The organism is Providencia sp. PROV122 (assembly GCF_028482365.1).
GTDB lineage: Bacteria > Pseudomonadota > Gammaproteobacteria > Enterobacterales > Enterobacteriaceae > Providencia > Providencia stuartii.
Genome location: NZ_JAMPQI010000010.1, coordinates 1 through 57,671, shown reverse-complemented (window position 1 = coordinate 57,671; position 57,671 = coordinate 1). Strand labels below are relative to the sequence as shown.

General features: G+C 41.2%; 54 protein-coding genes, 1 tRNA gene and 3 pseudogenes (1 of these 58 running past the window's edge). 30 read left to right on the top strand and 28 right to left on the bottom strand.

From position 1 onward, the window contains the following. The 5 genes from PSE69_RS08700 to PSE69_RS08680 form a co-directional block, all read left to right on the top strand. Nucleotides 1–311, top strand: partial view of an ABC transporter permease gene (locus tag PSE69_RS08700; RefSeq protein WP_004915838.1) — the final stretch only. The gene continues 835 nt to the left of window position 1, outside the view; 311 of the gene's 1,146 nt are visible here — the last part of the coding sequence; its start codon lies beyond the left edge, outside the window; its stop codon occupies nt 309–311. Then, nucleotides 311–1,468: an ABC transporter permease gene (locus tag PSE69_RS08695; protein WP_004915840.1), complete on the top strand. Its 1,158-nt coding sequence runs from the start codon at nt 311–313 to the stop codon at nt 1,466–1,468. Before PSE69_RS08700 ends, PSE69_RS08695 begins: the two co-directional genes overlap by 1 nt. A gap of 404 nt (nt 1,469–1,872) precedes the next feature. Next, a complete protein-coding gene (locus PSE69_RS08690) occupies nt 1,873–2,280 on the top strand; it encodes a DUF350 domain-containing protein (protein WP_004915844.1) in 408 nt (135 codons plus the stop codon). Between the two features lie 16 nt (nt 2,281–2,296). After that, entirely contained in the window at nt 2,297–3,025 is a 729-nt protein-coding gene (locus PSE69_RS08685; RefSeq protein WP_004915846.1) for a DUF1190 domain-containing protein, read from the top strand. Between the two features lie 2 nt (nt 3,026–3,027). Further along, a complete protein-coding gene (locus PSE69_RS08680; RefSeq protein ID WP_121874803.1) occupies nt 3,028–4,224 on the top strand; it encodes a glutathionylspermidine synthase family protein in 1,197 nt (398 codons plus the stop codon). Nucleotides 4,225–4,362: 138 nt separating this feature from the next. On the opposite strand, the gene PSE69_RS08675 is transcribed toward PSE69_RS08680, so the two are convergent. Both PSE69_RS08675 and ubiU read right to left on the bottom strand, forming a co-directional pair. Continuing rightward, complete coding sequence (locus PSE69_RS08675; RefSeq protein ID WP_014657333.1) at nt 4,363–5,238, bottom strand: U32 family peptidase; 876 nt, start codon at nt 5,236–5,238, stop codon at nt 4,363–4,365. A 13-nt stretch (nt 5,239–5,251) separates the two neighbouring features. After that, a complete protein-coding gene (gene ubiU / locus PSE69_RS08670) occupies nt 5,252–6,247 on the bottom strand; it encodes a ubiquinone anaerobic biosynthesis protein UbiU (protein ID WP_004915849.1) in 996 nt (331 codons plus the stop codon). Between the two features lie 347 nt (nt 6,248–6,594). Here ubiU and ubiT point away from each other — a divergent pair, with 347 nt between their 5' ends. Then, entirely contained in the window at nt 6,595–7,119 is a 525-nt protein-coding gene (gene ubiT / locus PSE69_RS08665) for a ubiquinone anaerobic biosynthesis accessory factor UbiT (RefSeq protein WP_014657334.1), read from the top strand. Beyond that, nucleotides 7,113–7,616: a GNAT family N-acetyltransferase gene (locus PSE69_RS08660; protein ID WP_004915851.1), complete on the top strand. Its 504-nt coding sequence runs from the start codon at nt 7,113–7,115 to the stop codon at nt 7,614–7,616. Before ubiT ends, PSE69_RS08660 begins: the two co-directional genes overlap by 7 nt. Here PSE69_RS08660 and PSE69_RS08655 read toward each other — a convergent pair. Further along, entirely contained in the window at nt 7,589–7,900 is a 312-nt protein-coding gene (locus tag PSE69_RS08655) for a GIY-YIG nuclease family protein (protein ID WP_036942694.1), read from the bottom strand. The genes PSE69_RS08660 and PSE69_RS08655 overlap by 28 nt on opposite strands. A gap of 296 nt (nt 7,901–8,196) precedes the next feature. Here PSE69_RS08655 and PSE69_RS08650 point away from each other — a divergent pair, with 296 nt between their 5' ends. Then, the gene (locus tag PSE69_RS08650; protein WP_121874802.1) at nt 8,197–8,448 is read left to right on the top strand and encodes a DUF1471 domain-containing protein; all 252 of its coding nucleotides are present in this window, start codon (nt 8,197–8,199) and stop codon (nt 8,446–8,448) included. 114 nt (nt 8,449–8,562) lie between these two features. After that, nucleotides 8,563–9,000, top strand: coding sequence for a YhbP family protein (locus PSE69_RS08645; RefSeq protein WP_014657337.1), 438 nt, complete (start codon nt 8,563–8,565; stop codon nt 8,998–9,000). On the opposite strand, the gene nrdG is transcribed toward PSE69_RS08645, so the two are convergent. Both nrdG and nrdD read right to left on the bottom strand, forming a co-directional pair. After that, the gene (nrdG, locus tag PSE69_RS08640; RefSeq protein WP_014657338.1) at nt 8,997–9,461 is read right to left on the bottom strand and encodes an anaerobic ribonucleoside-triphosphate reductase-activating protein; all 465 of its coding nucleotides are present in this window, start codon (nt 9,459–9,461) and stop codon (nt 8,997–8,999) included. The two genes, PSE69_RS08645 and nrdG, sit on opposite strands and share 4 nt — an antisense overlap. A gap of 4 nt (nt 9,462–9,465) precedes the next feature. Beyond that, on the bottom strand, nt 9,466–11,604 hold the full coding sequence (nrdD, locus tag PSE69_RS08635; protein ID WP_121874801.1) for an anaerobic ribonucleoside-triphosphate reductase: 2,139 nt from the start codon (nt 11,602–11,604) through the stop codon (nt 9,466–9,468). A gap of 1,778 nt (nt 11,605–13,382) precedes the next feature. Here nrdD and PSE69_RS08630 point away from each other — a divergent pair. The 8 genes from PSE69_RS08630 to PSE69_RS08595 all read left to right on the top strand — a co-directional run bounded on the left by PSE69_RS08630 (nt 13,383) and on the right by PSE69_RS08595 (nt 20,721). Next, complete coding sequence (locus PSE69_RS08630) at nt 13,383–13,934, top strand: fimbrial protein (RefSeq protein ID WP_004915868.1); 552 nt, start codon at nt 13,383–13,385, stop codon at nt 13,932–13,934. A gap of 214 nt (nt 13,935–14,148) precedes the next feature. Next, entirely contained in the window at nt 14,149–14,727 is a 579-nt protein-coding gene (locus PSE69_RS08625; protein WP_088498744.1) for a fimbrial protein, read from the top strand. 57 nt (nt 14,728–14,784) lie between these two features. Further along, nucleotides 14,785–17,304, top strand: coding sequence for a fimbria/pilus outer membrane usher protein (locus PSE69_RS08620; RefSeq protein ID WP_060561475.1), 2,520 nt, complete (start codon nt 14,785–14,787; stop codon nt 17,302–17,304). A gap of 28 nt (nt 17,305–17,332) precedes the next feature. Further along, complete coding sequence (locus PSE69_RS08615; RefSeq protein ID WP_060561474.1) at nt 17,333–18,064, top strand: fimbrial biogenesis chaperone; 732 nt, start codon at nt 17,333–17,335, stop codon at nt 18,062–18,064. 31 nt (nt 18,065–18,095) lie between these two features. Continuing rightward, complete coding sequence (locus tag PSE69_RS08610) at nt 18,096–18,524, top strand: hypothetical protein (protein WP_060561473.1); 429 nt, start codon at nt 18,096–18,098, stop codon at nt 18,522–18,524. Next, a complete protein-coding gene (locus tag PSE69_RS08605) occupies nt 18,517–19,050 on the top strand; it encodes a fimbrial protein (protein WP_004915879.1) in 534 nt (177 codons plus the stop codon). Before PSE69_RS08610 ends, PSE69_RS08605 begins: the two co-directional genes overlap by 8 nt. Beyond that, on the top strand, nt 19,050–19,583 hold the full coding sequence (locus PSE69_RS08600) for a fimbrial protein (protein ID WP_004915882.1): 534 nt from the start codon (nt 19,050–19,052) through the stop codon (nt 19,581–19,583). The genes PSE69_RS08605 and PSE69_RS08600 overlap by 1 nt, the downstream gene beginning before the upstream one ends. 13 nt (nt 19,584–19,596) lie before the next feature. Beyond that, nucleotides 19,597–20,721 carry an adhesin gene (locus PSE69_RS08595; RefSeq protein ID WP_306169839.1) on the top strand — a complete coding sequence of 375 codons (1,125 nt, stop codon included), beginning with the start codon at nt 19,597–19,599 and terminating at the stop codon, nt 20,719–20,721. A gap of 604 nt (nt 20,722–21,325) precedes the next feature. Here PSE69_RS08595 and PSE69_RS08590 read toward each other — a convergent pair. The 10 genes and pseudogenes from PSE69_RS08590 to PSE69_RS08550 form a co-directional block, all read right to left on the bottom strand. Next, on the bottom strand, nt 21,326–22,279 hold the full coding sequence (locus PSE69_RS08590) for a hypothetical protein (protein ID WP_121875222.1): 954 nt from the start codon (nt 22,277–22,279) through the stop codon (nt 21,326–21,328). Nucleotides 22,280–22,444: 165 nt separating this feature from the next. Then, complete coding sequence (locus PSE69_RS08585; RefSeq protein WP_004915890.1) at nt 22,445–22,612, bottom strand: hypothetical protein; 168 nt, start codon at nt 22,610–22,612, stop codon at nt 22,445–22,447. A 419-nt stretch (nt 22,613–23,031) separates the two neighbouring features. Further along, nucleotides 23,032–23,481, bottom strand: coding sequence for a GNAT family N-acetyltransferase (locus tag PSE69_RS08580; protein ID WP_004915894.1), 450 nt, complete (start codon nt 23,479–23,481; stop codon nt 23,032–23,034). 278 nt (nt 23,482–23,759) lie between these two features. Next, entirely contained in the window at nt 23,760–24,146 is a 387-nt protein-coding gene (ridA, locus tag PSE69_RS08575; protein ID WP_004915899.1) for a 2-iminobutanoate/2-iminopropanoate deaminase, read from the bottom strand. A gap of 104 nt (nt 24,147–24,250) precedes the next feature. After that, nucleotides 24,251–24,715, bottom strand: a complete 465-nt coding sequence (gene pyrI, locus PSE69_RS08570) for an aspartate carbamoyltransferase regulatory subunit (RefSeq protein WP_121875221.1) — start codon at nt 24,713–24,715, stop codon at nt 24,251–24,253. 13 nt (nt 24,716–24,728) lie between these two features. After that, entirely contained in the window at nt 24,729–25,664 is a 936-nt protein-coding gene (pyrB, locus tag PSE69_RS08565) for an aspartate carbamoyltransferase (RefSeq protein WP_004915903.1), read from the bottom strand. A gap of 15 nt (nt 25,665–25,679) precedes the next feature. Then, nucleotides 25,680–25,829: a hypothetical protein gene (locus PSE69_RS08560; protein ID WP_004915905.1), complete on the bottom strand. Its 150-nt coding sequence runs from the start codon at nt 25,827–25,829 to the stop codon at nt 25,680–25,682. Between the two features lie 182 nt (nt 25,830–26,011). Further along, a complete protein-coding gene (locus PSE69_RS08555) occupies nt 26,012–26,284 on the bottom strand; it encodes a hypothetical protein (RefSeq protein WP_230088958.1) in 273 nt (90 codons plus the stop codon). A 14-nt stretch (nt 26,285–26,298) separates the two neighbouring features. Next, nucleotides 26,299–26,435, bottom strand: a pseudogene (locus PSE69_RS19865) (IS6 family transposase); the annotation flags it as partial. Between the two features lie 170 nt (nt 26,436–26,605). Further along, nucleotides 26,606–27,595 (bottom strand): LacI family DNA-binding transcriptional regulator, encoded by a 990-nt coding sequence (locus tag PSE69_RS08550; RefSeq protein ID WP_223854645.1) that lies wholly within the window; start codon nt 27,593–27,595, stop codon nt 26,606–26,608. Between the two features lie 346 nt (nt 27,596–27,941). Here PSE69_RS08550 and PSE69_RS08545 point away from each other — a divergent pair, with 346 nt between their 5' ends. From PSE69_RS08545 to PSE69_RS08530, 4 genes and pseudogenes are all read left to right on the top strand, one after another. Continuing rightward, nucleotides 27,942–29,186, top strand: coding sequence for an MFS transporter (locus tag PSE69_RS08545; protein WP_014657348.1), 1,245 nt, complete (start codon nt 27,942–27,944; stop codon nt 29,184–29,186). 30 nt (nt 29,187–29,216) lie between these two features. Continuing rightward, on the top strand, nt 29,217–30,425 hold the full coding sequence (locus tag PSE69_RS08540) for an adenosylhomocysteinase (protein WP_004915914.1): 1,209 nt from the start codon (nt 29,217–29,219) through the stop codon (nt 30,423–30,425). A gap of 84 nt (nt 30,426–30,509) precedes the next feature. Beyond that, nucleotides 30,510–32,387 carry a metallophosphoesterase gene (locus PSE69_RS08535; RefSeq protein ID WP_154610276.1) on the top strand — a complete coding sequence of 626 codons (1,878 nt, stop codon included), beginning with the start codon at nt 30,510–30,512 and terminating at the stop codon, nt 32,385–32,387. 111 nt (nt 32,388–32,498) lie between these two features. Further along, nucleotides 32,499–32,867, top strand: a pseudogene (locus PSE69_RS08530) (HAD-IA family hydrolase); the annotation flags it as partial. Between the two features lie 107 nt (nt 32,868–32,974). Here PSE69_RS08530 and argF read toward each other — a convergent pair. Next, entirely contained in the window at nt 32,975–34,000 is a 1,026-nt protein-coding gene (gene argF, locus PSE69_RS08525; protein WP_102780863.1) for an ornithine carbamoyltransferase, read from the bottom strand. A 163-nt stretch (nt 34,001–34,163) separates the two neighbouring features. Between argF and rraB the strand changes: the two genes are divergently transcribed. Further along, nucleotides 34,164–34,577 carry a ribonuclease E inhibitor RraB gene (rraB, locus tag PSE69_RS08520; protein WP_036944087.1) on the top strand — a complete coding sequence of 138 codons (414 nt, stop codon included), beginning with the start codon at nt 34,164–34,166 and terminating at the stop codon, nt 34,575–34,577. A 172-nt stretch (nt 34,578–34,749) separates the two neighbouring features. On the opposite strand, the gene PSE69_RS08515 is transcribed toward rraB, so the two are convergent. The 6 genes from PSE69_RS08515 to PSE69_RS08490 all read right to left on the bottom strand — a co-directional run bounded on the left by PSE69_RS08515 (nt 34,750) and on the right by PSE69_RS08490 (nt 42,905). Continuing rightward, nucleotides 34,750–34,947, bottom strand: coding sequence for a heavy-metal-associated domain-containing protein (locus PSE69_RS08515; RefSeq protein WP_004915936.1), 198 nt, complete (start codon nt 34,945–34,947; stop codon nt 34,750–34,752). Between the two features lie 61 nt (nt 34,948–35,008). Continuing rightward, nucleotides 35,009–35,470 (bottom strand): Cu(I)-responsive transcriptional regulator, encoded by a 462-nt coding sequence (cueR, locus tag PSE69_RS08510; protein WP_004915938.1) that lies wholly within the window; start codon nt 35,468–35,470, stop codon nt 35,009–35,011. 44 nt (nt 35,471–35,514) lie between these two features. Beyond that, nucleotides 35,515–35,784: a glutaredoxin family protein gene (locus PSE69_RS08505; RefSeq protein WP_014657353.1), complete on the bottom strand. Its 270-nt coding sequence runs from the start codon at nt 35,782–35,784 to the stop codon at nt 35,515–35,517. A gap of 58 nt (nt 35,785–35,842) precedes the next feature. Continuing rightward, nucleotides 35,843–38,341, bottom strand: coding sequence for a heavy metal translocating P-type ATPase (locus PSE69_RS08500; RefSeq protein ID WP_121875097.1), 2,499 nt, complete (start codon nt 38,339–38,341; stop codon nt 35,843–35,845). A 203-nt stretch (nt 38,342–38,544) separates the two neighbouring features. Continuing rightward, nucleotides 38,545–41,685: an efflux RND transporter permease subunit gene (locus PSE69_RS08495; protein ID WP_121875098.1), complete on the bottom strand. Its 3,141-nt coding sequence runs from the start codon at nt 41,683–41,685 to the stop codon at nt 38,545–38,547. Next, nucleotides 41,685–42,905: an efflux RND transporter periplasmic adaptor subunit gene (locus PSE69_RS08490; RefSeq protein ID WP_004915947.1), complete on the bottom strand. Its 1,221-nt coding sequence runs from the start codon at nt 42,903–42,905 to the stop codon at nt 41,685–41,687. Before PSE69_RS08490 ends, PSE69_RS08495 begins: the two co-directional genes overlap by 1 nt. A gap of 308 nt (nt 42,906–43,213) precedes the next feature. On the opposite strand from PSE69_RS08490, the gene PSE69_RS08485 reads away from it, so the two are divergent. The 3 genes from PSE69_RS08485 to PSE69_RS08475 all read left to right on the top strand — a co-directional run bounded on the left by PSE69_RS08485 (nt 43,214) and on the right by PSE69_RS08475 (nt 44,547). Next, a complete protein-coding gene (locus PSE69_RS08485; protein ID WP_259466007.1) occupies nt 43,214–43,504 on the top strand; it encodes a YdgH/BhsA/McbA-like domain containing protein in 291 nt (96 codons plus the stop codon). Nucleotides 43,505–43,533: 29 nt separating this feature from the next. Then, entirely contained in the window at nt 43,534–43,887 is a 354-nt protein-coding gene (locus tag PSE69_RS08480) for a helix-turn-helix domain-containing protein (protein ID WP_004915952.1), read from the top strand. A gap of 261 nt (nt 43,888–44,148) precedes the next feature. Continuing rightward, nucleotides 44,149–44,547: a MerR family transcriptional regulator gene (locus PSE69_RS08475; protein WP_004915954.1), complete on the top strand. Its 399-nt coding sequence runs from the start codon at nt 44,149–44,151 to the stop codon at nt 44,545–44,547. Nucleotides 44,548–44,622: 75 nt separating this feature from the next. Here the strand turns inward: PSE69_RS08475 and PSE69_RS08470 are convergent, their stop codons facing one another. From PSE69_RS08470 to pepA, 4 genes are all read right to left on the bottom strand, one after another. After that, the gene (locus PSE69_RS08470; RefSeq protein ID WP_004915956.1) at nt 44,623–45,123 is read right to left on the bottom strand and encodes a GNAT family N-acetyltransferase; all 501 of its coding nucleotides are present in this window, start codon (nt 45,121–45,123) and stop codon (nt 44,623–44,625) included. A gap of 217 nt (nt 45,124–45,340) precedes the next feature. Then, nucleotides 45,341–48,235 carry a valine--tRNA ligase gene (locus tag PSE69_RS08465; protein ID WP_272675206.1) on the bottom strand — a complete coding sequence of 965 codons (2,895 nt, stop codon included), beginning with the start codon at nt 48,233–48,235 and terminating at the stop codon, nt 45,341–45,343. A 13-nt stretch (nt 48,236–48,248) separates the two neighbouring features. Continuing rightward, a complete protein-coding gene (locus PSE69_RS08460; RefSeq protein ID WP_004915959.1) occupies nt 48,249–48,698 on the bottom strand; it encodes a DNA polymerase III subunit chi in 450 nt (149 codons plus the stop codon). Nucleotides 48,699–48,937: 239 nt separating this feature from the next. Then, nucleotides 48,938–50,449, bottom strand: a complete 1,512-nt coding sequence (gene pepA, locus PSE69_RS08455) for a leucyl aminopeptidase (RefSeq protein ID WP_004915960.1) — start codon at nt 50,447–50,449, stop codon at nt 48,938–48,940. Between the two features lie 278 nt (nt 50,450–50,727). On the opposite strand from pepA, the gene lptF reads away from it, so the two are divergent. Together lptF and lptG are read left to right on the top strand one after the other, a co-directional pair. After that, on the top strand, nt 50,728–51,825 hold the full coding sequence (lptF, locus tag PSE69_RS08450; RefSeq protein ID WP_004915961.1) for an LPS export ABC transporter permease LptF: 1,098 nt from the start codon (nt 50,728–50,730) through the stop codon (nt 51,823–51,825). After that, the gene (gene lptG / locus PSE69_RS08445; RefSeq protein ID WP_004915962.1) at nt 51,825–52,901 is read left to right on the top strand and encodes an LPS export ABC transporter permease LptG; all 1,077 of its coding nucleotides are present in this window, start codon (nt 51,825–51,827) and stop codon (nt 52,899–52,901) included. The genes lptF and lptG overlap by 1 nt, the downstream gene beginning before the upstream one ends. Nucleotides 52,902–52,980: 79 nt before the next feature. On the opposite strand, the gene PSE69_RS08440 is transcribed toward lptG, so the two are convergent. Further along, complete coding sequence (locus PSE69_RS08440) at nt 52,981–53,403, bottom strand: hypothetical protein (protein WP_004915963.1); 423 nt, start codon at nt 53,401–53,403, stop codon at nt 52,981–52,983. 592 nt (nt 53,404–53,995) lie between these two features. Next, complete coding sequence (gene ampH, locus PSE69_RS08435) at nt 53,996–55,222, bottom strand: D-alanyl-D-alanine-carboxypeptidase/endopeptidase AmpH (protein ID WP_004915965.1); 1,227 nt, start codon at nt 55,220–55,222, stop codon at nt 53,996–53,998. A 464-nt stretch (nt 55,223–55,686) separates the two neighbouring features. Between ampH and PSE69_RS08430 the strand changes: the two genes are divergently transcribed. The 3 genes and pseudogenes from PSE69_RS08430 to PSE69_RS08420 form a co-directional block, all read left to right on the top strand. After that, a tRNA-Leu gene (locus tag PSE69_RS08430) sits at nt 55,687–55,771 on the top strand. 316 nt (nt 55,772–56,087) lie between these two features. Next, nucleotides 56,088–57,353 carry a tyrosine-type recombinase/integrase gene (locus PSE69_RS08425; protein ID WP_004915968.1) on the top strand — a complete coding sequence of 422 codons (1,266 nt, stop codon included), beginning with the start codon at nt 56,088–56,090 and terminating at the stop codon, nt 57,351–57,353. A gap of 81 nt (nt 57,354–57,434) precedes the next feature. Beyond that, a pseudogene (locus PSE69_RS08420) lies at nt 57,435–57,671 on the top strand (tyrosine-type recombinase/integrase); the annotation flags it as partial.

Below are 57,671 nucleotides of genomic sequence, written 5' to 3'. Positions count from 1 at the left end.
TACTGCTATTTAGCTTTACTTCAAGTGCGATTATGGCTTACAGCTTGATAGGGATGCTAGTGAGTATTGCACTCGCTTTCTCCGGTATGGCTGTACCGGAATTATCCATGATTTTACCTGCGCAGATTATTTCCAATATCGAGCCATTAACTCATACACTCAATGCGATGTTTGATATTTTCCTACGTGAGATCTCATTTAAACGTATTGTGGAAGTGTGTCTATTTTTGCTGATTTATCCAATAGTGACGGCATTTTTGATCCGTAAGCGCTTGCCGAAACGTATTGCGGCACAAGGAGGGGAGCTGTAATGCAAATGTATTTTGCGACTTTCCGTAAGGTGCTGATTGGCATGTTAGATAAGCCAATGTGGTTATTATTGATCGTTTCACTGTGTGTGATGAGTTTGGTGTATGCGAAACCCGTCTTGTGGGATCTGCCTGTTGCAGTCATCGATCAGGATCATAGTGTGGCAAGTCGGGCACTTATCCGCGATTTGGATGCGGCGCCTAAAGTTAAATTACACAGCTATGACAATTTGGAACAAGCTCGTAAGGATATGATTAATAGGCAGCTTTTTGCCATTATTATTATCCCGACAGACTTTGAAAAATTCCTGCTAAATGGGAAAAATATCACTATCCCCGTTTATGGTGATGCGACAAACCGTTTAGCAAGTGGTCAGATCCAGCAAGAGCTAATGAGTGCGTATCAAACGTTATTAAATAGCTATAACACCCAATTACTCATCAACTCAGGATTTAGTCAAGAGCAAGCGAACGTCATTATTACGCCAATACGTAGTTTAACAGAGCCGTTATATAACCCGGGTGTAAGCTTTGCCGCGATTGTGTTTCCTGGGTTGTTAGTGATGTTGTTACAACACTCCTTGCTGATTGCTTGTGTTCGCGTGAGTATTGCTATCCGCGGTACACCGAAAGGTAAACCACCATTAGCGGTGTATTTGGGGGCGCTATCGGCCTTGATACCGATCTGGCTATTTTTATCGACCGTCTTTTTTGCATTATGGCCGTGGATCTTAGGCTATCGTCAAGAGGCGCCATTGTATCAATTGTGGATGCTCACTTTTCCCTTCTTGCTTGCCGTAATTGGGTTAGGGAAGTTGGTCACTGAGTGTTTGCGTAGTGTCGAGATGATTTATCTGACATTAGCGTTTATTACAACACCTGTCTTTTACATGTCCGGTACGATATGGCCCTTACAAGCCATGCCTGAATGGGTACGAATGATTGCTTCGGCTTTACCATCAACATGGGCAACGAGTGCCATGGCGGGTATCAATCAAATGGGGCTACCTTTTAGTGGCGTCTTGATGGATATTGTGATGATGTTAGTGCTCGGTGTGATTTATACTGTAATTGGTGTCTTAATTGGCATGTTGCGTGATGGTGAATTACGTCAGATTTCTCATATTATTCATCGTTGGCGTAAACAACATCATAATTAATATTATTCTTCTGGCGTGTTTGATTGTCAGAAAATAAAAAACGATGGCAGTTGGTGGTAGCCAGCTGCAACACCACTAATCATTTTGCTCTCAATATTATTATCTTTATCTGTTTGGTATTCTTACTTAAATATAAATGTTTTTAACATTAGATAAGAAAAATCCATTATTGGTTTATTCGTGACAGGATTGTCATCATCAATTAATCGTTTAGACCTCATGCAGTTATTCTATTATTAATAAAGCGACTTATTTGATACTACTACTCTATCATGCTCAGCAAAAAATGAATCATTAGATCATAGTCTCTAGATAAAAGTAAAATGCACTGAATTATTTATAATCTCTTTATTTTTGAAAAAGGTTAAGCTACATTTATTCCTTTTTCACGGAAATATAATTTCATGGATTTTACAGCTATACTTTCTGCTCTACTCTCCTTTATTAGTTATTTTGCAATTGGTGCTGTTATGGTACTTGCATTCCTCTTTATTTATACACGTATATCGCGTCATAATGAATGGGTATTAATTAAACAGAATAATACCGCCGCTGGCCTTGCATTTATTGGTGCGATGCTAGGTTATATCACTCCGTTATCGAGTGCGATTTCTCATTCTATTAGTATTCTTGACTGTATAATATGGGGTGTTATTGCATTATTAGTTCAATTGCTTGTTCTTGGCGCAACAAAAATCTATATGCCAAAAATCAGTGAAAAAATAGAGCAAAATAATATATCCGCAGGCCTCTTTTTAGGTGGAACATCACTTGGATTTGGTATTTTGAATGCAGTAAGCATGAGCTATTAATGAATAATGATGTTCTATGAAAAATAAAAATAAAATCAAAAGAAAACAGCGTAAGTATAATAAGGCTCAAGAGGGGCCTGAATTAAAGCGTATTGGCCTTGATGTAAAAGATGAACCACGCAAAGGCGCTAATATACTTACGTTGGCAATTATGGGAGGAGCCGTTTTTTTGGGGTTACGCAGTTGCAGTGACGAATCACCAACACCCAAAATAACGATTTTCAAGGGGCTTAATGATTGTGAGCTTGCAGGTTATACCAACTCTTTTTGTAAACAAAAACAAGAAGAAGCACAACAAGAATTGAATAGAAGCATGGCGATTTACAATCGATTAGTTGATTGTGAATATCATTATGGGAAAGATAACTGTGTTTTAGTTCATCGTGCCCTTAATATAAGAGAATATCAGCAATGCTTATTACAATCAAAGCCAGAATATTGCGATAGCATACAGCGTGATGTTTATGGCCCCAAATTGGCTGGTTTTGCGCTTAATGAATTTCCGCAGCCAGCAAGTAGTAGTCATACAACCAGCTCTTACTCAGGCTCTCATTACTATTTTTCACGAGTTCGTCCATTTTATCGCGCTAAAAATGAACCGAATATTTATCATGAGCTAGGTTCATCCGATAAATGGGTTGCTGATGGTTCGAATAGGCTAAAGCCTGCGAAATATAGTAATAATTCGACTAAAACAACATCAAGAGGGGGCTTTGGGCATAAATCGGGGAGTAGAGGTGGTTAATTATGTTACGAATACCTGTAAAGCCACGCGAAGATTTAGTGCGAATTACGCAAGATTATGGTTTTGACTTCCATATTATCGACAATGAAATTTATTGGGATGAATCGCATGCTTATTGTTTTACATTAGCGCAAATTGAATCTGGCATCGAAGACCCAACCGAAGAGTTGCACCAAATGTGCTTAGAAGTAGTCAATTCTGCTATCAATGATGAACGTATTTTAGAAGCATTAGCCATACCTGAATTATATTGGGATGCGATTGCAAATAGTTGGCGAAATAATAAATCATCACTGTATGGGCGAATGGATTTTTCATGGAATGGATATCAGCCTGCAAAGTTGCTGGAATATAATGCAGATACCCCGACATCACTTTATGAATCGGCATTTTTTCAATGGCAATGGTTATCTGACATGACAGATAGAGGTATGCTTCCTGCAAATGCCGATCAATTTAATTCGATACAGGAAAAGCTTATCCAGCGTTTTTTATTGTGGCGCAATGAGCACCCTTTTTATTTTTGTTGCTGTGAAGGCTCCATTGAAGATAGAGGAACTGTTTTATATTTGGAAGATTGTGCGCGTCAAGCAGGGCTACAGACACAATTTATTTATGTGGAAGACATCGGATTAGGCTTAGGTGGTGTTTTTACGGATTTACAAGATCAAATTATTCACCAAGGCTTTAAATTATATCCATATGAATGGATGTTCCAAGATGATTATGGTCCGGTACTACGTAGTGAACGAACAGAATGGGTAGAACCTTTATGGAAATCCATTTTAAGTAATAAAGGACTATTACCGTTATTATGGCGTTTTTTTCCTAATCACCCTAACTTACTTCCTGCCTATTTTGCGGATGAGCAGAGCGATATTGTGGGAAAATTAAAACAGGATATGGGGAAAGCGTGGCAAGGGTTTACGACAAAGCCATTATTTTCACGGGAAGGCGCTAATGTTTCATTATTTTTTAATAATGAGCAAGAAGTGATCACGCAAGAATTAGGGATGTATGCTCAGGAGCCTAGAATTTATCAGGCGAGTGCTTTTTTGCCTAAATTCGGTAATGACTACACTTTAATTGGGAGCTGGGTGGTGGGGGATGCCCCAGCAGGGATAGGTATACGTGAAGATAACTCTTTAATCACAAAAGATACTTCTAGGTTTGTTCCTCACTATATTATGAATGAGTGAGTGTGAGGTAATGCTGTGAACCGTGCAATTTATTCATTTTTCAAAAATAAAATCAATGAGATGCTTTAGGATGAATACACAGCGGGAAGCTGGTGTTTGCTCCCGCTTTTTATCCAATGGCGCTGATTGATATTGCGGCTAAGGCAGCATTTCTAATCCTGCCACTTGCCTCCAATAACCATTACAACTCTTGTCATTGATGACCAGTGGCGCTTCTCCGGTTTGATTCGCTTTAAATTGCGCCAATATGTCTAGAGACTCAATGTTCTCCGGCGAAATACGTACAATATCAACCAAATCAATCATAGATGTTTGCTCATTACCTAGGTTGTAGCAATAGCCACTTTGTGTCTGTAACCCGTTGAGAGTAAACACTTGCTGTTGTTCTTGAGAGAACACCTTTCGCCCCTGAGGATAGTGAATGCAGCAAGTTTCACAATCATCTTTGGCACGATTTTCTGAACGGGCAGTAAAACAGCGAGCAGAGTAGGCCAGCGGTAAATGACCATAACTCATCACTTCTACTTCAAATTTGCCACGTATCCCCAATTCATCGCATTGATTGAGTAAATTGATCAACCAGTCACGAGAAAGCTCTACAGGCATACACCAACGCTGCATGCCTTGGCGTAATAATATATTGAGGGTCTGTGCGTTATAACAATTCAAACCATGACCAGCAATAAAAGGAAGATGGCGCTCAGTGAGCATATTGACGACACCAAAGTCATGGGCTTCAACCAAAAAATCGCCATTATCAACGAGTTTACTTATTTCTTTAAGTTCGGAAGGTGCCTGCAATAGCGCTAATGTACTTAAGATAATCTGCTTGCCACTTAGCGCTAGCGTTTTTGCTAATTCAATCCAATCAGCCGGTTTCATTTCACGGCGCTTGCTACAAACCGTCTCACCAAGATAAATAATATCGGCTTCACTTTGTGCTGCTTGCTGATAAAAATCATATAGCTCTTGTTTAGGCCAGTAATAAAGAACTGACCCTAATGCATACTTCATCATCTATTCCTTATTATTGCCATTTACGATGATAAGCGCCTAATGTGGTTTGGCTGCCTTCAGAAAGCCCACCCAGTACTTTTATCCATTGTGGATCTGCAATAAATTGCTCTGGGTTTGCATGATATGTATCGATAGCTTTTCGCCAGATGCGTGTCACTTCGGTGACGTAAGCAGGGCTGCGCTGGCGGCCTTCAATTTTGACCGAGGCGATATTCGCCGCCATTAGGTCTGGTAGTAATTCGATGGTATTGAGGCTAGTTGGCTCTTCGAGTACATGATATCGATGGTCATCCACCAAATAACGCCCTTTACAGAGAGTGGGGTAGCCTGCATTTTCATGACTTTGGTAGCGATCAATAAGCACTTCATTTAAGCGTGACTCCATGCCATGAGGCGTTTGTTGCCAACGAACGAAACGCGCGGGCGAGCATGCCCCAACAGTATTGGGGGATTCACCCGTTAAATAGGAAGAGAGATAGCAGCGTCCTTCCGCCATAATACATAGGCTACCAAAAGCAAAGACTTCTAAGGGGACAGGGCTACTTTTAGCGAGTTGTTTGACTTGATGAATAGATAGAACCCGAGGCAGTACAATCCGATGAACATTAAAATTGCGGGCATAAAAGCGAATCGCTTCGGTGTTGGTTGCTGAAGCTTGAACGGAGACATGACGTTCAATATGAGGGTATCGGTGTGCAGCATACTCAAGCATCGCGAGATCGGCAAGGATCAGGGCATCAGCCCCTAGCGAAGCCGCAAGATCGACCGAATCTTTCCAACGTTGAAAGCCATCTGGGTGAGCAAATGTATTGATAGCAATATGAAGTTTACGCTGATGTTGATGTATGTAGCGCTCTGCTTCTTGCAATTTTTTTTCAGTAAAGTTGAGTCCAGCAAAATGGCGTGCGTTAGTATCATTTTTCAAGCCAATATAAACCGCATCGGCACCGTTATCGACAGCGGCTTTAAGGGCCGGTAAGTTGCCTGCTGGGCAGAGTAATTCCATGGTATCTGTTCCAGTTTAAATTTTCGACAACTTAGCATTCTAGTCAACTCATGCGATGTAAATTTTGATTTAAGGCATTGAATTGGCTGTTGGCTATCTGTTTTTGTGGCTTATGAGGTCATGACTCCATGAGCTTTTTGGCATAATAAAAAATAAATGCTGGCGAGAAGTGTAAACCTTGATATAGGATCAAGTGAGTACTTATTTTCTCTGGCATGATATGACTATTCTATTATTGAGTATGTCGATATAAATGCCTGTTCTAATACTGATTTGCTACCGAGAGGCCGTAGCTGATGCTGGGGTGTGTATTTAACGGGCAGGCAATTGATACGGGAGTCAGTGCTGTGTTAGCTAAAATTCGTTCTCAACTTATTTCAAAAGGGCCTTCATTATTGAAGTTACCTTTAAAAGTGACCCCATTTGCAGTGCAGCGTCAAGTACTTGAGCAGTTACTGAGCTGGCAGTTTCGTGAATCGGTCAAAGAAGGGGAATTGGATTTTCTCGAAGGGAAATGGCTGAAAGTTGAAGTCAGTGACCTTGATTTAGTCTGGTTCATTAGTTTGCAAAATGGCATGTTAATTGTGCGTAATCAAGAGCAAGCCGATGTCAGTGTCTGTGCTACAGCCAATGACCTGATCCTTATCGCGGCGCGTAAAGAAGATCCTGATACGCTGTTTTTTCAGCGCCGTTTGGTCATTGAAGGTGACACCGAATTAGGGCTGTATGTAAAAAACCTTATGGATGCTTTTGAGCTAGACAATATGCCGACACCCCTGCGTTTTGCATTACTACAATTGGCCGACTTGATTAAAACGACTCAACAAAATGAGGACACAGAGCATAAAGGCTCCGTGGTTGCCTCATGCTAATTCGTGTTGAAATTCCTGTCGATGCTATGGGGATCGATAAGTTACTGCGTGACACTTTCCCGACGGAAGCAGAAGCCGATCTGGTACAAAAGCTACGAGAAGACGGCTTATTGACTCTGGGTGTTGTTGCCACGAATGACAACGGCGAAGTGATCGGTTATGTCGGCTTTACACCTGTCGATGTCAACAATGAAGACGTTCAATGGGTTGGCCTTGCACCGCTTGCAGTGAGTAAAGCGCACCAAAAACAAGGCATTGGTGGGCAACTTATTTATGAAGGGCTAGATAGTCTTAATGAGTTTGGCTATGGTGCGGTTGTGGTATTAGGAGATAGCAACTATTACCGCCGTTTTGGCTTTGAACCTGCCTCAAAATATGAAGTTTTCAGCCAGTGGCCTGAATTGCAAGAGCATTTTATGATTTGTGGGCTAGAAAATGGCAGCTTGAGTGATCACAAAGGGCGGGTGACTTACTCTTCACACTTTGATGTATTCTGATGCATTAAGTAATCAAGGATATTAATGGGCTGGTCAATAACCAGCCTTTCTTTGGCGGCTTTACTCAGTTGTTTTATCTGATATTCCAACCTTGACGCGGTAGCGCGATCCCCGGCTAAACAATCAAATACTAGCGTGAGCGGCATTTTCCCCTTCAACGCTTTTGCGCCTTTTCCCTCTTTATGTTGGGTAAAGCGGCGCGAGACATCTGTGGTGATCCCACAATATAACCTGTTATTTTTCTCTCTAATTAGGTAAATGTACCAGTTTTTCTGCGTAGACATTTTATTTTGTTGCCCTATTTTTGACTTTCTGTGCTGAAATTTAAGGGGAAATAATTCATAAATAGACTAAAAATCTCGCGAACAAGGATAGCCATAACTTATTAAATTATAAATAAAAAATGACACATTAAAGTCATAAATTTGTAACCTAAAGCGTGGTTTTGATTCAAAATATTTGAACTATAACAGCAAAATTAGCTAATTTTCATCGTAACTAAAAGAGCATAATATGATCCATATCACAGGGGGAGAACAAAAATCCCTGATAAAAATGAATATACAATGAGGAAAACATTATGAAAAAATCAACATTAGTCGCTGCAACTTTGGCTTTAAGTGCTATTTCATTTGGTTCAATGGCTGCTGAAGAAGTTCAACATTCTAGCCAACCAGCTGCGGGTTATGTTTCTGTATCAGGTGCTGTTAGTGTTAATGACCTGACTGAAAAGTTAGCCAAAAAAGCTGATGAAGCTGGTGCAACTTCATTCCGTGTTATCTCAGCTGGCGGTGAAAACTCAATGAATGGTGTTGCTGCAATCTATAGATAATTTATAGTACCTAGCAAATGTAATACCAAACGTTCAGAACAGCTTAAGCACGCTCAGCGATAGGATGTACATATTCAAAGAGCGTGTTCTGAACGGTCAATATGGGCTTTTGCTATGAATGATGAACACGCCTTACAACATATCCAACGTTACTTTTCTCGCCAACACGTCTTTTCTCTATTTACTTGCCACGGCAATGATATCTGGCCTGCCAGTTGTTATTATGCATTTGATGCTAAGTCGATGAGTTTATTCTTTATGACCGATCCTGCTTCACGCCATGGTCAACTGATGACTGAAAATCCTCACGTCGCAGGGACTGTCTCTGCCCAAACGAAAGTGGTTAGCCAAATCCAAGGGCTACAATTTATTGGGCAAGTGATAGCGCTGGATGGGAGCTTACGACAGCAAGCCCATCAATTTTATTGTCGTCGCTTCCCTGTGGCATTGACGGCAAAACTGCCTGTATGGCGTTTGCAGTTACAAGAAGTCAAAATGGTCAATAATAAATTGGGTTTTGGCAGCAAGCTCTATTGGTCTAGAAATCGCTAGCGTAATTTATGGATCACTTGATTACTGCTTCCTCGCCAAAGTAACGCGGGGTCATGCAGCGCTTTTACAAATTTCCCATCAACCAGTACATTGATCAAACTCACCACCTTATGTTGCTCGGCGGTCAGTTCGGCAAATTGATAGCCTGTCCATAGCCAAATGTCTTTATCTGGACAAACGGTTTTTACACGTTTAACCAACTGAAAGATCGCTGATAAGTTAGCGGGATGTAGTGGATCCCCGCCGGAAAGGGATAAACCTTGCCGACGGATACGGGTATCTTGTAAATCTTGAATGATCCTATCTTCCATTTCCTGAGTGAATGGAATACCCGAATCGAGGCGCCATGTGCTTTGGTTATAACATCCTCGGCACTGATGAACACATCCTGAGACGAACAGTGTGCAACGCGTGCCTGGACCATTCACGACATCAACAGGGTAATATTGATGATAATTCATACTATTAACCTAACTGCCCATTACCTAGGTGTTTGATACGTCGCTTCACTTCTTCTTGCTTGCCTGCATTAAATGGGCGTGCATCAGGGCTGCCAAGGTAACCACATACTCGGCGGATCACTGAGACACGGTTAGTATCATGGTTACCACAACGAGGGCAAACAAAGCCTTTACTGGTACAGTTAAACTCACCCGTAAATCCACACTCATAACATTCGTCTATGGGCGTATTTGTTCCATAATATGGAACATGCTCATAACTGTAATCCCAAACATCTTCGAGCGCTTTGAGGTTATGCTGCAAATTAGGATACTCGCCATAGCAGATAAAGCCCCCATTTGCGATGGCAGGGTAAGGCTGTTCAAAGTCTATTTTGTCGTATGGGTTCACGCGTTTTTCAACATCAAGATGGAAGCTATTTGTGTAGTAGCCTTTGTCTGTCACACCAGCTATTACGCCAAATTCAGCAGTATCAAGGTGGCAAAAACGATCACATAAGTTTTCACTAGGTGTACTGTACAGGCTAAAACCATAGCCAGTTTCTGCTTTCCACTCATCTGCTGCTTGGCGTAGGCGGTTAACAATCGCGATGGCTTTTTCCCTTAAGTGCTCACTGTCGTAAACATGGTTTTGCGTACCAAATAGTGCATTGATGGTCTCATGTAGCCCGATATAGCCGAGCGAAATTGAGGCTCGACCCTTTTTAAAGATTTCTGCAACGCTATCATCAGCGGCTAATCTTACACCGCAAGCCCCCTCCATATAGAGAATTGGCGCGACACGTGCTTTGACGTTTTCAAGGCGTGCGATCCGTGTCATAAGGGCTTTTTTAGCAATAGATAAACGTGCTTCTAACAGTTGCCAAAATGCGTCTTCATTGCCTTGTGCTTCAATGGCAATACGAGGCAAATTAAGGCTGATCACCCCTAAATTATTGCGACCATCATGAATTTGTTGCCCCGCTTCTTCGTAGACCCCTAAGAAGCTACGGCAGCCCATGGGGGTTTTAAACGATCCGGTCACTTTAACAACTTGGTCATAATTAAGGATATCGGGGTACATGCGCTTGCTAGCACATTCAAGGGCTAACTGTTTGATATCATAGTTAGGATCACCAAATTGGTGGTTTAATCCTTTTTTAATGGCAAAGACCAATTTAGGGAATACGGCTGTTTTACGATTTTTGCCTAAACCTGCAATACGATTTTTCAAGATGGATTGTTGGATTAAGCGCGCTTCTTTCGAGGTGCCAAGACCAAAACCAAAGGTGACAAAGGGGGTTTGCCCATTCGCGGTATGCAATGTATTGACTTCATATTCTAGGGATTGGAAAGCATCATAGCACTCTTTTTCTGTTTGGCAGTCAGCATAACCTTGAGCATCATTGATCCCCCACGTTTCAGCCGTTTTAAGATGTTTTTCATAGCTGATGCGTACATAAGGAGCCAGAATTTCATCGATGCGATTAATCGTCGTACCACCATAAATATGGCTAGCAACTTGCGCAATGATTTGTGCAGTCACAGCGGTTGCTGTTGAAATTGATTTTGGCGGTTCGATCTCTGCATTGCCCATTTTAAACCCTTGCGTAAGCATGCCTTCAAGATCGATCAACATACAGTTAAACATGGGGAAAAAGGGGGCATAATCAAGGTCGTGATAGTGTATTTCTCCTCGTTCATGAGCGATAACGACATCACGAGGCAAAATATGCTGTTTGGCATAGTGCTTAGCCACAATACCAGCAAGTAAATCACGTTGAGTCGGGATCACTTTACTGTCTTTATTGGCATTTTCATTAAGCAGTGAAACGTTGCTTTGTTCGATAAGGCCGCGAATATCATGGGTAAGTTGGCTGCGTTTTTCGCGAGCACTATCCCTATCATGGCGATATTCAATATAGGCTCGAGCGAGGTCTTTATAAGGGCCTGACATTAGTTGATTTTCAACAGCATCTTGGATCTCTCGAATATCGACTTTTTCACGGTTGCCAAGTTGCTCTGTGACCGTTGTAGCAACTTGAAGGCAATAGTCATCATCCTGAATATTCACAGCCGCTGATGCACGTTTTATTGCCTCTTGAATTCTTTGGAAGTCAAAGTTCACTTGGCAACCATCTCGTTTAATCACAACCGTTTTCACTGAAATGCTCCTTGTTGAGTTATCCACAACCTTAAACCTAGCGATAAGTTTCCGCTGCATGTGCGAAGGGAATGTGGATAAAACTGTGAATAAATACTATATGTAGTGTTTGATTATGTAATTAAAGCACAATATATAGTTTATTGCTCTTTTTTAGCTATCGATAATTTGATCCACAACAAGGAAAAAAATAAATTGTATGAATATCAAAAGCGGAGGAGATGAAAAATAAAAACGCCCCTAATTATTTAGGATGATGGCAACCTTGAGCACGTGATAGGTTTTCGAACAAATGGTTCTTTCCAACAGCGAGATATATCGAACGGTGACCTAAGTTGTGTCATTACTGCAATTGGCAACTTAAATGAGACTCTCCTATGCCATCATCATTGGATGAATGGAATATCACGCTCCCCCTGAACTGGCTTATGCTCTTTCCCGCGGAAGAAGCCATATTTCCCACTTTTTACCGTTCAAGAGCTAGCGCATTTCTGACAAGATTTGGCGGGTTATATAGGCAAAGTGGCCACCAAAACTGCGGGCCAAATTATTTTGTTGACCATTATCAGAGCATAGGCGTGGCTCTGGATATTAATATCCAGTTGATAATCGATTAGTCGTATTGTCGATGGAGGATTTGAGTCGGTGAAGATTTTGAGGATAGGGCTTTGATAAGGGTATTGTTGGCATTTAAAGAGCGCTGATATGCGATGATGAGTAATATTTTTATTTCACTGTTAAAAAACAATAAATTATCATTAAATAAATTTAATAGCGAAAATCGATAACGCATTTAATGAGTAATTAAGGTGAGTTATATTGTATTTAATGGGTTACACCTATGTTTATTATGGGTGTTCTTAGAGTGTGTCTAAGTTTATGAGTATTTTTTCTATTTTTTAATGGTGCCAAAAAATAAGCAATATTGAGGTTTTTTGTTTTATTATTGAAAAAAATAAAGCTATATCTCTTATAAAAATATCAAAATAATTAAATATGTAACAAAATGAAAATAGCGTTAAATAAAATCAACATACTCTCATTAAGAATAAGACATTGTTTGGAGATTTATATGATTTTGATTATCATGATTTATTGTAATCCATTGATATATAGGAACCAAATTAATATTTGGTTATGTCGATGCCATTAATAACAAATATTTAATAGTTATCACCTATCGAAATATGGAGACTTATCGTTAAAAACGTATTTACTCTAAATGGGGTTGGTTCTATATTCGCCATCAATTTATTATTTCAAAAATATCAAAATAATAGTTTTATTTTATGAATTTTTATTTGAGAAACTAAATTTAATATGGCAATAAAAATTCATTAAATATAAATATTGAGATTGTTTAAATAAAATAAGTTAGTGTAATTATTTCACGGAATGTTAATAATTAAATGTTAGATGTTTCTCCTATTTTAAGTCGATGAAATCAGTAATTAATATTTTAATTCCGGATACTATGCTCAACATTTTCGGGGAAATCTGACAGAATTTATTCTGTTCAGTCATGGTTAACTATGACGGCAAAATGTCAAATTAATTAATTCTATTTTAAGATTATATATAAATAAATTATATGGGTTAGCCTTAGCCTATAAGGAACTATTTGTCTCTTAGATATGGATAAGGGATAGGTAGCAGCAGGGACGATGTTTTTATTAATGATGTAACCTTTGCTTTATCAACAAAAAATGAAATTAACACTCTTCAATTTATGTGTGGTGACTGGTTTCTATTGTCTTTTTACTAGAAAGGAAAAATAAATGAAATTAACAAAATTAGCAGTTGCAACTGTATTTGCGGCGTCTGTTGTGTCATTTAGCGCAATGGCGGATAACACCGGAACGATTAACTTTGTGGGTACAGTTGTGAACACGCCTTGTAATATCGAGCAGTCTTCTCTGAAACAAACCGTTGATTTCGGTCAGCTGTCTCGTAAAGCGTTGGAAAGTGGTAAGCCTGCGGAAGCAGAGTTCGAGATCAAATTCACTGGCTGTGACTTTGCTAACTTTGGTAAAGATACTGAAGGTAACCCTGTTGCGGTGAAATCAATGGAACTCGTGTTTACTGGCCAAAGCTATGCAGATAAAGGCAACACGCTGCTGGCAACTTCCGCGGGGAATTCGAACAACCTCGGTATTTTGATTGATGGTTTTGAGTTCGGTAAAGCCACAGACGTTCTCCCTCGTATTGCCAACACAAATGGTGAAAATACTTTAATTTTTAAAGCATTGGCGAAAGCGGTTGATACCACTAAAGATGTTGCGGAAGGGCGATTCAGCGCCATCTCTAACTTCCGTATCACGTACCAGTAAGTCGATACATTGACCGTCAGTGAACGCTGGCGGCCAAGGGGCTCACGAAGAGGGGTAAAGTGTAATCTCGCCCTCTTCGTCTTCTCAATCGAAAGTCAATAAATTGATTTTCTTCATGGAGTTAACAACCTCTAACGACTGCCGTCAAACAGTATTTGTTTGTTAACAGTCATAACACAGGTGGATTTTTTTACTGTCTGCAAGGGAGAAACGGGTGGCTGTTTATCAACGCGTGAGTTTGCAAACAACAGGGATCCTCTTTTCGCTGATTTTGGGGGGCACATCGGCTTTTGGCGCCAACGAGGTGGGCATGCGCCATGAAGGTGTCACTCAACTGGTTGGCAGTGTGATCTCAACACCATGCTCGATTGTGATGTCAAATCGCGACCAAACGGTCGATTTTTCGTCGTTAACGTTGACGATGCTCTCAACCGCCGTGGTGCGTGAACAACAAACACGCCCTTTTGACATTGAGCTTCGTGACTGTGGCAGTGTGTACAGCACCCTTGACAGTAAAACATGGACAATACGTTTTGACGGGCAAGGGGCCGATAATATCGACGCATTTGCCTTGCAAGGGCCTTCTCAGGGGTTGGGCGTATCCGTGCTGGATAACACGAAAAATATCGTGATCCCTGGGGAAACCTATCCTTTGTTTGACAGTGTGTTACGGCAAGGTCAATCGGGGCAAACCCTCTTTTTGCGCTATTTTTTACGGCTCGAGCTGACAGGAAAGCCGCTACAAGCAGGACGTTATCACGGGCTGGTTCGTTTTTTTATCGATTATCAATAAAGCACAGAAGCACGTCTTCAATGATGACATTGAGGAGGCATTCTTGCTGTCTTTGGGATGGTACAGAGCATGATGTTCAAACTTAGCAAAGTCAGGCAGGCCGTTTTATTGGCGGTGAGCGTCAGTGCATGCACGGTGTCTGCAACAGAGTTCAATACTGACGTATTGGATGCGGAAGATATGCAAAACGTCGATATGAGCCAATTTTCCGTTGCGGGTTATGTGCCTCCCGGAGACTATGTGTTAACCGTGTTTGTTAACGGCCAGCGCTTAGGGGCGCCTCGTGATATCACGGTCTTAGCACAACATGCCATTTGCATACCGGCGAACTTACTGGATCTGATTGGCCTGAAAGATTCGGCAAAACAAAAAGTCACCCTTTCCGAGGCGGGGCAGTGCCTTGATTTTTCCGCGTTAACTGGGGTGAAATCGACGGTTGAATTGTCCACACTCTCACTGAAAATCACCATTCCCCAGTTATGGATGGAATACCGTGATCCAAACTGGACACCCCCGGCGTTATGGGAAGAGGGGGTGAATGGTGCCTTTGTGGATTATAGCGCCAATGCGTCTGTCATCGAAGAAAGTCGCGGGAGCAAACGGGTCTATTTATCCACCAATGGTACAACAGGTCTTAACCTCGGTGCTTGGCGTTTTCGTGGTGACTATAACGCGAACTACCAAAAACAGCACGGTGGCAGCAACCCCCAAGAAACCCACCGTTTTGATTTTAGCCGGCTGTATGCGTTTACCTCCTTGAAGAAATTAGCCTCTATTTTGACCATTGGGGAAAACTACTTCTATTCTGATGTGTTTGAGTCATGGCAATACAGTGGTATCGCCCTCGAAAGTGACGACCGCATGTTACCGCCTAAATTGGTGGGGTACGCGCCGGAAATTATTGGCGTGGCGAACACGAATGCCACGGTGATTGTGCGTAGCCAAGACCGCGTGATCTTAGAAACCACGGTGCCCCCGGGGCCGTTTCGCATTCAGACCTTGGACAGCGGCGTACGAGGGGTGCTCGATGTCACTGTGCGTGAAGAAAATGGCGAAGAGAAAACATTTAGTCTCAACACCGCCTCACTGCCTTATTTAACCCGCCCGGGGCGCATTATTTATAAGTTAGTGGCGGGTAAAACGCGCTATGACGGTCATCGCCTAACTGGTAAGCCGGTGATCAGCGGCGAGTTGTCTTATGGGTTATCTAATGCGTGGTCACTGTATGGGGGGACGCAACTGAATGGGGATTACCAAACCGCAGCGATAGGGATTGGACGAGACTTGTTTGCATTTGGGGCATTGTCACTCGATATGACGCAGTCTTTTGCCCGCTTTACCCATCACACGCTGCAAGGCCGCTCCTATCGCCTCAACTATGCAAAGTCATTTGATGAGTTACGCACGGATATTACCTTTGCAGGGTATCGATTTGCCGATAGAGATTACCGCACATTAAGCCAATTTATAGATCAAAGCCGTAGCGGTCATGTGGCGCGTGTGGCAAAAGAAAACTACCAAATCTATCTGAACAAGTATTTTGATAATTTCAGTTTATCGTTGAATTATCAATACAGTACTTATTGGCAAGATAAACCGCAAACGCAATATGGTTTATACGCCAGTACCAATATCAGCATACCTAGGCTATCGCAGCAAGATGCCAATATTTCATTATCGGCGACGCGTACCGAGCGTGATAACGGCTATAAAGATGATGCTATCAACCTGTATTTAACGGTTCCTCTGTATCGCGGGCACAATATCACCTTCTCCGAACGCTATTCACGTGCCGGTGAGTATAACCAATATAGCCACAGTGTCGGGTATAGCGGCTATAGCGATCGTGATAATTACAGCCTGAATGTGGGGTATAACCACGGACAGCATATGCAGAGTCAGTCGAGTTTCAGTGGCTATTATTCACGCGATCTGTCGCAGGCTAACTTATCCACGAACGTCAGTTATGTGCCACAACAATATCGCAGTTTTGGCGCCTCGATTAACAGTGGGATCACGGCGACGGCTCACGGGGTAGCACTGCACCGTTCAGCAAATGGCGATACCCGCTTAATGATTGAAACACCGGGGGTGGGGGATGTGCCACTGGACAGTGGCGTCATCAAAACCAACCGTTTTGGGATTGCGGTTATTCCTAACGTGAACAGTTACCGTAAATCGACGGCGTCGATTAACACCAGTCAGCTGCCAGAGAATTTAGAAACGTTACAGTCAACGACCGACATTACCTTAACCAAAGGCGCGATAGGTTACCGCCGTTTATCGGTGATGAAAGGGGAAAAACTGTTCGCCATCGTATCGTTGAGTGATGGCAAAAATCCCCCGTTTGGGGCCAGTGTGCGCAATGCTGACAACCGTGAATTGGGCATTGTGGGTGAAGAGGGGGTGACGTGGTTGGTCGGTATTTCCCCTCAAGAAATCCTGTCTGTTTATTGGGCCGGAAAGAAGCAGTGTGAATTACGCATGCCTGACAATGTCACGTCATTATCCAGCATGTTATTGCTGCCTTGCGCTGCGCCCGCGCTGTCAACGGCAAATGTAACGCCAGCAAAATAAGTCTTTTATTCGTTTTATGAGGTCAATGATGTTGAATTTAGGTCAAAGATTATGCCATATGTGGGTGGGTATCGCGGTATTTGTCTCAATAAGTGCCTACAGCGCAGTCACATTAGATAGAACACGCATCATTTTTCCGGGAACGGAAAAATCGATTAACGTCACCATTTCTAACGATAACCCTGAAGAAGCTTACTTAGCCCAAAGTTGGATTGAAGATTTACAGGGGAATAAGCTCACCAAAGGGGCTATTTTGGCGACGCCGCCGTTGCAACGCATTGAGCCCATGAGCAACAGTTTAGTGCGTTTAAGCACGACGCCGGCACTGAGCCAATTGCCACAAGATCGTGAGTCGGTGTTTTACTTCAATTTGCGTGAAGTGCCCCCTAAATCCACCGATGGCAATACCTTACAAATTGCCTTGCAATCACGGGTCAAACTGTTTTATCGACCGGCCAGTATTTTGCCTGAATCGGACACTAAGTGGGCGCATCAAGTCACATTAACAAAGATAGCGAAAGGTTATCGCATCAATAATACCACGCCATTTCACTTAACGGTGATTGGGCTAGGGAACAGTCAAGCCGCGGCTGAGCACAATTCATTTGATGTGGTTATGGTGCCGCCTAAGTCAACACAGGATGTGGTATCCCCCGCACTGTCCACACCGTATCTGACGTACATCAATGATTATGGTGGTAAGCCCACGCTGGCATTTCGTTGCCAAGGTGAGACTTGCACGGTAACGGGTGAGCCGTAATTTTCAGCGTATGAGCGAACGGGAAAGGACGATGCGTAAACACAACATGTTCATCAAAACAGCCGGGTACAACGCGGTACTGTTTGTTCTTGGCAGTGTCTTGAGCCAATGGGCGATGGCTAATAGCCCTGTGGCGAATACACCGATTAATCAATCGGACTACGAACCGCAGCATCAAGGCCAAATACAGGTGAGTGCCACGCTATTTAATGCCCCCTGCAATTTGTCGTTAGATAACACGCTGCGTTTGATTGGGTGTGGCGCGGGAAACAAGTACCAAGAAATGGCGGTGTTTAATGCAGCAGCCAATACCCCAGCGAGTGTGCGGCTTTACGATGTACAACGCGGGGTGTTTTCAGTGCGTTACCCGCTGTCTTTGCTAAATGGGGATAATCCAATCGACCTACCGACATGGATGAAAGATGGGCACACGGTGCGTTTAGAGGTGAGCTATGAATAGGGCAGCAAAGTATATTTGGCTGTTTTCGGTGGCGCTTTTCGGGGGAGCTTCTCAGGTACGCGCGGCCAATAGCTTAGATATTGAGTTGAGTGGTGAGCTGGTCAACACGGCATGCCAAGTGGCAGCCGGCTCTCTCCATCAGAAAATCACACTGTATAACTTGCGTTGGCAATTGATTAATGAAAATGGCACCAGCGCGGTGACGCCCTTTACCATTGCCATCGATAAGTGTAGTGCAACGGATTTACAAAAAAGTATTCAATTAACGTGGAAAAGCAGCGAATTAGTCACGATTGGCGGTGAGAGTTTTTTAACCACCAAAGGCGACAGTGGGGTCGTCTTGGGGCTGGTCGATCATGATGAAAAACCCCTTGTGTGGAATAAGCCGATGACGATGGGTGATGTCAGTGTGGTTGACGGCTTACAACAATTTGATTTTGGTGTTTTTGTCCGTAAACCCGCCACTGGCGAAGCTAATGTGGGCGATTTTTCCGGGATCGTGACCTTTCAGGTGGAGTACGAATAGTGATAAGACTGAATAAGCTCAAACAGCCTCTCGGGTTACTCCTGTTATTGACCGTATTAGAGAGCCACGCTGACGTTTTGGTGGATGTGACCGCCACCATGGTAGATCCCGCTTGTAATATTCGCAGTGAAAACAGCAGCTCACCGCTGAAAATTGGTTTCGGCACACTTAACCCAAACTCACTGAATACATCGGCGGCAGTGAACGATTTTTCACTCTATATCACGGGGTGTAATTTCAACAATACATTAGCTATCGTGTTGAGCCCCAAAGGGGGCAGCAGCGTGTTATATAACGGGAAAAATATTTTAGCGACCAGTATCAATGGGCTGGGTATTGATTTTAAAGAGGTGACGGGCGGTACGGTGCGTGCATTGGAAGTGAGTAAAAAGCAACGAATTTACCCCGAACGGGTGGACGCGACATTGTACCGCATGGATTTACAAGCGCAATTAGTGAGTACGGTGCCGATCAATCAATTGGCTCTGGGGAAATTTACGTCAACCGTCACCCTTTCTGTGACTTATCATTAGTAGGATCATGATTATGTTGAACTTAAAAGGCATTATTCTTACACACGGGTTGCAGTCTTTTAAAAAAAAGAAAATCGGCTGGGGGGGCATTGCATCAGGCGGTTTATTACTTCCCTCGATTGCCCTAGCAAACTATGCACCGATGATCCAAAACCCAAATGATGGCTATTTGATCACACTGGCGAGTAATAGCGCAATCGTTTCGACGCCTGTCACCGGCTCTGATGGTAAAAATTATTATCGTGTGGGGGAGCCGATAGTGATTAGTAGCATTGACTCAGCGGTTAAAGCAACGGGAGCGGCAAAATGTATTGGTAGAACTTGGGGGGGAACAAGTACGAGGATTATTGGTAGTGATAGTGCTTACCACAGGCTATTCATGTATGTCCCTGAAGCCGCTACGATAGAAGGCAAACCAGGTTATCGCATCAATAGTAACGTCGTGATGACCGTTGAGAGTAGAATGCTTAATTGGATCAATATTACGGGAGCTGGAGTTTGTGCGAATGCTTCGAGTACAGCGATGATAGCGTCGGCATCTAATTTTGGAGTACAGTTTCCCATCACCGTAACATTTTATATTAATGAGCGCATTATTGATGGTCAGGTGATGATTGCTGCTATGCCTCTTGGGGGGTATGTACGTGCATTTATGAACCCTAAAGTACCGCCAATCTATACATCTTGGCCATTAGAGGAAACAACGGTTCCAATGCGCTTACTCTCTTCAACATTAAATGTGGGCTCATCGTGTAATACCACCACGACCACTGGGCAAGCGGGGACAGTAAACTTACGGCATGGACACTTAAACACATTAAATTACGATAGTGTTGTCACTGAACAAGTGACTTATAACTGCAAGTTCGCTATTCCAACAAATGTCAGGTTACGCCTTGATTATGCAACAGACAATGACCCACAGAAACGTTTACCAATGACGAGTAGCCAAAATAGTAATCATAAAATCTACAGTAACTTGACCATGACCGATGAAACAACGGGTCAAACGGGTAAAGATTTTAAAATTGAGATTAAAGACCTAAGAACAATTAAAATTACGAGTCATATCCAAGGAACAAATGCCGCCGCGGGGGATTATAAAGGTTCGGCTTGGTTGATAGCGACATTTGATTAATTGTTTATGTTTTTTCTCGATAAGATAAAAGTAAGTTAATAAACGGCCTTGATAAAATATCAAAGCCGTTTATTGACAGGGGCAGGAAATGAGAAAATCTTCCTTAGCTAATTTTGAATATTTCATCAATATCAGCCCCCTAAGGGGATAACTGTTTTTCTTTTTCAGCGCTAATTAATAGCCAGTCATCACTGGCTGTTAATTGCCAATTCATCAAGAGTACTATTTAACTATTGTAACTTTACCATCAATAATGGATAGATAAGGCGTTGTTGTAAAGATTTCACCATCTGCATATTTTTATAATTATAAAATGCAATATTTAACTTGGTGATAGTTTTAGTCTAGAAAGAACAATGGGTTATCAATAATTAATAGCTTCCTACAACTGTGTATTACTGATTAATTCTTTTTGAATTTTGCTATTTTTAGCATTGGATTTAAACTAACCCTCTTTAACAGTTGTCTCTTGCTCTGCTAATAATGTCTATTCTTCATTAATGGGGAGAGAGTGGACATGGCTCTATCATCATTTGTGTAGGGCCATGTTTAACATGGCCCGAGTTTGAATTACTAATGAGGATTATTGATGTTTAAAGTATTATTATCTAGAAATAATAAATTTTTCACCATCAAAGCGTAATTTCGGATTAATACCAATAGACTGACCAGACTCTAAATCTTTAAAAGCGATTGGTGACTTAAAAACTGAAATAACACGATTATCAAGGTATTTAGAGATCTCACTATTACTAGAAATATTGAGTGGTTTTAACTGATACTGCTCTTTGTCGAAAAGCATAGAAAAACCAAGGGAGTTATAATATGATTCAACGCTCCCTCCATCTGCGGAACTTGATTCTTCTAACATCTCATTAAACAATAGTTTTATTTTTTTCTCATCTTGTCGGTTAAAAGCATCCCATATTTCGGTGTAAATCTCTTTTAATTTAGCTTGCTGATCAAGAGGGAGGTCATTAACAAACTCGATGTTATCATTAAATTGGTATGATGTAGTCCACTTCCAAGCTGGAAAATCTTCTCTGATATTAAATTGTTGAGTCATTCTATAATAATTATCATCGTTACCAATGAATTCAACCTTTAAATCATCCACTAGTTCTCCCCAGCTAATGTTCGAATTTTTATAGTGAGATGCTTTTTTTATGTTAAAATCAATATCTTCGTTTGGTCTGTAACTAATAAGTGAAATATGATTTAACTTATCACTTTCAAATCTATCTCTAGCTAGAAACTCAAAATTACACTCGGTACCTGTAGTGAAAATTTCGGAATTTTTATTTAGTGAAAATAATACAATTCTGATTTTATTATTTTTTTCTTTAAGAAAAGAACCAATACCAAATGTAGTGTTAAATTTATTCATATCAACATTATATATTAGCTTTACATCATTAATATATAGTTCTATCCCACATTGATTTAAATCAATGCCTATTTTATAGTCATATTTTTTTAGTTCATTATCATGCATTTTTGTGGCAGCAACATTAGATGAAATGAAGATCAACATTAATAATAGTATTTTCTTAATCATAATTTACCCGTTAAGATGATAAATAGGTATCGTACCTTCAGCCTTAGGAGCGAGAACTATATCTTCTGGGAGAAATTCTCATTTAAATTTATTGGTAGTAGAACCTGTTAATTGACTTATTCATTTCCCACTATACCAGCTTTAACCTAAAATTTATAATTGAATTTAAGTTACGGTTAAACCGATCCTATTTTTATCCACCACTAACCTAAAGTTAATACTGCCACTAAATTCCCCTTCTAATTTAGAAGTGAGCTTCATTTCATTATCAAAAGTTAGTTTTAATCCGCTGTCTAAGAGCCGAGCTTCAATGAAAAGGCCTTGTATAGCCATTCAAGTCTGGCTTATTGCGTGATTCCTCTTTTTCTTCCATATGCAGACAGAACTTACGCCATTTTTCTCCAGTTCCTGTACGAGTGAAAACAACATTAATAATATCAATTCATAATCCTAAACCAATAAGTGGTCCGAAGGAGAAGTCAAAGGGGTTGTTGTTAGCATTGTAATTAATATCGCTAATAGATATTTTCTAATGCTCGATTATATTTTAATCTATTGATATATAAGTGAATTATTTTTGGATAATCAAGGGTGACTCTAAAGATAAACCTCAATAGCATATTATTTGAGCAATACTTATTATCCTTTGTGATGGCTTTAATTGCCAATCCCATTGAATACAAAAAGACCCCCAATAATTGGTTGCCCAGTTATTGGAGGTCACTTCAAGTCACGCCTTTAAATCAAAAGGGTTATTGTTTGATTAAATCAAACTTAGCTAAATACTCCCCCCAATCAGCTAGGCCTTGAAATTCAAACCCGACACTCTGATAAAAGTGGTGTGCACCCACGTTATCGGTGTGATAGCCAATCATAATGGCAGGAATATTATCCTTATTTGATGACTTTATCTCATCAATTAATAAAAGCATGGCCTGCAAACCATAGCCTTGACGCTGATGAGATTCATCTATCATAAAGCGATAAATCCAATAATTCCCATCGTCAGGGTCAATGCCATACATGACTAACCCAACGAGTGTTTCTTGATGCTGGATCCCTTTAACGATAAACCGTGGTAAGAATTGGACTTCGGCAATTGAATATAAATTGGAAGCAATAAATTGTGATTGTTCCTCTGATACTTGCAAATCAGCACAATCTTCCCAGTTATCTTGATTCAGCTCAACAAGTGTTACCATTAACTTCTCCTTTTTAGAGAAGCAAACCTTCTCTAAATTATGAATGAATAGAATATGCAGTGAATTTATTTAGATTGTTTTTACGCATGGTAACCCCCTTAGTGAAATTGATGGCATAGCCGAATTGGCAATTTAAAATGCGGCTCAAATATGCCGGAATGGCGGTGAAATAACAAGATAGCGCACAAAATATTTTATTGTGTCGGTAGGAAATACATTGGGGCATTGATAAAAAAACCTGCCAATTTTATTTAGCAGGTTTTCCAATGATAGGTAAATTATTTACGAACAGCGATCGCTTCGATCTCGATTTTTACATCTTTCGGTAAACGGGCAACTTCAACGCAAGAGCGTGCTGGGAATGGTGCATTATGCTGCTTGAAAAACTCTTCATAAGTTGCATTTACGGTTGCGAAATCGTTCAAATCTTTCACAAATACCGTGGTTTTCACGATATTGGCAGCGCTAAGGCCTGCTTTTTCTAAGATAGCTGCCACGTTTGCGAGTGATTGACGAGTTTGTGCCGCGATATCTTCAGGCACTTCACCTGTTTTTGGATCAACAGGGATCTGGCCAGATGTAATGACCATACTGCCTAAGTCAACACCTTGAACATAAGGGCCAATAGCTGCCGGTGCGTTTTCTGTACTGATTTCGTATGACATAAATACTCCGTTTAATCAGGTAAAAAAGTGGTAACTTTCGCTTATAGAAGTTCAGTATAAAGCTTTGAAGCTCACATACAAAGCCGTGGTCACACGAATCTCATTTATTGGTTATTAATAACGGCGTTTCTGTCGAACTCTTTTTCACAAAATTTACAGGTTAGCGCCACTTCTTTGCCCATTTTTTTCACCTTAAAGCTACTAGACACCGGCTCATTATGGCTAATACAGTTACTATTTGGGCAAATCAATACATTGTCGATATATTCAGGTAATCGTAACTCTAATTTTTCAACCACTTGGTAGTCTTCGATACGATTAACGGTTGCTTCTGGTGCATACATCGCTAATTGGTTGGCTTGCTCTGGTGTCAAAAAAGTATTTTCGATTTTGATTAAATCTTTTTTCCCCAAGTTATTCGAGGGTAAATTTAAACCGATGGTAATGCGCTCATCTGTTAAGGTGAGTTTAAATAGACTCAATAGCTTAAAACCAATTTGAGCAGGAATATGGTCGATGACAGTGCCACAACTAATTGCTTCAACTTGTAATTTATGATCGTGTGTCATGATGTGTTTCTCCTCAGATGGCCAATTCTTTATTTAAAACCAGAGACAACAAAGCTTGCCTTGCGAAAATGCCGTTACCCGCTTGTTGGAAATAGTAGGCGTAAGGGGTCTTATCAACATCAACAGTGATTTCATCAACGCGCGGTAATGGATGTAAAACTTTAAGATTGGGTTTGGCATCTTGTAAATCTGCGGCACGGAGTACAAATTGCGCTTTGACATTGGCATATTCAGACGGGTCTAAACGTTCTTTCTGTACTCGTGTCATATAAAGGATATCCAACTCAGGCAGCACTTCATCAATATTGTTATGTAAGCTGTATGTGGAGCCTTTTTCTTCAAGAAGATGCAGGATATGGATTGGCATAGATAGCGCTTCTGGCGCAATAAAATAAAAGTGATTGCCTTCAAATTTAGAGAGGGCTTGTGTCAGTGAATGGACTGTTCTGCCGTATTTTAAATCACCCACCATTGCGACTTGTAGGTTTTCAAGACGACCTTGGGTTTCTTGGATAGTAAAGAGGTCGAGTAGTGTTTGTGTTGGATGTTGGTTTGAACCATCACCAGCATTGATAATGGGAATTTCCCCCGCAAATTGGCTGGCTAAGCGTGCAGCACCTTCTTGTGGGTGGCGCATCACGATAGCATCGACATATTGGCTGATCACCGAAATGGTATCTGCGAGTGTTTCACCTTTTTTCCCCAGTGACGTGTTGGTGCTGTCAGAAAACCCCACAACAGATGCTCCTAGGCGGTGAATTGCGGTCTCAAAGGATAAACGTGTGCGAGTCGACGCTTCGAAGAAACAACTGGCGATGACTTTATGTTTTAAAAATTCTGGCTGAGGTTGCTGTTTTAGGGAGGCAGCCACTTTGAGCACAAGTTCAAGGTCGGTGCGATCTAAATCATTAATTGAGATTATGTCGCGTAGGTATAGAGGGTTCGGCATCGTTGTTCTCCTGTGTCAGCAAGACGTATAAGGTGAAAGGCCAAAAAAAAGCCCCTCAATGAGGGGCTTTTCTTGAAATACGGAGGGGAAAAACAGGCTGTCCAGACCGCCAGAAGGCAGTGCAGTGGAGGTGTTCTTTGAAACAAATAGAGCAACAGCGTTCATGTTTTCTCCCGGCAAATTGTGGCGCATTATACGCGTGTCTTTTCATGACGCAAGCGTTTGCATACAGAAAAATAGATTTTTTTGCGTCTAAGTCCACTTACGTTTCCAGTTATTTTGTATAAAAACAGTCAAATCAGAGAGATATTTGTCATTGACTGAGTCGCTTAGCGAGTCGTTCTAATTTAATCATCAATAACACCCTGACCTTTATCTAAAATATCAGGCTCATACATCTGCCACCATGCTTTTTCTTTGAGGTAAATTTCGTTAAACGGATCACCCTTTTGGGGTAGCAATAAATCCGTCACTCCATTAGGACTGCCTTTTTCTATCCGCAACCACGGCTGACCATGATTATATTTCGGAGAAGGTAAGAGTTGCAGAGGTGCTGGAGATTGCGCTAACACCGACATTATGCGCATAGCACTCATGCCCAGCACTAATTCCATCGGCATCGAATGCTCCCCAAGAGCTGCCAAGAAGAGACAGCTCGAATAAATTGATATTTTTTGAGTTTTTATGGAGTATCGGTGCATATTCAATAAACCAACGATAATTTGTCGAGCGATGAACCGACATACCGTGTTCGGCCAGCATATCACTGACTTTAGTGACATGACTTTTCCTAAAGAAGCGAGCAATGACCTTAATGTCGTTCACTTCGACAATTTTTGCAACAAGCCCACAAAAAGTGCAGTTTATCCTATAATCAACGCATCAAATACTCGACCGTCTCCTTTCACTTAAAATCAAGTTTCTTGATATTTATTCGAGGATTAAGCTTGTGTCGACCCTCTAGTAACAACTTTTAACGTAACGAACTGTTTTTCTATGATTTGTGGATTATTTGATATTTTTTCCAATAGCATTTTGATAGCGATTTCCCCTACGTATTGAGTCGGAATTTGTACGGTAGATAATTCTGGGTTCAAATAGCTGCAAAGATCTGTGTCATTGAATCCTATTACTGCCACATCGTTAGGAATATGAATGTTCAGGTGTTTTGCTGCCCGATAGATAGCGCCTGCTAAAATATCGTCATCACAAAAAACAATATTGGGTTTTTGCTGCAGTAATATCTCTGCATTCTCAGTTGATTGCGCGAGATTGAATGATGAATACACGATATGCTTAGATTTTTCTGGATTTTCTAATGAATTGAATTGCTGATCAAAAAGTTCATGTCGCGTTAAGAAGTGTTGCCTTGGAAGATCAGTTCTAAAAGAACCAACTCTGAATCGTTTCATTTTACTTGCAATGTAAAATATAGATTCGATCGCTTTTTTTACCTCTAAGCAAATATCGTTGTTTTTTTCGTCATCAGACTCAATAAATATCAGTTTTTCTCGGTAATATCTTAATAATTCGATGTTTTTCTTGTCACATGAGTAAATTATACCGCCACTGATAAGCTTACTTTGAAATAATGATATTAGATGCTCATGCCATTGTTTGTTAGCATAACTATCTAAAAGAATTAAAGAATAACCAGATTTGGTTGCGAAAATTTCTGCTGCGTGAACAACTTTTGCAAAATAAGGTTGCTGAATATCTGGGACAATAAAGGCGATAGTCTTAGAATTCCCACTGCGTAAAACTTGCGCATTAATATTGGGATGATAACCAAGTTCTTTTGCAACGCTGAGAATTTTTTCGCGCGTTTTATCAGATACTCTGCCATGATAACGACCACTGAATACGAGAGATACTGTTGATTGTGATACATTCGCTAAACGGGCGACATCTTTGCTATTAACCGTAGACATTTTCTCTCCAACAATAAAAAACATAATCAATAGATAAATAATAATATATTCTTATATCAAATAGGTAATGACCGCATGTATTAATACTAAGGGATAAAACCTATTTGAGCCTACTAATTTATCAGCATTCTTCAATGATATGATCACCATCAAGTCATACGTATAACCTATTGTGAAGTACATCACTTTATTCTTACTAGTTAGTGAGTATATTAATTGAACATGATAAGCGTTTATGGGATAGACTGTGATTAATTTAAGTTAAAAATATTTTTAAGTGCAATGCCTCGGCTCCCATAATAAATAAGTGTATTTATATATTATTTCGTGAGGTAAAAAGACTATCATGAGTATAATCACTCGATTAAAAATAGTTTCATTTTTACAGTTTTTCATATGGGGCTCTTGGTTAGTTACCTTTGCATCATATATGCTCAATACTCTTCATTTTAAAGGTGGGGATGTAGGGTTAATATTTAGCACACTAGGAATAGCATCATTATGCTCACCTATTTTAATCGGTCTAATAGCAGATAAAATCAACAATAGAAAATTAGTTTATGTCACAACTCATTTGATATCAGCATTTTTTCTAATTCTAATGGCGCATAGTTCTTCATTTAGCTTACTTTTTTTAATGACATTGTTTCATCTTCTTTTTTATATGCCAACAATGTCGATATGCAATAGCATAATTTTTGAAACTATTGGTAAGGAGAAATTAAATTCAGAAGAATATTTTCCTAAAATTAGAGTGTATGGGACGGTTGGGTTTATATCCGCAATGTGGATAATTAGTTTATTGGAATTAGAAACTAGCTATTATCAACTGTACATTGCTGCAATTGCTTCTGTTATTTTGAGTATTTATTCTATTGTTTTTATCTCAATAAATAATCACAGTAAATCTGTAATAGATGCTCCCCATGCTTTTGAATTTAGCGACTTAAAAATTCTATTCGGAAAGCCTCAAGTAGTTGTTTTTCTGTTTTTTTCTATGCTCTTAGGATCTGTTTTACAGATCACAAATACATTAGGCGTACCTTTTTTACAAGACCTTTCTGAATTACCTGAAGCCAAAAATTCAATTTTTTCAGCGCATCCGACAATATTCTTATCAATATCGCAATTTTCTGAGGTCTTGTTTATATTGCTACTCCCATTGTTATTAAGGCACATAAAAATAGAGAAAATTTTATTACTAAGTATGATTGCGTGGATATTACGTTTTGGATTATTTGCTTATGGCGATTTTACATATATAGGAACCATGGTGTTATTTCTTTCTATGATAATTTATGGTTGTGCATTTGATTTTTTTAATATATCTGGTTCTTTATTTTTGGAAAAAGAAATAACCCCGGAATTTCGATCTACCGCGCAAGGTGTATTTACTACATTGGTTAATGGTTTTGGTACTTTTTTAGGGGCAATACTGAGTGGTTGGGTATTAGACCTTAATACAACGAATGGTGTTGTTGATTGGAAAATGTTCTGGATTATATTCACTAGTTATACGCTTGTATTTACACTAGCTTATGTGGTCTATCTGATTTTTACAAAAAACAATGTTAAAAAAATTCATGTTTAATAAAAATGTAAAATTTTTGAGGTATATATTATGTTAGATATCGATCAGTACTCTATTCAAGATATGAGTTTGGCAGAACTTGGGATGAAGCGTATTAATTGGGCAAAAACACATATGCCTATTATGAAGCATTTAATAAAAAGACTTGAACAGGAACAGCCTTTTAAAGGAATGACTATTGGCATTTGTTTGCATGTTGAAGCGAAAACAGGAGTATGGCTTGAAGCTTTAACAAAAGGTGGCGCAAGAATTGCCATTACAGGCTCTCCTGGTTCGACACAGGATGAAACAGCCGCAGCATTGGTTAAGTATATGAATGTCAGTGTTTTTGCGAGAAGAAACGAATCATTCGAGGATCATATTACCTATTGTAAAAAGGTATTAGAAATGAACCCTTGCATCATCGCTGATAATGGCGCTGATTTGCATGAACTAGTCCTGACTGATCCTAAATTTAAGTCGTTACAAAAGACAATTATTGGTGCAACTGAAGAGACAACAACAGGGGCAAATCGTTTACGAGAAAACTTTGTTTCTCAACTTTGGCCAACACTCATTATTAATGATACTCAGTCTAAGCGAATTATAGAAAACAGATATGGCGTCGGTTCATCAGTTGTTGAAAGTATTGCTCATGCGACTAATGTGATGATACACGGTAAAAAGGTTGTCGTTATCGGATATGGATATTGTGGTTCTGGTGTAGCGCAGCGCTTCAGAGGAATGGGGGCTCATGTTACTGTTGTTGACACAAATCCACTGACTCGGTTGGAGGCACATTTAGAAGGTTTTCAGACCGCGGAACTTTTGGATACTTTGTGTGATGCTGATTTTGTTGTCAGTGTAGTGGGACGAGATAACATACTGACCTCGAAGCATTTTACGGCAATGAAAGATAATGTCATTGTGGCAAATGCAGGGCACTTTCAACGTGAAGTTGATATAAAAGCGCTGAATTCCATCACATCTAGTTGCGAAGACGTCACGCCTAATATCAACAGATACCAACTGAAAACAGGTAAAAATATATTTTTAATGTCTGATGCAAATTTAGTCAATTTATCCGCAGGTAATGGTAATCCTATTGAAGTGATGGATTTAGGACTGGCGCTACAAACATTAAGCTTAGAAAAAATAGCACTCAGTAGTAAAACATTAAAAAATATCCCACAACCAGTTCCTTTTGATATAGAAATGAAAGTGGCGCAACTCGCCTGTGATAATTGGATCACGCATTAATTTGAGTCAAGGTGTAATGACTTAATAAACATTAATGTTTAGTGCAAAACAATTATTATAATAAATTAATTTTGAGATAATAATATGAAGAGAATATTTCTTGGTTCATTATTAATAAGCGTTTTAATCTCATCATCGTATGCTGATAATTTAGTTGAGGTTAATATACTCAGTACATCAGATATCCATTCTTTTATTAGTGATGATAACTATTACAGTAATACTAAAAGCGAAAATTATGGTTTGATATCATGGATAGGCACTATTGAAAAGTTTAGACGTGACCATAAAAATACTTATTTAGTTGATACTGGCGATCTTTTATCAGGAAACCCAATCGGTAATCATGTCATTAAACGTTATAATCAGAATGATGCCTATTATAATATTTCTCCTATTATATGCAGCTTGAATGCCCTAAATTATGATGTCGCAACTCCAGGTAATCATGATTTTGATAATGGCGTTGATTTTTTAAAGAAGTCTTATTCAGGTGCAAACTTTCCTGTGGTTTTAAGTAATGTTATTGATAAAGAAAAACAGGAAAGCCTTTATCCTGAGTATATTATAAAAGAAAAAAATGTAATCGATGACGTAGGTAAAAATCACTTATTGAAAATTGCTTACATAGGCTTGGTTCCTCCGCAAACAATGCTTTTTAATAAAAGTAAACTGGAAAATAAAATTATATTTTTTGATATGCTAGAATCTGCCAATAGCGCAGCAGATAAGGCTAGAAAGGATGGTGCAGATCTTGTAATTGCTTTATCCCATTCAGGGATTGATGTATCACCAATTGAATATGGAATGGAGAATGTAGCATATTATCTTGCAAGAAATCCAAATATTGATGGTGTTTTATTTGGTCATACTCATGAAATATTTCCTTCTAAAAAAACGATAGCGCATGAAAATATTAATATTGAATCAGGAAAAATATTTGATAAGCCAGCTGCACAACCAGGGAAATGGGGGGAGTCAGTATCTGCAATAACCTTTAACCTTGAAAAAAAGAATGGGCAATGGCTTATAAAAAGTAGTAAAGGTTATCAGTTAGAAAAAAGTGATGTGCCTGCTGCGGAAAATACTATTAAAAGTGTATTATCATGTATAAATGATACAGAAATAGACTTAAAAAAAGATTTAGATAAGGAGGTCAGTCTTGATCAATTTAAAATTGATAATAATTTTAATTTAATAGGAAATGAAAGTTTAACAACACTCCTTGTTGATTCAATTCATGATTATATGAAAAATTACATAAATGAAAATGATAAGCTGCTTGTTTCTATTTCACCTTCTTTTTCATTAAATGACGATAATTATATCATTGATATACAGGATAGAAAGCTTACGAATAGAGACTTAAATCAAATTTTCTACCCTGCTTATTTATCCGCCTTAAGAGTAAATAAACAGCAGATAATTGAATGGTTAGAAATGAGCTCAAATATATACAACTCCCCTGATGGTGACTCTACTCCTTTGATAAATAATCAGTTTCATAGTTTTCTATTTTACCCAATAATAGGGTTGACATATGATGTAAATATTAGCAATCAGCCGTTATACGACTTGTCTGGTAAGCGGAATGAACAGGTGAGAAAAGGAAGGATATCTAACATTCGTTATAATGGTATAGAAATAACGGACGAAGATTCCTTTATTATTGTTGCTAGTAAATATGCACCTTTTTTTCAAAATAATAAAGATAGCCCTTATTTAGATATTGGAAATGAAAGAAATATTGATATTTTCAGTAAATATATTTCCTCACACCATGAATATTCTAAACCTAAAAATAATTATCGCATAATTTCTGACTTACCAGTACAAATGCATTTAGTATTACCGCATTACACAGACAAGTCAGCGACGTTCTTATGGAATAATCAATATGAACTGAAGTTGAATAGCCAAGATAAAAAGTGGATGACTTACCAAATAAAAATAAGCAAGTGACATTTGGAGACTATTTTAGGTCGTTGAGAATGGCTAAGGTAGTCTCCATTTTTAGTTGACCGTTACAGCTTACCTGTATTTAAAGTTTTTGGTTGCCGTTCGGTCGGATACTATTGGATTGCGAGTGAGGATTTAGCTGCGGGTGGTCGCCCTGGCTCATGGATGGCGCTACAAAATGTCATTGAATTGGGTATCGATTCAGTTGCCCATTGCATTAAGGTTGATGATGCGGCACCGGGTATTGAAGAAGGGCGTAATGCGGGTATGTGGAGTGTTGCTCTTGCTTTATCAGGTAATGAGTTTGGTAAAACATGGGATGAATATCAAAGCATGTCAGCCGATGACACCACACAATTACGCCAGCAAGTAGCTAATAAATTATTTACTGCGGGGGCGCATTATGTGATAGGGACATTAGCTGAGCTACCTGATCTTATAGAGAAGATAAATATTCGACTGGCTAATGGCGAAAGACCTTAAGTCACCGTATCGCCGATTTCAATTAGGCTGAGTTCGAGTCTGTGCGATATTGTGGTGCCTATTACCTCAACTTTTATGAGTAGGCACCACCGACCTAAGCCACTCAATTAAATAACACCACGAGGTAATTCAGGTGCTAATGTTGCAACCATTACCGCTTTGATTGTGTGTAAACGGTTTTCTGCTTCATCGAACACAATGCTGTAAGGGGATTCAAAAACCTCTTCCGTGACCTCCAAACCTCCCCACATATCAAACTCTTTAGCGAGTTGTGCGCCAAGGGTAGTATCTTCATTATGAAATGCAGGTAAACAATGTAGGAATTTGACATCTGGGTTACCAGTGAGCTTAATGACATCCATATTCACTTGATATGGCTTAAGTAAATGAATTCGTTCAGCCCAGACTGCTTTTGCTTCACCCATTGACACCCAAACGTCGGTATACAGGAAATCTGCACCTTTGACCCCTTCAGCGACATTCTCAGTGAGCGTGATTTTCCCTCCCGTTTTCAGCGCCGCTTTTTGGCAAATTTCAACTAATTCAGCTTCCGGCCAGCAACTTTTTGGTGCAACTAAACGTACGTCCATCCCCGTCAGTGCGGCGGCTTCTAGCATGGAGTTCCCCATGTTGTTACGCGCATCGCCTAAATAAGCAAATTTAATTTCGGATAGAGGCTTGTTCGGTTGATGTTCTCGGATAGTGAGTAAGTCGGCTAATAACTGTGTGGGATGGAATTCATTCGTTAATCCATTCCATACAGGCACTCCCGAATGTGTTGCTAAGGTTTCAACCGTTGACTGACTAAACCCCCGATATTGAATACCATCATACATCCGACCAAGCACTCTCGCGGTATCTTTCATGGTCTCTTTATGCCCGATTTGACTACCGGAAGGGCCAAGGTAAGTCACTCTAGCTCCTTGATCAAACGCTCCAACTTCAAAGGCGCAGCGTGTGCGTGTAGAGTCTTTTTCAAAGATAAGGGCAATATTTTTACCCGCGAGTAGCGGTTTTTCGAGGCCAGCTTTCTTCTGTGCTTTTAGCCATGCTGACAGTTTCAATAATGAATGAATTTCGTTAGGTGTAAAATCAAGTAACCTAAGAAAATGCTTTTTATAGAAGGGGTTCATAAAATTCAGCCTTTTTTATTTGAATTAATATTCAATTTATATTCATAAAAATTCAAAATCAACCCCCAATAGAAAAGAAATTATTCATTCAGGTATGGTGTCACTGGCAGCCCTATGGGAGAATGGCCTAGAGACTAGCGATAATGAAAAAAGAGGTGTGGATATGGTGGATAAAGCTGAGTTAGAGGCACAATACGAAGAAACGCGTCTAATTATTGAAGAGTTACTGGAGGATGGCAGTGATCCTGATGCATTGTATGCAATTGAACACCATTTCTCAGCAGACAATTTTGAACTACTAGAAAAAGCAGCAGTAGAAGCCTTTAAATTAGGTTATGAAGTCACTGATGCGGAAGAGCTGGAAGTCGAAAATGGTGTGACGCTAATGTGTTGTGATGTGATCAGCGAAAGTGCACTTAATGCAGAGTTGATCGATGCGCAAGTTGAACAGTTGATGAAGTTAGCTGAAAAATTAGGTATCAACTATGATGGTTGGGGAACTTACTTTGAAGACCCTGATGCTGAATATGATGACGAAGACGAAGACGGCGAAGAAGGTGGAGAACGTTTTCATTAATTCGGCAAAGGCTGTAATTTAAACCGTGTAATTGCCTGCTTTTGATATGTTGATCCTAACAACAAAGCAGGCACATGATGACCGAAAAATAGTTAACGATTCAATCCATATCCTAAATAACTGGCTAACATGGCATATCTATCTTAGTCAGCCAGCTATCAATAAACCTTTCTTAAGCTGGATCTGCTGGGTACCCTGCTGTACTGAGTGCGGTACGGAAAATACTTTCATCAATACGGCTGTTGATCTGCACTTTTTTCGTCGCAGGGTCTGCTTCAACCTGTGCTTGCGCATCAATATCTAATACCACTTTTTTGATTGATTTCGCGCAGCCATCACAAGCCATTTTTGGGATAGTTAAATTAATCATTTTTACACTCCTATTATCAATACGTTAATCAATATAAAGCTTCCCCCTATTGGAAGGTCAATCAATTTTTTACCATACGCATTGAGAAATTATCGAATCGACGATTTTTAGCTGGCGGCGTCTCATCGCGCTTTGTTGGGTTCACTAAATTTTCAATGATCGGACAATCAGGTTTACTGTCGCCATGGCAATGTTGAGTCAGTGTTTCTAATGTTTTAGCGATAGCTTGTAGTTCATTGATTTTTCTTTTTAGCTCGGAAAGATGGGTGAGTGCCATCGCCTTAACATCGGCGCTAGTGCGTTCTCTATCCCGCCATAAGTACAGTAAAACAGAAATTTGTTCAGTGGAAAAACCGAGTGCTCGAGCGCGGCGGATAAGATTAAAGCTATCGACATCGGATTGATTGTAATAACGGTATCCTGCATCGGTACGCTTAGCCTTGGGGAGCAAACCTGTTTGTTCATAATAACGGATCATTTTTGCTGAGATACCAGAAAGTTTGGCTGCTTGACCAATATTCATAATTTTACCTCTCCAACAGTATGATACCCCTTGAAACAAGGTGCTTATGACTTCTCTTTTGCCCGTTTAAGAGCGGCGATAATGTTTGGTTTTTGTGAGGCAAAAGTGCCGTAAAATAGATGCTCTCCAATTAGGGTAATTGGCGCGACACGTACGCCAGTACGCGCCTTCGCCTCGGCCATAATTTGTGGGTCGGTCAGATCCCGCTCGTCAAATGTAAGTTGCTCTTTAACCAACCACTCTTTGAGCAATTGGCAATCGGGGCAGGTGGGGGTGGTGTAAATTGTAATTTTAGGTTGAGATGTCAGCGCCATCATGTTCTCCTTTCGATTGGTATAGCCAGACCTGAGCAAGGCCTGGCTTGTCGATTGTTTATTGAGTGATGCCTTCTTTCATCGGTGCTTGGAAGCGTTTAAGACGTAAGGCGTTACCTAATACAAAGACGCTAGAAAGAGCCATTGCCGCCGCCGCTAAAATCGGTGAAAGCAAAGTGCCATTAATTGGGTACAGTAAGCCTGCTGCCACTGGGATCAAGAGCGCGTTATAAGCGAACGCCCAAAATAGGTTTTGTTTTATATTACGGATAGTCGCTTGGCTTAAGGCAATTGCATCGACAACACCACGCAAGTCACCTGACATCAAGACCACATCTGCCGCTTCAATGGCGACGTCTGTTCCCGTACCGATAGCCAACCCAACATCGGCTTCGGCAAGTGCAGGAGCATCGTTAATACCATCCCCCACAAAGGCGACTTTATTGCCATTACTACGGAACTGTTTTAGTGCTGCGACTTTGCCGTCAGGCAGTACTTCGGCAGCCACTTCATCAATACCGAGTTGCTTAGCGATTGCAGCAGCCGTTGCCGCATTATCACCGGTGATCATCGCCACTTTTAAGCCTAATGAATGTAAGGCTTTAATCGCTTCTGGGGTGGTCTCTTTTATTGGGTCAGCAACGGCAATAATTGCTGCTAAACGCCCATCAATTGCCGCATACAGCGGGCTTTTGCCTTGTTCGCCTAAACGTAATGCGGTTGGTTGGAAATGGCTCACTTCTAAGCCGAGTTGTTTCATGAAGCGGTCAGCCCCGACAGAAATTGAACGGCCTCCTACTTTCGCTGAAACACCAAACCCAGGTACAGCTTCAAATTCTTCGATTGCGGCAAATGAAATCCCTTTTTCTTTTGCGGCAGCCACAATGGCTTCGGCTATCGGATGCTCGGAGCGGGTTTCAATCGCAGCAACTAAGGCTAAAACTTCATCATATTCAAATCCTTCTGCTGGAACGAGATCGGTTAATTCAGGGCGACCTTTTGTTAACGTACCGGTTTTATCCAGAGCGACGACACTGACATCACGCAGAGCTTGTAAGGCTTCACCTTTACGGAAAAGAACACCTAATTCCGCTGCACGACCAGTACCGACCATAATAGATGTTGGTGTCGCAAGGCCCATCGCACACGGACATGCAATAATCAATACCGCAACGGCGTTGATCAGAGCAAAGGTGAGCGCAGGATCTGGGCCAAAAATCAACCAAATAAAGAAAGTGATAACTGCACCTGCCATGACCGCTGGCACAAACCACATCGTGACTTTATCCACTAATGCTTGGATTGGTAGTTTGGATCCTTGCGCTTCTTCAACTAAGCGAATAATTTGTGCTAATACGGTGTTTGAACCAATTTGGGTCACACGGAAACTGAATGCCCCTGTTTTATTGATAGTACCGCCGACAACCTCAGAGCCTATTTCTTTTGAGACAGGAACCGGTTCACCGGTGATCATGCTTTCATCGACATAAGAAGCCCCTTCGATAACAACACCATCAACAGGAATTTTTTCACCCGGACGAACGAAAACAATGTCGTCGGTGGCGACTTCATCGAGTGGAATTTCGATCATTTTGCCATCACGTGCCACTCGTGCTGTTTTGGCTTGTAAGCCAACAAGGCGTTTAATGGCTTGAGACGTCTTCCCTTTTGCTCGCGCCTCCAATGTGCGACCAAGCAGAATTAATGTCACGATAACGACCGCGGCTTCGAAATACACATTCGCAGTGCCAACGGGCAGAATTTGTGGCATAAAGGTGGCAACAACGGAATAGCCGTAAGCGGCTGCCGTACCGACTGCAACCAGTGAGTTCATATCCGGTGCAGCACGCAGCAACGCGGGAACCCCTTTTTGGAAAAAGCGCAAGCCTGGGCCGAATAAAACGAGAGTGGCTAACACAAATTGGATATACCAATTGAGTTGCTGACCGAGAGTATTTGCAACCCAATGATGAATACCCGGAATAAAGTGAGAGCCCATTTCAATAATAAATACTGGTAGCGTAAATATTGCGGCAGTAAATAGTGAACGGCGCAGTGAACGCTCCTCTTGTTCACGACGTTCATCCGCTTGCTCATTCACATTGGTGCTGGCATCGGATAAGCGACGAGGCTTATAACCGGCTTGAACAACGGCAGCTTCTAAGTCAGCGACAGTGACGGCTCCAGACAAATGGCGAATGCGAGCGCGCTCGGTGGCTAAATTGACACTCGCTTCAATAACACCGGGTATTTGAGTAAGTGCTTTTTCAACACGACCAACACAAGATGCACACGTCATCTCTTCAATGGCTAATTCTGTGATTTCTTCTCTGACTTTATAGCCTGAACTTTCAATCGCACGGATCGCGGCGTCTACATCAACATGCTCTTTAAATGTAATGTCTGCACGTTCAGTTGCTAAGTTTACGACGGCGGTATCAATATTATCGACCGCTTTTAAGGCACGTTCGACACGGCCTACACAGGATGCACAGGTCATTCCTTCGACTGGTAAACTCAGCCTATTGGCTGAAGATTGAGATAGATTCGTAGTCATTGATTTACCCTCTTAAGTATCATCATGCGTAAAGCCTAACGTTTACCTTAAGGGGAAGGTCAAGCATTTTTTTTATTATTATGTTCAAAAAAGAGATAGCCACAGTCAAATGTAACTATCTCTTTGTTTTATATGCAATATAATAGGTTTGTATTATGAGTTCGCTAAACTATCGTTGTTTCGCGAACTGTTTTTGAGGTCGATTATGGGGATTTTTTACCCGCTAATTTACGTATCATCATGTAGAAAACAGGGGTTAATAGTAAACCAAATAGCGTTACACCTAGCATGCCGAAGAACACCGCAACCCCCACGGCTTGTCTCATCTCTGAACCCGCTCCCGTCGCTAAAACAAGCGGGATCACGCCAGCAATAAAGGCAAAGGATGTCATCAAAATAGGGCGTAATCGTAGATGAGCGGCTTCTGATACGGCGGCTAAAGGATCTTTTCCTTGTTTCTCTTGGGCGATCGCAAATTCAACAATCAAAATCGCATTTTTTGCAGCAAGGCCGACCAGTACAATGAAAGCGATTTGTGTGAAGATATTATTATCTCCATTGAGCAACCATACGCCGGCAATAGCAGAAAGTAGAGCCATTGGCGCGATTAATAGTACAGAGAATGGTAATGACCAACTGTTATATTGAGCAGCCAAGATCAAGAAAGCAAATAGCACTGCTAATGGGAAAATATAGAGTGCTGAATTACCCGCTAACTGCTCTTGATAGGTTAGATCTGTCCATTCAAAGCTCATGCCCTCGGGCAATGTTTCACGTAAGATCTTCTCCATCGCATCAGTGGCTTGTCCTGAAGTAAAGCCAGGAGCCGCGTTGCCGGTGATATCGACAGAAGGGTAACCGTTATAGTGGATCACGCGATCAGGGCCATTTGTACGGGTAATCGTCACTAAGCTACTCAGAGGGATCATCTCCCCATGCTTATTACGTACCTTGATGAGTTCAATATCTTTAGGATCCATTCTAAAGGGCGTATCTGCTTGCACAATGACACGATAGGTTCGACCAAAACGATTGAAATCATTGACGTAGAGTGATCCCAAATTAATCTGTAATGCATCAAAGATATCGGTGAGCGTAACACCTTGCGCTTTGGCTTTTTCGCGATCAATATCCACATCGATTTGTGGCGAATTGGTCTGGAAACTTGCCATCATGCCGGTTAATTCGGGGGCTTGCATTGCTTTCATCAACACTTGCTCTTGCACTTGCGCTAACGCATCAAAGCCAAGATCAGCCCTATCTTCTATTTGTACCTTAAAGCCCCCCATCGAACCCAAGCCGGGAACCGGAGGTGGAGGGAATATGCCAACAAAACCATCCGGTATTTGACTAAATTTACCCATTAGGCGTTCGGCGATGGCATTTGCTGATAGTGAAGGATCTGTACGCTCATCAAACGGTTTGAGCATTGCAAACATGAGTGCTGAATTCGGTAAGTTAACGGGGCCATTTACAGAGAGGCCAGGGAACGCTACCACGTTTTCAACACCAGGCTCCATCAGTGCGAGGCGTGACATCTCTTTAACAACCGCTTCTGTTCTATCGAGAGAAGCACCCGAAGGCAATTGCGCGACGCCAATTAAGTAATATTTATCCTGTGCAGGAACAAAGCCATTAGGAACCACTTTAAACCCGAGTGCGGTTAGCCCAACAAAGCCAAGATATAGCACAAGAATAATTAAACTTCCTCGTATGCAGCGGCGTACAATCTGAACGTATTTGTTGGATAATGCATTGAAAAAGAGATTAAATTTAGCGAAAAAGCGACTAAATATCGCATTGATAATGCGAGTCAACCAGTCTGGTTTGCTATTTTTATCATGGGGCTTCAGTAAGATAGCACTGAGAGCAGGAGATAAGGTCAATGAGTTAATCGCAGAAATAATCGTTGAAATCACGATTGTTAATGAAAATTGTCGATAAAACTCACCTTGTAAACCGGATAAAAATGCGGTTGGAATAAAAACAGCCGCTAATACTGATGTAATGGCAATAATAGGGCCTGTGACCTCTTCCATCGCTTTAAAGGCGGCTTCTTTTGGTGTTAATCCTTCCGAGATATGCCTTTCAACGTTTTCAACGACGACTATCGCGTCATCCACCACTATCCCTATTGAGATAACTAAACCGAATAGCGATAGTGTATTGAGAGAAAAGCCGAATAGGTACATAAAGGCAAATGTTCCCACGAGTGATACGGGAACAGCTACTAACGGAATGATTGATGCTCGCCAACTTTGTAAAAAGAGCACCACGACAATAACCACTAATATGGTGGCTTCAAGTAAGGTGATAGCGACCGATTTTAGTGAGGCGCTGACAAAAATAGTTGGATCGTAGGCAATTTTATAGTCGATCCCTTCGATAAAGTTAGCCTGTAAACGAGCCATGGTTTCTCGTACCGACTCCGCCACTTCCAACGCATTTGCTCCGGGGCTCATGACAATCTGTAAGCCAACCGCGTTTTGCCCATTCAGTAAGCTGCGAAGTGAATAATTATCGGCACCTAGCTCTAATCGAGCGACATCTTTTAAATAGGTCGACTGCCCATCTTCGCCTGTTTGAATAATAATATTGCCAAATTGCTCTTCGGTTGTGAGTCGACCAAGTGCATTGACGCTGATTTGAAATGAGGACGTTGAGTTCGGCTGCTGCCCAATCGAACCTGTAGCGACTTGAATATTTTGTTCGCGAATAGCCGTAACGATATCATTTGCCGTTAAGCCTAATGATGCGACTTTTGTGGGATCAATCCATGCTCGCATCGCATATTCACCTTCCCCCCAAACTAATGCGCTGGCAACACCGGGTAATCTAGCAATTTCATCACGCACATTGAGTAAAGTGTAATTAGAGACAAACAGTGGGTCATAGACATTATTGGGTGAGTACATATGGACGACCATTAGGACATCCGGTGACGTTTTTTCCGTTGTGACGCCAATTTGTTGAACTTCTTGAGGCAAGCGAGGAATGACGCGCGAAACTAAGTTTTGCACTTGAATTTGTGCAATATCGGGGTCGACATCTTGCCTAAAAGAGATGGTCAGTACCATTTTTCCATCGGTCGACATTTGCGAGCTCATATAGAGCATGCCTTCTACCCCATTAACCGCTTGTTCGATGGGGGAGGCCACCGTATCAGCAATCACCTTGGGTGTTGCACCTGGATAACTGGCGATAACCTGAACCGTAGGGGGAGTCACGGATGGATATTCGCTTAGGGGCAATTTATAAAAGCTCAAAATCCCTGCTATCAATATAAATATTGATAAGACCATGGCAAAGATAGGGCGCTGTATAAAGAAACGGGGAAAATTCATTATCTGTTTTCCTCTATTTCATCTGAAGGTTGATGTTGAGTTTGGTGAGGCTCTTTTGTTGATGAAGGCTCCATTGAGGTGTATTCAGGCATCACCGCCATACCCGGTCTAACAAGGCCTTTAATAATGACCTTTTCACCCGCAGTTAAACCCTCATTGATCACTCTAAGGCCATCAACTAGGGCACCTAACTGGACAGGGCGATATTCAGCTTGGTTATTGTTATCAAGAACCAAGACATAGTTTTGCCCTTGATTAGAGCCGATTGCTTGGTCATCAATTAAAATGGTGGTTTTTTTAGGGCCGGTAGGAAGTTGTGCACGAATAAAAGCGCCGGGAATCAGTTTCCCCTCTTTGTTAGCAACGACGGCGCGCACTTTTACTGTGCCTGTTGTCCGCTCTATTTGGTTACCAACAAAATTCAGGCTTCCTAAATAGTGGGTACTTTTTTCATTCGGTAATTGTATGGTAACGGGCGGTAATGTGGCCTTAGTATTGCTTATTGTTGATGATTGTAACCCCGCTAATTGATGAAAAGTGGCTTCATCAATATCAAAATAAGCATATATTGGGTCAATTGAAACAATCGTAGTTAAACGTGTTGCACTACTGGTGTCACCACCAGTCACTAGGTTCCCTTCAGTAATAAAGGCTCTATCGACTCGGCCTGCAATAGGGGAACGAATTTGCGTATAAGATAAATTGAGTTTGGCGGATTCTACCGCGGCTTTTGCTGATTTTACTTGTGCATTATTTGCGGTCAGCGTGGATAAGGCATCATCATAATCTTTCCGCGAAACGGCACCTTTATTTACTAATCCTTTGAGGCGTTGGTAATTTCTACTAGCTTGAGCCGCTAAGGCTTCTGCTTGGCTTAATTTTCCCTCAGCCTCAAGCAAGGCGATTTGAAATGGATGAGGGTCGATTTGGAAGAGTAAATCACCTTTTTTAACCAGTTGCCCTTCAGGAACGTCTACAGAATTAATCCGTCCACCCACGCGAGAGCGTAAATCAACCGTTTTGGGTGAAGCTAAGTAGCCTGTAAATTCAGAAAAAGGAGTCATTTCCCGTTGGATCACTTCCGCGACAGGCACTTTAGGGAGCATCGTAGAACTTGTCGTTTCGGGTTTATTATCATTATTAGCATCTTGTGCGATAGCGAGGCCGCTTATCCCCATAGCCACAACAAATGTCGCATATATTCCGATTTTCATCTTCATAATAAACTTTACCTAATTAATTGATTTCATTGTTAGCTTTAATGTTGAATAACCAATGTTGTGTAAGGGTAAAGGTTACAGTAGTTGTAAGGTCAACAGTTTTAATGCAAGCAGGTGTGGGAATATATTGAAGGACAGTGTTTACGTTTATTTTTAATTAAATAAATTGAATACTCTCAATAAGGTTATCTTAGAGATAGATATAAAAATAAGTTTGCAAAAGCCAAATAAGTTATTGACCTTGTATCTACTTTAAGGTTTTTAATATTCATCATTAATTAAAACACGGACATAAATAAGGATTAATGATGAAAAAGATTATCGCTTTATTTGTATTAAGCCTAGTTAGTTATCAAGGCGTCGCTGCAAATAATCAAACATATTCTCAACAGGCATCAAGTAAGGTTACTGAGAATTATTTATCTGTAGATACGCATAAAAAAATACTCAGCTCAGCCACATTTATTGGTGATGCGAGTTTATCATCAATAGAAACGCAAGCTCAGGAAACGGCAAAAAAGATAGGGGCGAGTAGTTATAAAATTGTTGGAGTAAGTGGCGAAACTAAACTCCGAGGACATGTTATATTTTATCAATAAAATCCTTTGATTTTATAAGGAGATGAGCGATGAGTCATCACACCATTAGAGAAAATGTGATACAAGATATTCTTTTATGGATTGATATGAATGTGGATAAGCCACTGAATATTGCGGAAATCTCTCATAGGGCTGGCTATTCAAAATGGTATTTTCAACGTATTTTTAAAAATACCGTGGGCGTCAGCTTAGGGCAATATCTTTTAATTAATAGGCTATTAAAGGTGTCATCTGATTTGAAACAGACAAATGACAAGATTATTGATATTGCTTTTAGATACGGTTTTGATGGACAGCAAGGGTTAACAAGAGCTTTTAAGCGTAAATTGAAAGTAACCCCTGCTAAATATAGGAGAGAAACCGCACTCAGGTACCATGCGTAGTATAGCGTATTTTGATAACAATCGTGTCATAAAGTATTAAGCCTAGCTAGCCAGCTAGATAATGCAATAAACTAAAAATTGTTGGTCTAGCGGCTAGCTGAATAGGTTAACCTTTGATGGTTTTACTTTTAATTTGTTGAAATAAAAAAATTAAATAAGAAAAATAATCAAATCATCGTTTTTCTTGACCTTACAATAATGGTAAGGATTAGCATTATTGAAAATTTAAAATAACCTATCTCTGTTTTTAGGTGGAAGAATATGAAAATAGGTGAAGTATCAAAATTATTCAATATTCCAAGAGAGACAATACGGTTTTATGAAAAAGAGGGCCTAATCGTTCCTCCGAATAGAAATGATAATAACTATCGCAGTTACAGTGAAAACCATATTGAACGACTCCGTTTTATAAAAAATTGCCGTAGTCTTAATATGTCTCATCGTGAAATAAAAAAACTATTAGATCTGGTGGATAATAATAGTGATGATTGTGAGCTCGTTGAGGGAGTGATTAACTCACATCTATTTAATATTAGAGAAAATATCGAAAAGCTGAAAAAGCTCGAAAGAGAATTGATTATCTTACAAGATCATAGCAATGAAATGAATAGCAATCATAAGTGTGGGATAATAAAAAACTTATTATCTAAAGAGATTTGATCTTTAACGTTATACGATTTTCTATCTATATAGGTAATAAGGATAGCAGCTTGGCTATCCTTATGGAGACTGTGATTACAGTGCTTTTAGCATACGGATTTCACAATCGCTGTGGCCTGTATTGCCGAGTGGCTCATCGATAAATTCAAAGCCTAATTTCTCATACAGTTTAATGGCTGCTTGTAAATCTGCGGTTGTTTCTAGGTAGCAGCGTGTATAACCTTGTGCTTTAGCAAACTCTAATGACATTAGTACAATCTGCTTAGCGACCCCTTTACCTCTTAATACCGAAGAGAGATACATTTTTTGTAGCTCGGCTGTTTCATTATCACCGCCAGCTAATTGTGATATGCCACCACCACCGACAATTTTACCGTCCATTTCAACGACCCAGTAAGCACTACGAGGCTTGCTATAGACTTCATAGAGCGTATCTAAAATAGGATCGGCTACCGCAAAACCTTTATCAGCCGTTAAGCCATGTTCTGCTGAAACTTCACGGATAACCGCGGCAATCCCCGCATTATCTTTTTGTTCGATTAAACGAATAGTGTGGGTTGTTGTATTTGTTGTCATGAGAAACTCTCTTTATTTATTGTTTTGTACTACTCAGTGAGAGAGAACCAGAAGGGAACTTCAATCTGAGATCTGCGAACGCAGTCGTATCATAATAATCGATTAATTAACGTGGGTATAGGGTTCGGGATTGATTTACTTATTTAGATAGGTGTTCTAATAAAAAACCCCTATTGGCGAACCAATAAGGGTTTTAAGTCAGTGTGAAAGAGGCAAATTATAGCGACGCAATGGTCACTTTTTGTGCTTCTAACTTACCTTTAGCTTCAATGTTAGCCGCTAGTCGCTCGCGTTCTTTCTCAACAACGGCAGCAGGTGCACGGCTGACAAAACCTTCATTAGCGAGTTTGCTTTCGATAGACTCAATCTCTTTGAGTACTTTCTCTAACTCTTTATCCAAACGCGCTAACTCGGCATCTTTATCAATCAGGCCTGCCATTGGGATCAATAGCTCAGTACCGCTAACCAGTTTTGTCACAGAAACTGGCGCTTCTTCACCGTCTGTCAGTACCGTGATACTTGCAAGGCGTGCCATGGATTTAATAAAGTTTTGGTTTTCTGCAACGCGACGTTTCGCATCTTCAGAAACACCACGCAGTAATACATCTAGTGGTTTACCCGGCGAAATATTCATTTCGGCACGAATATTACGGACAGCAATGATAGCTTCTTTGATCCATTCCAAATCACTCAGTGCTTGCTCGTCCACTTTAGCTGCATCAAATTCAGGGAATGGTTGTAGCATGATGGTATCTGCATCAATCCCTTTGACGACTTTCACACGTTGCCAGATAGTTTCCGTGATAAATGGAATAATAGGGTGTGCTAAACGTAATAGCGCTTCTAATACTTCGATCAGCGTGAAACGTGCTGCACGAGCTTGCGCTTCATTACCTTTGTGAACAGCAGGTTTTGATAGCTCCAAGTACCAGTCACAGAATTCGTTCCAAGTGAAGTCATACAAAATACCCGCGGCAATATCATAACGATGGGTATCGAGGGCTTCACGGTACGCTTTGATGGTTTGGTTGAACTGAGCCATGATCCAGCGATCAGCCAAAGAGAAGCTCATTTCACCACCGTTCTGACCACAGTCTTGATTTTCTGTGTTCATTAGGACAAAGCGGCTTGCGTTCCATAATTTATTACAGAAGTTGCGGTAGCCAGACAGACGTTTCATATCCCAGTTGATATCTCGGCCTGTTGAGGCAAGCGCCGCTAAGGTAAAGCGTAGTGCGTCAGTACCATGTGCTTCAATACCGTTTGGATACTCTTTGCGAGTACGCTTGGCAATTTTTTCAGCCAATTGTGGCTGCATCATATTGCCAGTACGTTTCTCAAGCAGATCTTCTAACGAAATACCGTCGATCATGTCCAGAGGGTCGATAACGTTCCCTTTGGATTTAGACATTTTTTGGCCTTCTTCATCACGGATCAAACCCGTCATATAAACGGTTTTGAACGGTACTTGCGGTACGCCGTTCTCATCTTTAATGAAGTGCATGGTCATCATGATCATGCGGGCTATCCAGAAGAAAATAATGTCGAAACCACTGACCAACACATCGGTAGGATGGAACGTTTTCAGTGCTTCGGTATTTTCAGGCCAGCCTAATGTTGAGAAGGTCCATAAACCAGAAGAGAACCAAGTATCCAATACGTCTTCGTCTTGGCGCAGTGCAATCTCTGCCCCCAAGTTGTTTTCACGACGAACTTCATCTTCATCGCGACCCACATAGACATTACCTTTGTCGTCATACCATGCAGGAATACGATGACCCCACCACAATTGGCGAGAGATACACCAATCTTGGATATCACGCATCCAAGAGTAATACATATTTTCGTATTGGCGAGGTACGAATTGAATACGACCATCTTCAACCGCTTTAATGGCATCTTCTGCTAGCGGCTTAGTACGAACATACCATTGGTCAGTTAGCATTGGCTCGATAACGACGCCACCGCGGTCACCATAAGGCACTGTTAAGTCATGCGGCTTAACTTCAACCAATAAACCTAACTGCTCAAATTCCGCGACAATCGCTTTACGTGCGGCAAAACGCTCCATACCACGGTAAGCTTCTGGGATTTCACTGCTATATGCGGTTGATGGGTTACCGTGAGTATCAAAGACTTCTGCTTCACTACGGACATTACCATCTAAATCCATCATGTTGATCATAATGAGCTGATGACGTTTACCGACTTCATAGTCATTAAAGTCATGAGCAGGGGTAATTTTCACGCAGCCAGTGCCTTTTTCCATGTCGGCGTGTTCGTCACCGACAATTGGAATACGGCGATTGACGATTGGAAGAATAATTTCTTTACCAATTAAATCTTTATAACGGGGATCTTCTGGGTTAACCGCCACACCAGTATCACCCAGCATAGTTTCTGGGCGTGTGGTTGCGACAACCAGATAATCTTTACCTTCGGCTGTTTTTGCACCATCTGCAAGTGGATAGCGTAAATGCCACATGGAGCCTTTGATTTCACGGTTTTCGACTTCCAAATCAGAAATCGCAGTGTGGAGTTTAGGATCCCAGTTAACGAGGCGTTTACCACGATAAATTAAGTTATCTTTATAAAGACGAACGAAGGCTTCTTTAACGGCTTTTGATAGGCCTTCATCCATTGTGAAGCGCTCACGCTCCCAATCAACAGAGTCACCTAAACGGCGCATTTGTTGTGAAATGGTGCCACCAGACTCTGCTTTCCATTGCCAAATTTTGTCAATAAACGCATCGCGGCCGTAATCGTGACGAGTTTTGTTCTCTTCAGCCGCGATCTTACGTTCAACAACCATTTGGGTTGCGATACCAGCATGGTCAGTACCTGTTTGCCACAGCGTATTTTTACCTTGCATGCGTTGGTAACGGATCATGGTATCCATAATCGTTTGCTGGAAAGCATGCCCCATATGCAGGCTACCTGTGACGTTTGGTGGTGGAATAACGACACAGAAACTCTCTTTGCTAGTATCCCCGTTTGGTTTGAAATAACCGCTTTTTTCCCAATGAGCATAGCGTGCTTGCTCTATCTCAGCGGGATTATAAGTTTTATCGAGCGAAGGCTCGGCAATCGCATTATCTGGTTTCTTATCCATTTTTATATCGTATTCAGTTAGTTGGCGGCGTCGCCATAGTCAAATTGAAGCCGACGCTGCGGTAAATTTTATACCGTTCACGCGCCAACTGTTTTAAAGTTTCATCAATAGGCACAAAGTCTATCACTTCATGGAATGCAGTGGCAAAGTCTGCAAACTGGCTCTGAAGATTGATCAGAATATCGCGTTGGGCATTTCCACGTTTCCCCGGCCAGCAAATTTCAATCGGTGCGCCATAACGAGGCCCTTCACCAGCGAGGTTATGAGGCACGAACTGATGAGGATCTCTTTGCCAAAGTGACTCATCCAGTTTTTCTGCTTGCTCAGCGGTTTCACACGCGACTAAAACACGCTTACCATCACGCCACATTTGCGCCGCAAGTTCGCAAGCAAGCCATTCATGGGCTTCTAACTCTACTTGCGGCGATGGTTGTTCAAGCAAATAAAAGGTGGCGTTTTTCATCTCTTTCTTTATGGAATAGAAAAATGTTATGCAAAAAGGGTATTGCGACAGGCAATACCCTGAAATGAAGATGGGGCTATTTTAGCGTATCGCACTCTTGAGTGCTATATACTCGTCATAGTTCAAGTTGCAACGCCAATTTGACTCGCTACACCTTGAGCTATTTAGCGTCTAGACCCATGACGCGAGTTACAACGCAATGGTCTGTAACTCGCGTCATTATAGGACATCAATTAAGACTAATCGTCGCCGTTCAGGCCAGCGCGGTTCAGTAAGAACTGTGACAACAATGACACAGGACGGCCTGTTGCGCCTTTTGCTTTACCTGAACGCCATGCTGTACCAGCAATATCCAAGTGCGCCCAATTGTATTTGGTCGCAAAACGAGCGAGGAAGCAGCCCGCAGTAATTGCACCCGCAGGACGACCACCTGTATTGGCTAAGTCAGCAAAATTAGAGCTGATTTGCTCATAGTATTCATCAGCTAACGGTAAGCGCCATGCACGGTCACCCGCTTGCTCAGAAGCGTTTAATAACTCATGAGCCAGAGGGTTGTGGTTTGACATTAAGCCAGTGTAATGGCTACCTAACGCAATTACACAAGCCCCTGTCAATGTGGCGATATCGATAACCAATTCCGGCTCAAAACGCTCGACATAGGTGAGGGTATCACATAGCACTAAACGACCTTCGGCGTCAGTATTAAGTACTTCAACCGTTTGCCCTGACATCGTGGTGAGGATATCACCTGGACGATAGGCTCGTCCTCCTGGCATATTTTCACAGCCAGCCAGCACACCGACCACGTTGATTGGCAACTGCAATTCGGTGATAAAACGCATCACACCGTAAACCGTTGCAGCACCGCACATGTCATATTTCATTTCATCCATGCTATCTGCTGGCTTGATAGAAATACCACCTGAGTCAAATGTGAGGCCTTTACCGACTAATACAATAGGTTTCGCTTCAGGATCAGGGTTACCTTTGTACTCCATGATAGACATCAGCGATTCATTTTGTGAGCCTTGACCAACAGCGAGGTAAGCATTCATGCCTAGCTCTTTCATCTGCTCTTCACCGATAACACGTGTTGTCAGCCTATTTTCAGAAATGTCAGCTAATTGACGTGCTTGTGATGCTAAATATGCCGCATTACAAATGTTTGGTGGCATGTTGCTGAGATCTTTCGCGGCCTTAACACCGGACGCAATGGCGAGTCCATGGGCGATAGCACGCTCACCGCTCGTTAATTCACGGCGTGTTGGCACATTGAAAACCAACTTACGCAGTGGACGGCGATGTTCCGTTTTATTGCTTTTCAATTGATCAAAGACGTAGAGCGACTCTTTTGCCGTTTCAACAGCTTGACGTACTTTCCAATAATTATTACGGCCTTTAACGTGTAACTCAGTTAAAAAACAGACGGCTTCCATTGAACCAGTTTCATTCAATGTGCTGATTGTTTTCTGAATAATTTGTTTGAATTGACGCTCATCTAGCTCACGTTCTTTACCACAGCCGATGAGTAGAATACGTTCAGACAGGATATTTGGTACATGATGGAGTAGTAGGGATTGCCCTACTTTACCTTCAAGTTCCCCGCGGCGCAGCAGGGCGCTGATATATCCGTCACTTATTTTGTCCAGCTGTTCAGCTATAGGGGACAGACGGCGTGGTTCAAAGACTCCGACAACGATACATGCGCTACGTTGTTTTTCCGGGCTACCACTTTTTACACTAAACTCCATGCGTTCTCCTGAATCTTAAAGACAAAGGCCCATGCTCCCGCTAAAATTAGCGTTACAGCATAATCTACCTCATAGAGAATGAACTCTTTATGTTAAACTGAGCAGATATCTGGTATTTCAATAATATTAAGCATGTTCTGATTGGGTAATCAGTATAGAGAATGCTTTTATATCATTCTAGTCATACAATGAGCCAGAGTATATGTTAACAAATGGTAGATATTGAACGAACTTAGCCATTTTCCACCCAAAAGACAAGTTTTCACAGGCGTATAAGCGTGATCATTATTAGATATTTGGTACGGGAGACCCTGAAAAGTCAGCTAGCTATCCTTTTTGTGCTAATGTTGATTTTTTTTAGTCAGAAGTCCATCGATATTCTCGGGGCTGCTGTTCAGGGAAATATTCCTTCAGATTTAGTATTACCGTTACTGGGATTGGGCGTGCCTGAAATGGCGCAATTGATCCTCCCTTTAAGCCTATTTCTTGGGCTACTGATGACATACAGCAAACTGTACACCGAAAGTGAAATTACGGTGATGCATGCATGCGGACTCGGGAAAAGCGTTCTGGTTAAGGCCGCTCTGGTGCTTGCAACGTTGACCGCATTGGTCGCAATAGGCAATATTGCGTGGATGCTTCCTTGGTCGTCGCAATATCAAGAACAGGTGCTGGCAGACGCTAAAGCTAACCCTGGGCTAGCTGCCATGGTGGAAGGGCAATTCAAAACCACCAAAGATAGAAACATCGTATTGTATATTGGCGACGTCAAAGGTAATGACTTTAAAAATGTCTTCTTAGCACAATTGCGCGCCACTAATGAACAGCGCCCATCGGTAGTGGTCGCCGATAGTGGCTATATGCGAGAAGATGCCGATGGCCGACAAATTGTGGTATTGGATGAAGGAACTCGCTACGAAGGAACGGCATTATTACGTGATTTCCGCATCACCGACTTTAAAAATTATCAGGCGGTTATTGATCACAAACCAAGTGATGCCCGCAATGATAGAGTCGAACAAAAAAATATGCTTCAGTTATGGAAGGCGAATGACTTTGATTCCAATGCAGAATTCCATTGGCGCTTGACGATTGTCTTCTCGGTGGTGGTGATGGCATTAATGGTAGTGCCGCTGAGTGAAGTGAACCCTCGTCAAGGGCGGGTATTGAGCATGCTGCCAGCCATGTTGCTGTATCTTATTTTCTTCCTATTACAAAGTACATTGCGTAATAGCGCAGAAAAAGGGGATGTTGATCCGAAATATGCAATGTGGGCAGTTAACTTAGGGTATCTGGCTTTAGCGATTATCCTAAACGTATGGAATACCGTGCCAATGCGCCGTTTACGCGTCAAATTTAATAGAGGGGCTGCCTGATGTTTGGTGTTTTAGACAGGTACATTGGACGAACCATCCTCAACTCTATTTTAATGACCTTGTTTATGTTGGTGTCCCTTTCAGGGATCATCAAATTTGTCGAGCAACTACGTAAAGTTGGTGATGGTGAATATACGACTCTAGGCGCTGGGGTATTTACGTTATTAACGATCCCAAAAGATATCGATATTTTCTTTCCGATGGCGGCGCTGCTCGGAGCGTTACTAGGGTTAGGTGCTTTAGCATCACGTAGTGAGCTGGTGGTTATGCAAGCTTCTGGCTTTACACGCTTGCAAATTGCACTGTCCGTGATGAAAACAGCGATCCCTCTGGTTATTGTGGCGATGTTGATTGGCGAATGGGTTGCCCCAAGCGCAGATCAATGGGCGAGAAATTATCGCGCAGAAAAAATTGTGGGTAACTCATTAGTTGTGACCGATGAAGGGATGTGGGCGAAAGATGGCCCTGATTTTATTCATATTCAACGCGTCTCTGATACCACATCGATTCAAGAAGTGTCTATCTACCGCTTTAATGAGCAGCATAAGTTAACATCGGTGATGTTTGCTTCAAGCGGCGCTTATGACAAAGACAATCAATTGTGGGTGCTGTCTCAAGTTGATGAGTCTATTTTAAGTAGTGAGAAAAAAATTACGGGCTCCCAGCGCTTAACTTATGAGTGGAAAACGAACCTGACACCCGAAAAACTCGGTATCGTTTCCTTGAGTGCAGACTCCCTTTCGATTCGCGGGCTTTATCAATATATCGCTTACTTAAAAGAGAGTGGGCAGGTAGCCGCAGTCTATGAATTGAGTATGTGGAAAAAGATCTTAGCGCCACTATCCGCAGCAGTGATGATGTTTATGGCCGTTTCATTTATCTTCGGTCCATTACGTACTGTACCGATGGGGGTACGTGTCGTCTCTGGGATTGTTGGTGGCTTCCTGTTTTATGTCCTAAATGAAGGGTTTGGTAAGTGGAGTTTGGTCTACTCCATACCACCTATTATTGCGGCGTTACTACCAAGCGTCCTATTCCTTGGGGTCAGTATTGTCTTACTGGTGAAACGTAAGTAAGCCAATTTTAAAATCGATAATATTCCAATAAGCCATCGTATTGAGTAATGCGGTGGCTTATTTATTTGTATTAAACCAATCAATACTTGAAAGGCTCAGGGAGAGTTGGATGAGTAATAAAAATTCTAATTTTGAGTAAGTTACCAATAAATCGATTACCTAGCTCACTTATTTTGGCATTTAATTTATTTTCTTGAGGATGGAAAATAGGGTGTGCTTTTTTATTGCCAGTAGCTGCTTTTACGATATTCTCGTGCGTGATGCCATAAAACCCCATTACAGGGAGTTTTAATTGATTGGCCATGACTTGTGCATTTGAGAAGCGCCCCCCTTCAGCACTATGACAACTGCATAGTTTTATAAGCGAAGGGCTCTGTTTTATGCCTTTAATTTTATCCGCTAGCAGCGCATGGCAATTGGCGTTAGTCACTTTCGCAAAAGTGCCATCTCGCATTTGCAGCAACCCTTTCTCACCATGCGTTTTAATAATAATTGATGACATAAAATTCTCTCCTTGAATTGTTTATGTCACTAGTATTGCGATGAATATGTCTCGGTGCTTGCAAAAACCAATGATTGATAGTTATACAGTAAGAACAGTATTAATAAGCCATCAATATAATATAAAAAGATTTGTGCCGTGATGCGTGCTGTCACTCTATTAAATAAGCTCTTACTGGTTATCATTGTGATCACAAAGGATAAAAATTAAGCGGGTAAGCACTGTTACCGACCAAAATCGCTCGGTAACAGTTGAGAAAACTTGCTGTTTAGCAATGACAACACGCAGTTATTTATCAACCCATTGCTAATTTAAGGGCATTTAGAGTTAGTATCACTCGCCGTGCATTCAATACATTATGGTTGGCGATAACAAAGGATAAAAGTTAAGCGCATCTGGCTCTTTTAGCGCTGCAAGGACTATTACCGACCAAAATCGCTCGGTAATAGTCGAGAAAACTTGCTGTTTAGCAATGACAACTCGCAGTTATTTATCAACCTATTGCTAATTTAAGGGCAACAAGTTGAATAAAATAGTGTCTTAGGGTTGGGGCATAACTCGCCAGTGCATTCATTGCGTCGGCGGTACGCTTTCAATGTTTTCCATACGCATGGTTAGCCGATAGAGCGGCCACCATATCATTAACCCCCACGGTTAACTTACTAAACTTACTGCTGTCTTTGCGGGTCATCACCACAAAAACGCCGATATTTTGTTGTGGGATCATCGCCATATAGCTATTAAACCCACCTCCACCACCCGTTTTCTGATAAATCCCCGGCCGACCATTTTGTGGCTTCATATAAACCCAGCCAAGGCCAATACCATCCGCATGACCTGCAACATCCATGCCTTTGACATCAAGTAATTTTTCTCTTGGGAAGTAAATACCTTGCTCACGTGCTGCTGTGGCTTTTCTTAGGTTTTTATCCGTCGATAAAAATTGCTGCATCCACTTTTGCATATCCGCAGGCGTAGAATAGACACCACCGCTTCCTGCCGCCGCTAAAGTGTTATGGCATGGGCTTGGCTTAGTGCCTTCCATCAACCTTGCGCATTGAGAGGCGTTAGGCGTATAGGTTGTTTCGGTCATTTTGGCTGGAGAAGTTACATAACGACTGAACAACTGTGGATAGGACTGCCCCGATGCTTTAACCATTGCATCAGCAAGCAGATCATAAGCAAGGTTTGAGTAAGCAGCTTCGGTTCCCGGTGTCGCATCGAGTTTACCATTTTTTAGCCAGTTCCAACGATTATCCTGCGTTGGCCAAATAAAAACCGGTCTACCCCATTTCCCCCCCGGCTGCTCACGTGGTAATCCACTGGTATGGCTTGCTAAATGGTATAAACGGATAGGGTGACCACTACTATTATCAGGTACAGTGACGCCATGATAACTGTATTGTTGTAGAGGATCCGTTATCAGTAATTTTTTATCCTGCTCCAGCTTAATTAAGATCTCACTGGTCATTAACTTAGTGATAGAGGCAATCCTAACTAGCGAATGAGGGCCCGGTTTTTTACCATTTCCGGGGGCGGTTTCCCCATAATAGCGTGATAGTGTTTGGTTATTATCAATAACAATGATTGCCATGCCCCGAGCATCGCTTTCGTTAAAAATGCGATTTGCATACAGATCGACAATCTTCGCAACCCGCTCATAGGTTCTTCTATCGCCTTCAAACACTCGCCAGTCATTCGACTCAGCGTCATTATTGCCTTGTAAAAACTTAGGTTGTTTTTCTGTCGTCGTTGAGCAAGCTGCTAATGCGAGAGACAATGCAGACACTGACAGAATTTTTAGAAACGATCTCTTCATGTTTAGGAGCCAGCCGATAGGTAATTTTGCAGATGGTCGAGCAGACCAAGGTTATTTTTTCTTAGCGAAGACCTTCATTAATGCACCTATTAGGATGCCAATAACTACGCCAGTCGCTATCCAGCCTATAAAACCCATGTATAAATACCTTTACTAATTCAACAATGTGCATACGCTAGCAAAAATCGTATGAAGTCGCCAGCAGCCTTGATGAAGCAAATGATTAAATCAAATATTTGACTAAAGTAACATATGTCTAGGCTGATCATTAAGCAAAAAGCATTAAATGGCTAATAGAGAGAGTAGTTATTCAATTTTAGAAGGCAGGACGGTATATCAATCAGGGAGATATTAAGCAACATGCTTTTTTTTTAATCGAACAAACTGAATAATCAAGATAAATGTTGCTAGTCGAGACAAGGCAAGTATAATAGCCACGTTTTCCAAGAAACACATCACTTCGTGCCGGAGTGGCGGAATTGGTAGACGCAGTTGATTCAAAATCAACCGCCTTCGGGTGTGCCGGTTCGAGTCCGGCCTTCGGCACCATAAGAACATCAAGAGACGTCAACTGACGTCTTTTTTTGTATCTAAAATCCAGTATTTGCAAGGCTTCCCTCGCGTTTTCAGTCAATGTATGTCAACTTAACTCAACCCACATCAACCTCCGAGTGAGTATATAACTGAGTATATCTTCGCTTCGATAATGTTTGTATACTCATTATATCTTGAATTACCAATGCTAAAGCAATGCAGGCGCAGCCTTTGGCGTAGATACTTAGTTGTTTATGTAACTCGAAATCATCGACTGTAATCTGAGATATCTCGTTTATATACTCACTCTGGGGTGAAGAGGATAAAGAATATGGCATTAACCGATACAAAAGTTCGTGCAGCTAAACCTGAAGATAAAGCTTATACACTGACAGACAGTGATGGCTTGTTTCTTTATATTCACCCCAATGGTTCTAAATATTGGCGTTTCCGTTTTCGCTTTGGCGGTAAACAACACTTGATGGCTTTTGGTGTATACCCTGAAATTTCTTTAGCGGATGCAAGAGAAAGAAGGGATGCTGCCAGAAAGCAAGTCGCTTTAGGTATCGATCCTCGCGAGCTCAAGAAAGAATTAAAGGAAGAACAGCAAAAGGAATTTAACACCTTTGAGAAGGTAGCTCGTGATTGGCACGCGACCAATAAAAAGTGGTCAGAAGGGCATAGCCATCGAGTCCTTAAAAGCCTTGAGGACAATATCTTTGCTGCTATTGGTAAACGCAATATTGCCGAACTAAACACTCGTGATCTCCTTGAACCGATTAAAGCCGTAGAGATGTCTGGACGTCTTGAGGTTGCAGCACGTTTACAACAACGTGTGACAGCCATAATGCGTTATGCCGTACAAAGCGGTTTAATCGACTATAACCCAGCGCAAGACATGGCGGGTGCAGTTGCGACAGGTAAACGAGTCCACAGAGCCGCTTTAGAGCTTAAACGTCTACCCGAGTTCTTACAACGTATCGATGATTATAAGGGAAGACCTTTAACTAAACTTGCTGTCAAACTTACCTTGTTAGTTTTTATTCGTTCCAGTGAATTGCGCTTTGCTCGCTGGGATGAAATCGATTTTGATAATGCCATGTGGACGATCCCTGCTGAACGCGAAGCGATAGAAGGGGTTAAGCACTCTCATCGTGGATCAAAAATGCGTACTCCTCACTTAGTCCCTTTAAGCCGGCAAGCCATTGAGATCTTAAAACAGATCTATCAATTCAGTGGCAACCACGAACTGATCTTTATCGGCGATCACAATCCTAGAAAACCAATGAGTGAAAACACAGTTAACAACGCGTTACGTGTGATGGGCTATGACACTAAGACGGAAGTCTGTGGACATGGTTTCAGAACGATGGCTTGTAGCTCGTTGATTGAGTCAGGGCTATGGTCGAAGGATGCAGTAGAAAGGCAAATGAGCCACCAAGAACGCAATTCAGTAAGAGCTGCTTATATTCATAAGGCTGAGCATATTGAGGAAAGACGACTGATGGTGCAATGGTGGGCTGATTATCTGGATGCGAATAGGGAAAGGGAAATTTCGCCGTTTAGTTTTGCTAAATTAGGCAATGAGATAGTGTGAGGCTTGCAGATACAGTTTTGCATACCTTGCTAGATACTCATCAAAAGCTGGTTAGTCAAGAAAGCGATTTAATTGCTTAGGTATGAAGGAAGGCTAACAGGACACGGTCTCCGCCACGAGATGAGGATTATCGTGAGAAAGGTTTTAACAGCGCTTGGATTGAAACACAGCTGGCGCATAGCAATAAAAATGCGATACGTGGAACCTATAACCATGGCGCAATATTTGGCAGGGAGACGTGAAATGATGCAGTGGTATGCCGACTATATCGATTCATTGAGAAATGGTGGCAATATTGTTCATGGGAATTTTCATCGC

Excerpts from the sequence above, each read along its gene's own strand:
- PSE69_RS08480 (WP_004915952.1), top strand. The coding sequence starts at position 43,534 with ATGAGTCATCACACCATTAGAGAAAATGTGATACAAGATATTCTTTTA.
- PSE69_RS08505 (WP_014657353.1), bottom strand. The coding sequence starts at position 35,784 with ATGGCGCTGACATCTCAACCTAAAATTACAATTTACACCACCCCCACC.
- PSE69_RS08675 (WP_014657333.1), bottom strand. The coding sequence starts at position 5,238 with ATGAAGTATGCATTAGGGTCAGTTCTTTATTACTGGCCTAAACAAGAG.
- PSE69_RS08540 (WP_004915914.1), top strand. The coding sequence starts at position 29,217 with ATGTTAGATATCGATCAGTACTCTATTCAAGATATGAGTTTGGCAGAA.
- PSE69_RS08555 (WP_230088958.1), bottom strand. The coding sequence starts at position 26,284 with ATGCCGATGGAATTAGTGCTGGGCATGAGTGCTATGCGCATAATGTCG.
- lptG (WP_004915962.1), top strand. The coding sequence starts at position 51,825 with ATGTTTGGTGTTTTAGACAGGTACATTGGACGAACCATCCTCAACTCT.
- PSE69_RS08535 (WP_154610276.1), top strand. The coding sequence starts at position 30,510 with ATGAAGAGAATATTTCTTGGTTCATTATTAATAAGCGTTTTAATCTCA.
- PSE69_RS08470 (WP_004915956.1), bottom strand. The coding sequence starts at position 45,123 with ATGACAACAAATACAACAACCCACACTATTCGTTTAATCGAACAAAAA.
- PSE69_RS08560 (WP_004915905.1), bottom strand. The coding sequence starts at position 25,829 with ATGAACGCTGTTGCTCTATTTGTTTCAAAGAACACCTCCACTGCACTG.
- nrdG (WP_014657338.1), bottom strand. The coding sequence starts at position 9,461 with ATGAATTATCATCAATATTACCCTGTTGATGTCGTGAATGGTCCAGGC.
- PSE69_RS08475 (WP_004915954.1), top strand. The coding sequence starts at position 44,149 with ATGAAAATAGGTGAAGTATCAAAATTATTCAATATTCCAAGAGAGACA.
- PSE69_RS08690 (WP_004915844.1), top strand. The coding sequence starts at position 1,873 with ATGGATTTTACAGCTATACTTTCTGCTCTACTCTCCTTTATTAGTTAT.
- PSE69_RS08605 (WP_004915879.1), top strand. The coding sequence starts at position 18,517 with ATGAATAGGGCAGCAAAGTATATTTGGCTGTTTTCGGTGGCGCTTTTC.
- ubiU (WP_004915849.1), bottom strand. The coding sequence starts at position 6,247 with ATGGAATTACTCTGCCCAGCAGGCAACTTACCGGCCCTTAAAGCCGCT.
- PSE69_RS08685 (WP_004915846.1), top strand. The coding sequence starts at position 2,297 with ATGAAAAATAAAAATAAAATCAAAAGAAAACAGCGTAAGTATAATAAG.
- PSE69_RS08660 (WP_004915851.1), top strand. The coding sequence starts at position 7,113 with ATGCTAATTCGTGTTGAAATTCCTGTCGATGCTATGGGGATCGATAAG.
- PSE69_RS08425 (WP_004915968.1), top strand. The coding sequence starts at position 56,088 with ATGGCATTAACCGATACAAAAGTTCGTGCAGCTAAACCTGAAGATAAA.
- PSE69_RS08615 (WP_060561474.1), top strand. The coding sequence starts at position 17,333 with ATGTTGAATTTAGGTCAAAGATTATGCCATATGTGGGTGGGTATCGCG.
- PSE69_RS08595 (WP_306169839.1), top strand. The coding sequence starts at position 19,597 with ATGTTGAACTTAAAAGGCATTATTCTTACACACGGGTTGCAGTCTTTT.
- ridA (WP_004915899.1), bottom strand. The coding sequence starts at position 24,146 with ATGTCATACGAAATCAGTACAGAAAACGCACCGGCAGCTATTGGCCCT.
- PSE69_RS08695 (WP_004915840.1), top strand. The coding sequence starts at position 311 with ATGCAAATGTATTTTGCGACTTTCCGTAAGGTGCTGATTGGCATGTTA.
- PSE69_RS08490 (WP_004915947.1), bottom strand. The coding sequence starts at position 42,905 with ATGAAGATGAAAATCGGAATATATGCGACATTTGTTGTGGCTATGGGG.
- PSE69_RS08645 (WP_014657337.1), top strand. The coding sequence starts at position 8,563 with ATGAATGATGAACACGCCTTACAACATATCCAACGTTACTTTTCTCGC.
- pyrB (WP_004915903.1), bottom strand. The coding sequence starts at position 25,664 with ATGCCGAACCCTCTATACCTACGCGACATAATCTCAATTAATGATTTA.
- PSE69_RS08620 (WP_060561475.1), top strand. The coding sequence starts at position 14,785 with ATGGTACAGAGCATGATGTTCAAACTTAGCAAAGTCAGGCAGGCCGTT.
- PSE69_RS08440 (WP_004915963.1), bottom strand. The coding sequence starts at position 53,403 with ATGTCATCAATTATTATTAAAACGCATGGTGAGAAAGGGTTGCTGCAA.
- ampH (WP_004915965.1), bottom strand. The coding sequence starts at position 55,222 with ATGAAGAGATCGTTTCTAAAAATTCTGTCAGTGTCTGCATTGTCTCTC.
- argF (WP_102780863.1), bottom strand. The coding sequence starts at position 34,000 with ATGAACCCCTTCTATAAAAAGCATTTTCTTAGGTTACTTGATTTTACA.
- PSE69_RS08550 (WP_223854645.1), bottom strand. The coding sequence starts at position 27,595 with ATGTCTACGGTTAATAGCAAAGATGTCGCCCGTTTAGCGAATGTATCA.
- cueR (WP_004915938.1), bottom strand. The coding sequence starts at position 35,470 with ATGAATATTGGTCAAGCAGCCAAACTTTCTGGTATCTCAGCAAAAATG.
- PSE69_RS08495 (WP_121875098.1), bottom strand. The coding sequence starts at position 41,685 with ATGAATTTTCCCCGTTTCTTTATACAGCGCCCTATCTTTGCCATGGTC.
- PSE69_RS08465 (WP_272675206.1), bottom strand. The coding sequence starts at position 48,235 with ATGGATAAGAAACCAGATAATGCGATTGCCGAGCCTTCGCTCGATAAA.
- PSE69_RS08610 (WP_060561473.1), top strand. The coding sequence starts at position 18,096 with ATGCGTAAACACAACATGTTCATCAAAACAGCCGGGTACAACGCGGTA.
- PSE69_RS08485 (WP_259466007.1), top strand. The coding sequence starts at position 43,214 with ATGAAAAAGATTATCGCTTTATTTGTATTAAGCCTAGTTAGTTATCAA.
- PSE69_RS08580 (WP_004915894.1), bottom strand. The coding sequence starts at position 23,481 with ATGGTAACACTTGTTGAGCTGAATCAAGATAACTGGGAAGATTGTGCT.
- PSE69_RS08585 (WP_004915890.1), bottom strand. The coding sequence starts at position 22,612 with ATGGCTATACAAGGCCTTTTCATTGAAGCTCGGCTCTTAGACAGCGGA.
- PSE69_RS08545 (WP_014657348.1), top strand. The coding sequence starts at position 27,942 with ATGAGTATAATCACTCGATTAAAAATAGTTTCATTTTTACAGTTTTTC.
- PSE69_RS08500 (WP_121875097.1), bottom strand. The coding sequence starts at position 38,341 with ATGACTACGAATCTATCTCAATCTTCAGCCAATAGGCTGAGTTTACCA.
- PSE69_RS08460 (WP_004915959.1), bottom strand. The coding sequence starts at position 48,698 with ATGAAAAACGCCACCTTTTATTTGCTTGAACAACCATCGCCGCAAGTA.
- PSE69_RS08590 (WP_121875222.1), bottom strand. The coding sequence starts at position 22,279 with ATGATTAAGAAAATACTATTATTAATGTTGATCTTCATTTCATCTAAT.
- PSE69_RS08515 (WP_004915936.1), bottom strand. The coding sequence starts at position 34,947 with ATGATTAATTTAACTATCCCAAAAATGGCTTGTGATGGCTGCGCGAAA.
- pepA (WP_004915960.1), bottom strand. The coding sequence starts at position 50,449 with ATGGAGTTTAGTGTAAAAAGTGGTAGCCCGGAAAAACAACGTAGCGCA.
- rraB (WP_036944087.1), top strand. The coding sequence starts at position 34,164 with ATGGTGGATAAAGCTGAGTTAGAGGCACAATACGAAGAAACGCGTCTA.
- PSE69_RS08630 (WP_004915868.1), top strand. The coding sequence starts at position 13,383 with ATGAAATTAACAAAATTAGCAGTTGCAACTGTATTTGCGGCGTCTGTT.
- pyrI (WP_121875221.1), bottom strand. The coding sequence starts at position 24,715 with ATGACACACGATCATAAATTACAAGTTGAAGCAATTAGTTGTGGCACT.
- PSE69_RS08680 (WP_121874803.1), top strand. The coding sequence starts at position 3,028 with ATGTTACGAATACCTGTAAAGCCACGCGAAGATTTAGTGCGAATTACG.
- PSE69_RS08655 (WP_036942694.1), bottom strand. The coding sequence starts at position 7,900 with ATGTCTACGCAGAAAAACTGGTACATTTACCTAATTAGAGAGAAAAAT.
- PSE69_RS08650 (WP_121874802.1), top strand. The coding sequence starts at position 8,197 with ATGAAAAAATCAACATTAGTCGCTGCAACTTTGGCTTTAAGTGCTATT.